Source organism: Leptolyngbya sp. Heron Island J (assembly GCF_000482245.1).
In the GTDB taxonomy this organism is placed as follows: Bacteria; Cyanobacteriota; Cyanobacteriia; order Phormidesmidales; family Phormidesmidaceae; genus Leptothoe.
This window is the reverse complement of record NZ_AWNH01000043.1, coordinates 57,672-115,342: the sequence shown is the minus strand read 5'-3', so window position 1 is coordinate 115,342 and position 57,671 is coordinate 57,672. Positions and strand designations below refer to the sequence as shown.

Genomic DNA, 57,671 nt, shown 5'->3' with positions numbered 1-57,671 from the left:
AGAATATCTGCTCTATGGAAAAATTATGGATTGACCATCAGCAATGGTGCTCTTCAAAACAGCAGCGCGTTCTTCAGCGTTACTGATCCTCAGCATGATTTCGTCTTTAAGACGCCACCCTATAGCGTTTCTAATCGAGTGGTTCATCCTCTAAATCAGCAACGGCTTAGATTTCAACATTAGCTTCAAGATAAGGGGAGCATTATGACGCCTCTGTCTTTATCTATACAGTTGTCACTACAAGTTTTAAATGTCACAGGTTGCTGATGGAAAAATAACTTTTTAGGACGATTAAACTTTATCAGGCAATGGTTCAGATGTCTGGAAATCTTGAAAATAATAACAGCCTAAAACAATGTCTGGAATTGGGTTTGACCTCAATATAAATGGCTGAATCCCTATTTTAGATAGGCTTTTCCTAAAATACCTATGCTTCAAACCCTGCCAAATGCCTTTAGTTTATTTTCTAACAAAAATCTATAAATTGTCAAAAACATAACAATTTAAATAAAAGTTTGAATCCATATTCTGTGGTTTCAGGACTTGTAATTACAAGTTTAATTTTTGTAATTGCAACCTAAAAATAATCAAGAGCATCCACCATTATTCGAGATAGGGTGCATGACCACTGAGGCAGAGTATGAATTCCCCCCACGTCGTTTCAAAACCCGTCAGTGATTCTGTCAGTCGGCAAACGTCTGACGTTTGTTTAGAGTCCTCTGCTGTTCCCTCCCAGGATCGTCAATCCGGTCTTTTGGCGGCAGCTTATACCTCTGCTCAGTATCTAGAGCGAGAGCGGCAGACAGTGTTTAGCCAGGCTTGGGTTTGTGTGGGCCTGGCATCGGATTTGCCGAATCCAGGAGATGTTTATCCCACGGATGTGGCTGGGATATCGATTGTGTTGGTGCGCGATCGCATTCATCCCGATTCAACCAGCCCGCCACCGCTGCGAGCCTTTCACAATATCTGTCGTCATCGGGGGCTGCAGCTAGTGGACAAGCCCTGTAATGTCAGCGGTCGTATCCAGTGTCCTTACCATTCCTGGACCTACAGGCTAGACGGCACTCTCAAAGGCACCCCCCACTTTGGTGGATACTATCAGGATTCTTACAGTGGCTTTGAGCGCGATCGCAAAGGCCTGATTCCGATTCGATGCGAGCAATGGTTAGACTTGGTGTTTGTCAATCTATCGGGGGATGCCCCACCGCTCACCGAGTATTTAAAACCGGCAATCGAGCGCTGGTCTGATTATGACCTCAGCTTGCTCAGACGGGAGTCACGGGAAGTTGGTCTGGAGTGCAATGCCAACTGGAAGCTAGCAGTAGAAAACTTTTCGGAAAGCTATCACCTCAGCTGGGTGCATCCGGCCCTCAACAGCTGTTCTCGGATGGAAGACCACTTTGGATTTGATCTCGGCGGTCCACATGTGGGTCAGGGCAGTCTGCAGTATAAAAGCGGTGTCGTAGACGGGCGTTCACTACCAACCTTTCCCAACTTAGAATCGTCGGGAAAACAAACCATAGCCGAATACATTACCGTCTTTCCCAATCTTATGTTGGGGGTTCACCCCGACTACTTTCTGGTGTTTCTGGCCAACCCCATCAGCCCTGATAAAACCGCAGAGCGGATGCTTTTCTACTTTGTGGGAGACGGGGCCATGACGCCGGAGAACCAAGCCCTACGTCATTTGCCCATCGACCTGTGGCAGGTAACCAACGATGAAGATATCGCCATGATTGAACGGATGCAGATCGGTCGCCAATCTCCTGGGTTTGACGGCGGGTGTTTCTCGCCTGAACTGGAACAAACTGTCTATCAATTTCAACAGGCCATTGCTAGGGCGGTAGGGAGCTGATTTTGCCCTGATCCCCCCCTTTGGTCCGGTGGGCACCGTCTTCCCCCTTTATCTCCTCTACCTTTTAGTCCCAGGATTTTTCATGAAAACAAACGCATCTGTTGTCATCATTGGCGCGGGTATTGTTGGTTGTAGCACTGCCTATCACCTAGCCCAGCTTGGCTGGACCGACATTGTTGTGGTTGATCAAGGCCCCCTATTTGCCACTGGTGGGTCCACCTCCCATGCCCCTGGTCTGGTGTTTCAGACCAATTCATCTAAAACCATGACGCTGTTGGCTAAGTATACAGCTGAGCTCTACAGCCAGCTCAGCACCGAGGAGGGACCGGCCTATTATCCAGTGGGTGGGGTGGAAGTGGCCTATACCGAAGCCCGTCTGCAGGAACTCAAACGTAAGTTGGGCTGGGCAAAATCCTGGGGCTTAGAGGGAGCCTGTCTGCTGACTCCAGCTGAGGTGAAAGCTAAGGTACCCCTGATCGATGCGGCTAAAATTCTCGGGGGCTACTATGTGCCGACCGATGGTATCGCTAAAGCCCTGCGAGCGGCTGAGGCGTTGGCCAAGGGAGCTGGCGCTGCGGCTAAATTCTATGGGGAGACTTTGGTTACAGATATTAAGGTGGTCAATGGTCAAGTGCAGGCGGTGGTGACCGATGAAGGTCGCATTAAAACCGATAAGGTGCTGGTCTGTGCCGGGATTTGGGGACCGCGCATCGGTCGCATGGTGGGGGAGATTATTCCCCTGACTCCTGTGCAACATCAGTATGTCAAAACAGGCCCTATCCCTGAACTGGCAACGGCAACTGCAGAAGTGGCGATGCCCATTGTGCGCCACCAGGATCATGCCATGTATTTCCGACAGCATCAGAACTGTTGGGGGATTGGCTCCTATCAGCACGAACCGCTGCTGGTGGACCCAGATAACATTTTGCCCTACGCCGATGCGCCCGTGATGCCCTCTGTGATGCCGTTTACAGAAGAATATTTTGCTCCGGCCTGGAAATCCACCCAGGAGTTGTTTCCGGCTGTTGCCCAGGCTGAGCTAACCGACAAGATGAATGGCCTGTTTTCCTTTACCCCAGACAGCGGCTCTGTTGTGGGTGAATCCGCCAAGACCAAAGGTTTTTGGGTCGCAGAAGCCGTGTGGGTGACCCATGGTGGCGGTGTGGGCAAACTGGTGGCGGAACTGATGACGAGCGGTGTCACGAGCCTTGATCTCCATGAGATGGATATTCACCGCTTTCCCGATGTGTGTAAAAGCGCAGACTATGTACTCAAAGCGGGAGCCCAGCAGTATGACGAGGTTTACGACATCATTCACCCGCTGGACCAGCAGACCCACTCACGGGGCTTACGGGTGAGTCCCTTTTATCCACGTCTGCAGGAACTGGGAGCCCAGTTTGTAGTGAGTGCGGGCTGGGAGCGGCCCCAGTATTTTGAAACGAATGCCAATCTTTTGGAGGAGTATTCTATTCCTGCGCGACAGGGCTGGGCCGCTAAAAACTGGTCACCGATTCAGGGAGCAGAGCATCTGGCCACTCGCGATCGCGTCGCTCTCTACGACCTTACCCCCTTTGCCAAGTTTGAAATCACCGGCCCTGGTGTGGTGGATTATCTGCAAAACCTCTGTGCCAACAACATCGATAAACCCGTGGGCAAAGTGATCTACACCGCTATGCTAGACGCCAATGGCGGCATTATGTGCGATCTGACCGTGAGTCGTCTGGGTCCCCAAAAATACTGGGTGATTACTGGCGGTTCAGCTCACGGTCACGACCTAGCCTGGATGAAAGCCCATGTGCCCGCAGACAGCTCGGTACAAATTGTGGATGTATCCTCCAGCTATTGCTGTGTTGGTCTGTGGGGACCAAAAGCCGAGGCCGTTCTCCAATCCCTGACTCAGGTGGATGTATCAAAATCAGCCTTTGGTTTCTTTACCAATCGGTCATTTTATATCGGCAATATTCCGGTCCTGGCATCACGAGTCTCTTATGTGGGTGAAGCAGGCTGGGAGATCTATGCCCTGAGCGAATCGGGCCTAAAGCTTTGGGATATGCTGTGGACAGCGGGTCAAACCCATGGGATGGTTGCCGCTGGCATGGGCGCGTTTGACACACTGCGTTTAGAAAAAGGCTTTTTGCTCTGGGGTAGCGATATTCATACTGAATATGATCCCTACGAAGCGGGTTTAGGGTTTGCCGTCAGACCTGAGCCAGGAGACTTTATTGGCAAAGAAGCCCTGTTACAACGTCGGGACTATCCCAGTCGCAAGCTATGTTATCTCACCCTGGATGACCCGACAGCGGTTGTGATGGGGAAGGAACCAGTGGTGGCAGATGGCAAAGTATTGGGCTATGTCACCAGTGCTGGCTATGGCTATTGTTTAGGCCGATGTATTATCTATGCGTATTTACCCCTCGGCTACGCAACACCAGGTACCGCTGTCACCGTTGAGTATTTTGGAAACTCTCTTGCCGCTACGGTTGTTGAAACCTTGCTGTAGGTAAAGGATAGCGGCGGACAAAGGTATGAGGATGGAAGTGTGAGGATGAGTCACTTAACTTTGTGTAAGTGGCTTAAATTCTACGGACTGAACGGCAAAATATCTGAAGATCTAACAATAGGTAGGAAGGTTAGGGTGTCGTCTGCCTATGGCTGACCCCATTTTCCCTTCCCTAGTGTGGTCCCTAGTGTGGAATGACTACAATGGGTGCATCATCACTTATATTGATATCCCACTTGTTTGGTTGTCTATGGCCATTCCTGACGACTATTATGCCCGGTTACAAATATCTCCCAATGCCACTCCAGCGGAAATAAAAGCGGCGTTTCGACGATTGGCACGACGCTATCACCCGGATCTAAATCCAGATGATCCCGGTGCGTTAGAAAAGTTTCGAGCCTTGCATGAGGCCTATGAAGTATTGACCGATCAGGTGCAGCGGCAGCGCTACGACCACACGGGGACAACTGAGTATGATGGCACTCGACCCCAAACCGCCCATGATTTTTATCTACGAGGAATTCAGCAGACGCTGACTCGCCACTATAAGGCAGCGCTGGCTGATTTTGATCGGGCGATTGAGCTACAGCCGAGCCTGGCGGAAGCCTATTTGCGACGGGCTCAGGTCCGCTACATCTTAGAGGATGATGCGGGGGTACTGGCCGACTGTCAGCGATTATTGCAATTTACCCAAATCTTACCCCAGACCTATTACTACCTGGGGCTAGCGCGATATCGGCTGGGGTATACCGAAAGTGCGATCGCCGCGTTTACCGAAGCCATTGCCCAGGAATCCGATGATCCCCAGGCTTATTTTCAGCGGGCCGTGGCCTATGAAGATATTCATGAGTGGGACGAGGCGATTACTGATTTGCAAACGGCCTCAATGCACTATCAGGCCCAAGGAGATTTGGAAGGGTATCATCGCAGCTGCGATCGCATTCAGATCCTACGTCAGCAGCGACGGTTTAAGCGCAGTTCCCCAGCTGGTTCCAAAGTCGCCCCCAGACGATTGCAGTTGTTAGGGCAGTTTAATCGTCTGGTGTTTGGCCTCTTGGGCAATCCAGCAGCAGAACTGCCGGCGATATACAGCCATCTCGGCTCACGTCAGGCGCTGCCGGTTGGCTGTCTGCTAGCGGGGGTGGGTTTGAGCGGCTTTACCCTGGGAGGCTACGTGCTACAGTTTGCCTCCCTGGAAGCCAGTAGAAATACGGCTCTTAGTGCTCTCTGGCTATCAGGAAGTGCAACATTTTTAAGTTTGATCATCATGTTAGGGATCTCACGCCTGTTTCTCCGCCGTCAGGGAAACTGGGCTGGTGATACCTTTATTGCTGGAGCCACCGTCCTCCCCCTGGGCATATTTGTCCTGATTAGCCCTGTTGCCCTCAGGCTACCGTGGCTGTGGTTGTTGCTGCTGTGTGTGACTAGCCACCACACATTTTTGACCTTGCACAGTGGCTATAGTCAAATTCACCATCATCGCGAGGTGGTCGCAACCTGGCTCTCTCCCAGTGTGTTGTTTACCAGTTTAAGTATCGGCTATCTGATGTTACAAGCCTGGCTCTAGCCACTTTAAAAAATCTCTCCTAGTCCTCTCACTCATGCCGTCTCACTCATGCCGTCTCACTGGCGCTCTCTGGCAATTCGCCAGCTGAGTAGAATGACGGGCAACAGCCCCACCAACAGAATCATTAACGCCGGAGCTGAGGCTTCCACCAGGCGTTCATCAGAGGCATATTGATACACCCTGACTGCTAGGGTATCAAAATTAAACGGCCGCATCACTAGCGTAGCGGGCAGTTCTTTCATCACATCCACAAAGACCAGGATCATCGCTGTCAGGAGACTACTGGCCATCAGCGGTGTATGGATTCTGATCAAGGTTTGGGTGGGGGAACAGCCCAAACTGCGGGCTGCATCATCGATAGTGGGACGAATTTTAGCCAGACCTGACTCGACGGTTCCCAGGGCCACCGCGAGAAACCTAACTAAATAGGCAAAAATTAGAGCAGTGATCGTACCACTGAGAATGAGCCCAATATTGTTGCCGGTGGTGGCTTCCACCCAGTTAGCCAGGCGCTTGTCGAAGCTAACAACAGGAATCAAGATACCGACAGCAATGACAGCACCAGGTACGGCATAGCCCATGGACGCGAGCCGTACCCCCAGGTTAACTAGCCGTTGTTTACTCAGGCGCTCCCCGTAGCCGAGTACCAGGGCAATAACCACGCCTAAACCGGCGGTGAGCCCAGCTAGAATCAGGCTATGCCGGGCCAGTTCCAAAAATCGGTTGTCCAGAGTTTCATCAAGATGGGTCACGGTCATTTGCATTAGTAACCCGGCGGGTAACAACAGACCCAGGGCAATTGGCAGACCACAGGCCAGGGTTGCTCCCAAGGCTCGTAGGCCTTTGAGGGAATAGGTTTGGGGCCGTTGAACACTATTTTTGGCCTGGTAATATTTGGCCTGTCGGCGTGACCAACGTTCTAGGATAATCAGCACCAAAATGAAAACCATGAGCATGGCTGATAGCTGGGCTGCGGCGATCTGGGCTCCCATGCCAAACCAGGTGCGATAAATACCCGTGGTAAAGGTGGCTACGCCAAAGTAGTCAACGGTGCCAAAGTCGCTCAAGGTTTCCATCAATGCCAGGGAGAGCCCGGCGACGATGGCTGGTCGGGCCAGGGGTAGGGCAACTTTAAAGAAACTGCGCCAGGGGCCACACCCTAGGGAACGGCTGGCTTCTAGGGTACAAACCGACTGTTCTAGAAAGGCTACCCGCGTCAGCATATAAACATAGGGATAGAGGGTGAGGCTAAACATGATAATTGCCCCGCCCACCGAGCGAACATCGGGAAACCAGTAATCGTTAACGGATTGCCAGCCAAAGAGAGATCGCAACCACAGCTGCACCGGCCCAAAATAATCCAACCAGTCCGTGTAGGTATAGGCCAACAAATAGGCGGGGGCAGCCAGCGGCAGCAGCAGCGCCCACTCAAATATACGACTGCCGGGAAAGCGACACATGGTCACCAGCCAGGCGGTGCCAATTCCCAAAACCAGTACCCCTGCCCCCACTCCCACCATCAACAGTAAAGAATGGGTAATGTACTGGGTCAGCACGGTTGAAGCCAGATGGCTAAAAACCCCTTCGCTGGGCGAGAAGATACTGCCCAAAACCACTAAAATGGGTGACGCCACCAGCAATGCGATCAGCCATACCACCAGGGTCCAGCCATTGAAGCGGGGCAAAGGGAGGCGAGACACTTCCGTCGTTGTGGGGGTGATCATGAACGCTGCAGTCAACATCAATGGGTTGACTTATTGTCAGCCATAGTTGACCGTTGCATCAACTGTTGTACTGTGTTTTGCTTGCCCCAACCATGGCTTCAACTGTCTTAATTATTGGTGGTAGCGGTCGGATTGGTCGTAGCGTGGCCCTGGATTTGTTACGCCACACGGATGTTACTCTGACCCTAACCGGACGACGACCCCAGCCTAGGTTTAAGTTGGAGCCGCGTCAGCAGTATCGCGCTTTGCGATTAGAGGATCAGGCCCAGGTGGGGGCTGCGATCGCAGCTCACGACTTAGTCATCCACTGTGCTGGACCGTTTCGTACCCGAGACCTCCAGGTTCTCAGGCAGTGTATTGAGCAGGCTACCCCCTACATTGACATCGCCGATAGCCCTGATTACGTTAGTGAAGCCCTGGCCCTGAGCGATGTCGCCCAGGCTGCTGGTGTCTCCTGTATTGTCAGTACAGGAGTATTTCCCGGTATTTCCAACAGCATGGTCCGCCAGGGGATTGAGCAGTTGGACTCAGCTGATCAGGTGCATCTGAGCTATCTGGTGGCAGGTTCAGGGGGGGCGGGTGTCACGGTGATGCGCACCACATTTATCGAGCTACAAACCCCGTTTACAGCCAAAGTTAACGGCCAGCACGTCACGATTCAGCCCTACAGCGAGCGAGAAGTGCTTCCCTTTCCTGAACCCTACAACCAAGGGGCTGGCGTCTATTGGTTTAATACTGTTGAAGCCCTCACCCTGGCGCAATCCTTTCCCCAGCTAAACAGCGTCATCACCAAGTTTGGCTCGCTGCCTGATGCCTACAATCGTCTGACCGGCCTGATGACGCGGTTACCCGCAGGCTGGCTAACATCAACGGCTGTCATAGAGAGTCTCTCGCAAATCAGCTATGCCATGACCCAGGTCACCGATCGCTTCAGTGGCACTGGCATTGCCATGCGTCTCGCTATTGATGGACAACAGCGCGGACAAGCTGCAAGATATCTGGCCACAGCCACCCATCCAGATACAGCTGCCGCCGCTGGCTATGGGACCGGCAGCATGGCTCAACTAGTACTGTCCGGTCAGCTCTCTCGACCAGGCGTATGGTCGGTAGAACAAGCACTGCCAACGTCTCTTTTTGAAAAGACGCTGGCAGCACGTGGATTAGTGATCAACAACACGATATGTTGCCCCCAGAATTCGGAGTTTGGAGGCAGAAACTAATGCATTAAACAGCTTGTTGGCATGCCATACAAGATGAACTGTTCTGCTTAGTCGTCGTCGTCGTCATCGTCGTCATCATCATCGTCGTCGTCGTCGTCATCGTCGTCATCATCATCGTCGTCATCGCCGCCGCCGTGGTCACCGTCACCGCCGTCGTGGTCAATATCAACAGAGTTATCGATCTCAATATTGTTATTAATTGAGATAAAAATATCCAAGAAATCATCCGCTACGTAATCATTGCGAACATATTGCAGAACGCCCAAACTGGCCATGGCCTGATGAATGAAACTGGACGCTTCAGAACGGCTGACAACTTGAAGCAGGTTAAGACGTTTACGATTGGGGTAGTTAACAATGATGCCCCGTTCCGTCAGCGCTGCAATCAGTACGCGATATTCTGCAGGAATTGTTTCAGCATCTTCATAGATACTGAGGATTTCTGTGACACTTTTGCCTGAAACAATCTCGGTATATCCTAAACCACGAGCCAAAGAGACTAACACATCCAGACGTGTCAGTCGTCGTTCCGGATTGGCAACAACGTCCTCTAAATCAATAAAACCCATAGAATAGGCTTTTTGAATAGCGCTGTAGGCCCAGTAGCTACGAGAAATGCCTGAAATTGTCGATACCTGGCGGACAGTTCGGACATCAAAGGCTTTGTTGACAATGGCCGCAAACTGAGCATGGGTGAGACCATTGGTCGGCATAAACATGCCATTGGGAAAGCCTTCAAGGATTCTCCGCTCGCTTAAGGGATAGAGGAAATCAGCCGCCCAGTAGTTTTGACTGATATCTGTAAACGTAGTCTGACGCACAACGCTGCGGCGAATAACCTGAGTTCTCTGGGTTTGAGCGATAACCTCTGAATTTGATGCTTGCTCTTGAGTATCACGAGCTTCTACAGTGCCCGAAAAAATAACTATAGAAAGTACAGTTAAAAAAGAAATGCCGAAGCCTGCGATATTACGCATCAGCCATAAACTATTAGGAATATTCATGTTCAAATCCTTTAATCAAAAACATTTTCACACAGATGATTGTCTGTCCCCAATTTCAAGTGCGATTGATGCGGATCTTTGCTTGGGGTAATTAGACGATAAAATCGTCATGAATTTCAACAGTTCTAAAACATCTGAGTCAGTCACCCCGATTTGAATAACAATATGTTCGATCGGTATGCTCGGTCTGTAGTAAGCGATTGGTTAGAAGACCTTAGATGTGATTCAACCCTACGACGACTACCTAGGACAAGATGCTGTAGACCAATTTTTTAAGTGGTTTTCAACCTTAAGATCAAGGAAAAACTTCAGTATTATCGCGTAATACTTCTCTGCCTTTTCAAAGGCTACAGAAAGATAGTCTATTTTTTTAGGGCAGCTATCCAGTACAGCTGTGTGCCATTCTTCTAACCAGATGGGGCAATTTGAAAACTGGCTGTATAGCGGCAAGGTTTTGACTCAAGTACGGTTTTAAAAATGAATGGCTGATGGCTTGCAAGTACCAGTCTCAAGTGGATTAACTGGTCCTACTGTCACTGAGTGAAGATTTTCCTCACATTGTTAAAGTATCTGTAAAGATAGTTGTTTGTGGCTCTACCAAAAGCATGGCAACCGTTAGTCTGACGATCGGGTTACGCACCGATAAACCTGTTTTATGTTGATATTAGGCATTGTCAGGTAGGGGCTGCCCTATGACTGGTGACGATGGTCTCCAGTTTAGTAATCGTTAAGTATTTCTCCTGTATACATATTGACTGTCAAAGACTCATTGGTGTGGGGGCTCATATCCATACGACGAAACAGGAGCTGATAAAGGGTTTGAATGGCTTTCAAGCTGTGACTTGTAATGACAACTTTTGCATTCGGTTTCATTGTCATCACCAAGCCAAACTCACCCCGTCTGCGCTGCTCAATCCACCAGTTAAAATAGATGGCATAGCTGATACTGCCAATAATTAGGATTAGATTCAACACATAGATAAACCAGGTAAGAGCATTGAGCAGTAGCAGTAGGCCAGCGGTGGCCACTATGCTAGCGAGGAAAGTGTTTACTTTTTTTTGGAAAATTGAGCGTTTGCGGTGCAGCTTGGAAATCTGTAGTGAGTCAATGTCTTTGAGCGCATAGCTGCTATGGCCATAGAGTAACTCAGTTGCCGTCACCCTGGCTTCATCTCGAAACAGCTCTACAGTATATGAATTTGGCTTAGGTCCTGTGGAAGCTGAACTGACTTGGGGCAGCGATGTTACATCTGGCATCAAATCATCAGCTACCAGGGTTATATCTCTTAGTGCCAGGTTGTGAGCTGATAATGGGAACGTATCTTTGGAGTTTTGCTGGTCAGGTCTGCCCACAGTCATGTTGATATAAGTTTTTAAATACTGGTCTTGAGGCGTAGCCTCCTTAAAATGAAGGTTAAAAGTTGTTCCTGTTGTGTAATAATTTTAAGCTCTCCTTCCATCCCAGGTAACAATTCACACGTACGTGAACCAGATTGTAGGTTTTTGCTACTGGTCTCTACCGTTACTAAATAGGCCGGTTCTGAACGGGTTGCTGATGGATTTGGCGTAATTGCTGCGTCTGTTTGAACGGGTTCAACGGAGGTGACCTGTCCCTGTAAAGAACCAAAGCTTAAAAACGCACAGCTGGCTAAATGCATCCGTGTAGGGGCACCGATTTCAACAGTGTCTATTTGAGTTGCCGGGACTAAGGCTTGAATTTCTAGGGCTGCTCCATCTGGCACAACGTTAGCGATGGTTTCATTAGCACTGACGATTTGACCTGGTCTGTTGAGCCCCAGCTGATAAATGCTCCCTGCATGGGCAGCACGGATGGTTAAATTATCAATCTGTTGTTCAGCCTTGGCTAATTCGTTACGATTTTCCCTAAGCTGTGTTTCTAGATCGTTTCGATGCCTGAGTAGCCATTCCTTTGAGGCATTATATTGTGATGAATTTTTGTCGTCTTCTACCCCCTCTATCGTCAGCTGTTGCAACCAGTTAGTTTCTGCCGAGCGTCGCTTTTTGAGGGCGTTTAACTGACTATCGATTTGAGTGATGTGTTCTTCAGTACCAGCAATTTTAGCTTTGATTTGATCAACTTCAGCTTGTAGAGCTGCATTTCTAAAGGTCGCTATTTCCTGACCGGGTTGAATTGTGTCATGTTCTTGAACATAAATGGCGTCAACAACGCCGCCCAATCCAGATTGGATAGACTGCACATTCTCTACAGGCTCTACCATAGCTTGAACGTTGACTGTTGTGCGATAGGGGATGAGGGTTGAAGCGCCAGCTCCTACGCCTAATGCACCCACCAGTCCTAGACTACCCAATGCCAGCAGACGGTTGGGTGATGGTAAAAAATTCTCTACGACCGGCGACTTTGAAGACTGTGGCTTTTCTCCAGCCGACGATCTGTCTGGGTAATTTTGGGTTGCGGCTAGGGTGCCTACAGACGATTTGACGTGCTCAATTGCCAGGTCCATGTCAGCCTCTGGTTCAATTGCAGTTGACTTTTTGGGCTGAATTGGCAAGTCAAACATACCCTTAGAAGACGCATCATTGTTCATGGGGTTACACTCAAATTGACAAGGACTCTTTTATGTAAGTTAGTTAGGGCGTTGCTGATCTCCGGTATGAATTTCTCTGAGAGATGGTGACATATGGCACTTCTAACAGATCGGTTCATCCTCTAAATCAGCAACGGCAATTGGTTAGTGGTCCAGAGGCCCTGGTAGTGAAGGGACATCAGCCGCTGTTGTGCTATTACTGGCGACTAAACGCTTTTGTCCCCTCAAAGGATGCGGTGGTTCTCCTTGTAGGAATTGCAAATGCCCACCTTCTTTACCCAGTAAATAGTCGGGGGGACCGGCGATATCGGCCTCTCCATCATTGATCACTGCTACCCAGTCAACAATGCGATTAACACTGGAACGATGGCTAATTAAAACGGTTGTATGCCCTTGACGATGCATCAATAGGTTTTGAAGTAGTTCAGCTTCACTAATGGGATCTAAGGCTGACGTGGATTCGTCCAGGATGAGAATTGCTGGCTTTAACACCAGGGCTCGGGCAATGGCTAATCGCTGTAGTTGTCCGCCTGATAAATTAGAGCCTAACTCTCCTAAAACAGTTAGATAGCCATCGGGGAGCCGATCAATAAACTGGTCGGCCCCAGTGATGCGACAGGCAGCCACCACTTCGTTATAGGTGGCTTTGGGGGCACAGAGCTGAAAATTTTCTAGGATTGAGCGACTCCAGAAATGGGTGGTTTGAGAAACTAAAACAATTTGCTGCCGCACACACTCAGTGGATAAATCACGTAAGTTGTGGGGACCGACTAAGATTTCACCGGCCTGATAGGGGTGTAACCCAGCCAGAATTTTGGCAATTGTACTTTTCCCAGATCCTGAAGCGCCGACTAAGGCCGATGATTTGCCACCGGGGATGGTGAGTGAAAATGTTTCTAGTAAATTGTATCGGCCTGGGTAGTGAAAGTTGACTTGTTTGAAGTTAATATCACCATCAGATGGGATTTCAGCCAGGGGTTTTAACCAGTCGTCTGGGCTCTCTTCATCGACATCAATAACATCGTCAAATCGCTGTATCGATGTTTTAATTTCCATGAGCCTGTCTGAAAATTTGACGATAAAGCTAATAAATTCCAGAAAACTGTAGCTCATGATGCTAAAAGCTAAGAGCTGACCCAGGGTCAACTCTTGATTAATCACCATGGTGCTACCTAGCCAGAAGGTGCTGATGTAGCCAATACCTGATATCAGGTCTGCTAATTGACCGGTAAAAAAGCTGAGTTGGACATTGTCGGCTTTCTTACTAGCCAGGTGGCCAAATCGTCCCTGGATCTCTTGCCAAAGTTGGGGTTGGGCCGTTGTTGTCTTAAAAGTCATCGCCCCTCTGAACAGCTCCACCATCAGGGCCTGATTCTTATCTTTGAGCGATAGTAACCGGCGAATACGGGTTTGAAAGATGGGTAGCAGGGTGAGGGTGGCCCCTAGCATTACCCCGGCTGTCACCAGTGACACCAGGGTGAGGCGAGCGCTGTAGAAAAATAGCATGCAGCCCAGGGATACTGCTGCTGTAAAGAAGAGGCCAGGGAGCTGGATAGTGCCGTCGACCATCAGCTCATTGATACGGGCAATATCTTTAAATCGACCGGCAAATTCACCGCTACGTCGAGTTTCGTAATAATTTAACGGTAGCTTTAAGAGCTTATGGCCAAATTCGAGGGTTAGCCCTAGCTCAAGCCTTTGAAAAATATTGGCAACTAGGGTGATTTGTACCAGATTTAACAGACTCTTGATGACAAAGAAGCCCAGCGCTGCGATCGCAACCTTTGCCAGCAGCTGAGCATTCCCCCCAATCAGAACATCATCGGTAATTAGCTGAACCAGAAAAGGAGCGATCAGGGAGAGAAAGCCAATAAATAGGCCGTATGTTAAGACCTGGATGAGGGAAAAACGATAGGGCCAAATCTGCTGCAGAACACCCGTTATGCGGCTCGGCTTATCGGTTGATAAACGATAGAACGCCTCATCTGGCACCAGCAAGAGCATGGCACCATCACCCCAGTGATGCTGAATCTCTTCTGCACTGAGATGACGAATACCAACACCGGGGTCGGCAATCACGTATTGCTGCTGCTGCTTGCCATAGAAAACGACCCAGCGTTCCTGACCCCAATGAATAATGGCGGGTAGCGGTAACCGATGGATACGATTAAAAATATCATCGGTGGCCTGACCTGAGCGTGCTTGAAACCCTAATGCTTCAGCCCCCTGCTGCAACCCTAATAGAGAGGTGCCCAACTGCCCCGCACCGACAAGCTCACGGATGCGGGAGAGCGGTAAATTCTGACCGTAGTGCCTAGCGATCATTGCAATACAGGCAATTCCGCAATCTTCTTCTCTAGGCTGGCTAACGAATGAATACTTCATAGAATTACGGTGTATACCCCCTGAGGCAAACTAAACTGCTTCTGGGCATAAGATTTCGTATAACAAGAGTGGAAGGTAGAGGAAATTCAACTACTAGATGGCCCTTTGCATAACACTTACCGAATAACTTCTACTACGCAAAAGAAAATTACCAGGATTTCAGTGATCAAATTCAGTCATATTGCGGAGGTTTTCTAGACGGATTTGAACCTGGCTCACGGAAAAAAGCCCAAACGAAAACGTCAGTCGTTGGGTCAGACTGCAAATAATTGACGCCGTTGCTGATTGGGAGGATTACCGATCGAGTAGAAAGGCTATTCACCTGCATCTTGTAGATGCAATCATTCCGGGGATCAATAACGGCAAATTGACTAATTGTTCTCAAAATCAACTTAACTTTGTAAGACAGAAGATATACCCTGCTTGTTTCTAAGAAATCTAAGGAATTAGATACGGAACTTAACTTCAATGTTCCCCAGGGGCCGTAAAATATGCAGACAACATTGTTGGACTTATAAAATCCTGAGCCCCTTACATCACCCTTGTTTATGACTCAACCTCTAGTGCTGTTGTATACAGAATTGCGGTCGGGTTGCTGTGTAGGTAACCAGATTCAGGTAAATGCACTGCAGTAGGAACAGTCAAAAATAGTCCTGATTTTATTGAAATGTTGTGTATAGTAATGTATCTGATTGGAGAGCAGACCTATCGCTGAGATGATTGAGCTACAGGCTCACAACAAGACTCTTAGCATATTGGTGGTCATGAGCATTTAATACTGCAGGCAACAGCAATCAACCCATCCCCAAATCTTTAGTTGGGGGGGCTCAAAAAACGATTTGCGAATCTCATAACGTTCCCTAAATCAGTATTGCTAGTCCGATTACTATCTAAAAAAGTGCTGAGTAACGAATTTGTTCCACCAACGCTGCCTGGTGTCGGAGCACCCATATTGAATAGGCTGATCACCAATGGCAGCAGCTGAGGTATCATGGCCTGGGCTACAGCAGCTTGCATGCCTGTTTTGTTAGCCACGGCTGCGGCCAACTGTTGCTGTTGCTGTGGTGAGATAATCGCCGTCAACATAGAAACATCATTGCTCCGACCCAGCATAGATGCTAACTGACCAGCGCCCAGTTGAGCCTGTTTCTGTTTTAATACCGGTTGCAGTACGCCACCTAAAATAGTCATCATCAACTGCATCTGATGCGGATTGAACCCCTGGCTGCTGGCTACCTTTTCTATCGATTGGGTGATGTGCTCTAACTGACTGATGGAGGCCTGCTGATTGGGGTCATTAATGGCACTCAAGACTTCAAAAAACATAGTTTTCTTCTCTTGCTCTAAAGATACAAGTTTGTTGTGAATACGCTAGTAGGCACTACTGCTGGGTAATTGAAAGTGTGACTTCTCCGGCATTGTCGTCTGGATAGGTATCGATAAAAAAGGCACAGAGTTTGGTCGGCTCTCTGACATCCAGCATCAGGCTGTCCTCATAGCCGTTGAGGGTGGTCCAGGTTGATGAACTAATGGGAACGCCAGTCGTTTGGTTGATGACAGTGCCGCCGTGAATCCATAGGAGGACAAAAGGTTCACCAGAATGATTATTATCGGCATCGTAGTTAAACATACCGTCCCGCAACTGTAGGATATATAGTCCGGGCACCAGATCACGGGTGGCGGCGACGTTGTTTTCAATGTGGCGTAGTTGGTCTTGCTCCAACATGAGTGCATGGTCGCGGCTATGGATTGTAAAGGTCTGAGTTGAGTCCTGGGAAGCAGTTTGAACCACCGCCGCTAGGGCTCCGGCGGCCCCAGCGGCCGCTAGTGGGATTGTGTTCGCAGTATTCTGCCAGGCAGGTGATAAAACGGTGGCGGTCTGGATGGGGAGAGATCGCGCCAGTGGCTGCCAGCTACCAGTAGCGGTCTGATAGCCGACTTCTGCGATGTAGTCATGTTGAGCCCGGGGGAGAGAGAGGGTGCGATCGCAATCGTCCTCAGACAAGTCATAGGTCACGGTGCTATTAGGCGGCTGGCGCTCCAGGTCAACACCCGTCACATCATGGATACGCAGCTGATACCGTTGCCCACCGTCGTCCTTAAGTGCTGCTTTCTCTGTTTCAGGGACTTCCCAATAGGCATAGGCTGTTTGCTGTGTTTGAGGCGTCATGACAATCCGGCTGGAAGTGGCGTCAGAGTTTGTCTGTTGCCCAACCATCACTCCCCCCACAACAGCTGCTCCTGCCAGCGCCGCTCCTGCTGCTACTGGTGACACACCTCGCTCAGGCCGTATCCGCACGGGCTCTGACTTGGCAATGGGTAGCCACTGATTGTCAGTATCCAGATACCCTACTTCTGCACAGTAGCTACTGTCATCCAGGGCGATGGGTAGATGCAGATCCGGATTTGATTCAAGACATGGGAACTCCGCCGCCAATACGGGTAACGGCGCATTGTGGCTCCGCTGGGTCACATCATAAAGACGTAATATCATAGTTTCTCCCCCTTGTTGCTTGGCGGCCAGCAAACGCTCCTGGGGAATTTCCCAATAGGCATAGGCATGATGAGAGTCGCGAGGCGTGATCACCAGTCGAGGCGATAGCACCGCTGCTGTTGCCGCTGCCGCCGGGGCGACGATGCCTGATGCCGGTACCGCTGTCCCGGCAGTCTCCTCGGCTGGTGCCGCCCCTCCCCCGTTTTTTAACAGCCACCATAACAGTGCCCCCAGTAGTGGAATTGCTAAAAGTGGCAAGATCCAGAATGGAAACCCACGGCGACTGACCGTACCCGCGACGGCATCATTGGATGTCGCAACAGGCGCAGACGCTGAATCGGCAGGGGCGGCCTCATCTGTCGCTGTCGGAGCATCTGTTGTTCCAGGAGAACTTGCCTCAGCGGTAGAACTTGCTGGTTCATCAGTGTCTGTTACAGCGACAGATCTCTCTGATGCAGGAGAATCTGCCTCAGGAGAGTCTGCCGTGGCGATCTCAGTGGTCTCTGCTGCAAAACCGTCTTGCCCCGGTGTGGTTGTTGCCACCCCCAGAAACGCCAAAACTCCAGGTCCAGCCCCCTGCTTATACACAAACGCACGATACTGGGAAAAAGGATAGCGGGGATCGTCCGGCAGGGTCTGATGCATTGGAATAATCCGCACATCATCGCGATCAATCGCCTGGGAGGCGACTGTATAGCCGATGCCATCGTTTCCTAACGCGGCCACAACGGTATCGGTTTCATCATCAGCAACCGGATCAGCTGTTGCCCCGGTCTCAAACGGTCCCTCCTCAAATATATCGTAGGTACTCAAGGCCCGGCGAGTATCACTGTAGTCAGGCCGATCGACAACCCGAATGGGAAGATCCGGACCCCCCACGTCGGACCAGTTGCTGATTTCACCTCGAAAAATGCGAGCAAATTGGTCCAAGGTCAGCTCCTCGGTAAACTCATTATCTAGGCCGACAATGATGGCCAGTTTTTCGCGCTGTGGCAGGGGAACTTCAATCACACCCTGAGCTTTTTCAGTTTCAGTTAAAGGGCGACCCGTAGCCAGAATATCAATATCCCCCGCGATCAGTGCCCTCAAGGCTGCATCGGTGCGGCTAACATCAAGCTGGATATCAATGTTAGGAAACTGTGCCTCAAATCGATTTTCTAGGGCCTCATTGACAAACCGCATGCTGGGAGAACCGTCCACCTTTAATCGGGTGTCATCTGGCAGGGTATCAGGAATGGGAAACGGTTCGGAATTCCCACCCAATGTCTGTGCCAGGACAGTGGGTGGCGCTAGACTCTTAACAGACAGCTGGGAGACTGTGGCGGCGGCAACAACAATAGCGGCAAGTTTAACCAAAGACATCTTTCGATACACGATTGGGCTCCAACGGGGTGAAGTAGGATAACTGGTGCTGCCCGGTGGGAAAACAGCTGCAGTGATCTGACCGATTTCAACACTTCATTTTTTTGGCCTCGGGTACTCAACAAGATGGCCCATGGTCAGAGAGATTCATGGCGCTGTCACCGATAGCGTGAGCTCGCCGCTGTGGTGACCTGGGCTGGCATCGAACAATAACGCACAGAGGGTTGCGGATTCTATAACATTGATGGTTAGCACATCGGTATAGCCGCGGAGCGAGGCCCAGGTGGCGACAACCTCCACATTGGTTTTGCTGTTAATCACCCTACCCCCGTAAATCCATAACAAAACCCAGGGCTCCGCTTTGGCTCCAGTTGCAGTGATGTAAGGCGTGTCACTTTCCAGCAGCTTTACAACATTGATGCCGGGAGTTAATGTCACTGAAACGCCTTTGTCCTGAATTGCCGTCATCTGTTCAGGAGTTGGACGATAGCAATTATGACGACTGTAGACCTTGAGATCCATACTTGTGCCAGCATCCATGGTTTCAGCCTCGTTTAATTTGCCAGTGAAAAATTACAAACCCACGATTAAGAATAGATGAAGTGTTCTACTGGCTGAGTCAACAATAAACTTTTTTAGCTAGCTTTAAGGCTTTTGTCCAAAAGTACGATTGCTGGCACTAGGGATATTCTCTCTTGAGCGCAAAACCGGAATTGCGTAGCTGTATAAGCAAACCAGATCGATGGGATCGCTAGCTATTTAAAAAACAGATCGTAGGTACTAAAGATCGGATGTACTTGCTATGGTAAGCCTAGGCTGGAAAGCTATGTCATGATCCCCAAACGGCTAACCCTAATTAATTTTTTGAGCTATCGCGAGGTCACGCTCGATTTTGCCGGGTTACATGTGGCGTGTATTTGTGGACCGAATGGGGCCGGTAAGTCCTCGCTTTTGGAGGCGATGGCCTGGGTGCTCTGGGGGCAGAGTCGGGTTGCTGTTGACGATGATGTTATCCATCTAGGGGCCAAAGAGGTCAGGGTGGAATTTATCTTTGAGCATCAGGGGCAGGTCTATCGAGTATTGCGGGGACGTAAACGGAAACAGGGCTGTGTGTTGGAATTTCAAATTCAAACGCCTGAGGGGTTTCGCAGTCTGACTCGGCGTGGAGTACGGGCAACGCAGCAGCTGATTCTACGGCATTTGAAAGTAGATTATGAAACGTTTGTCCATTCGGCCTATCTGCGTCAGGGGCGGGCGGATGAGTTTATGCTGAAACGTCCTGGTGAGCGCAAGCAAATATTAGCGGATTTGCTAAAGCTCAACCAGTATGACCGCTTGTCTGAGCAGGCGCGGGAACGGGGGCGAGACTATCAAGCGGAGATGAAGGCATTGACGGCGACGTTGGCCCAGGCTGAGGAACAGCTGGCGCAACGCAGTGCGACCTCAACCCAGTACCAAACCCTGCAGCACCAGGCTGGCGCTACCCAGCAAACCCAGCAAACCGCACAGCAACAGCGACACCAGCTGCAACAGCAGCAGCAGCAACGCCAGCAACAGCTCCAACAGCTGCAAAGCCAACGTCAGCAACTCAATTATCTGAACCAAAGCCAGCACCAGCGCCGGTTAGAATTGCAACGACTCCAGCACCAGTGTAATTCTCTGCAGGCTGAGTTGGATGCCGCCCCCGCGATTACCACCAGCTACGCCCAGCTACAGCAGCTACAGCAGCTAGAAAAAGACTACGCGCAGCGCTTTCAGCAGTATCAGCAGCTCCAAACTCGCCAGGTCCAGCTCCAGGGGCAAGACCAGGAAACCCGAGGTGCCCTGCAGACCGCTATCAGCCAGGTCCAGCTCAAGTTAGCCTCGCTGAATGACACCATTGCCGACTTGAACCAGCGGCTCAGTCAGCGAGAAACCGTGACAGCCAGTCTAAAGCAGCTGCAGGTAGCCCGCCGTCAGCTGCAAACCTTGGATCAGCGTCAGGTGGAGGTGACGCCGCTACAGCAGCGCCGTCAGCAGGTTCATATGCGGTTAAAACAGACCTCAGCCCGCCTGGAAGCTCGGTTAGAAGCCATTAGCCAAACCCAGGCGACCCTGACCTCACAACAGCGTCCGGAGCTACAGCAAACCCTGGAGCAGCTTCAGTATCAGCTCACCTACTTAGAACAGCGGCGTGCCTATCAAACCCAGGTCCGCCAGAAAGGTCAGGAGCGACGAGACTTTATGGCACAGCTGCAGACCGAACAGCGGCAGCATGAACAACAGATCATCCAGCTGGAACAACGGCTGGACCTGTTGGCCCAGCCTGAGGCCCATTGCCCCCTATGTGAGCGTCCTCTGGCCGACCACGGCCCCCAGGTTATCGACCAGCTGAAGCAGGAACGAGATACTTTGCAGCAGCGTATTTGGGTGATTCGCGAACAGCTAACTACCTCTGAACGAGAGATTCAGGTGCTGCGCCGCGAATACCGAGAACTGGAGCTGGAGCTAGAAAACTATGGGGCTGTCCTGCAAGAACAGGGCGCGCTGAAGGCACAGCTGACCTCGGCGACCGAGATTACCACCCAGCTAGAGGCACTGGCGCAAGAGCGACATCACCTGGAACAGTGTTTAGATGCTGAGGACTATGGGGCTGATCTACAACAGGAGTATAGGCGGTTGGGCCAACAGCTGTTGGCCCTCAACTATGATGAACGTGACCATGCTTTGGTCCGCAATCAGGTTGAAAAGCTACGCTGGGCTGAGTTTAAACAGGCAGAACTGGCCCAGGCTGAACAGCGGTTAGCACGACTTTTGGCAGAACGACCTGGGTTAGAACAAGAGTTGGAGGACTTGCGATCGCAGCTACAACATGCTGAGCAACACCCGACCCCAGACCTGTTGCAAGTAGAGACCGCTCTAGCCGCTCTTGACTACAGCCCTGAACATCACCAGCAGCTGCGTACCCAGCTACAAACACTCCAACCCTGGCAGCTGCGATATCAGACATTGCAACAGGCGCAAGCCACCCTACCTGAGCTAGAACAACAACGGGACACATTGGTAGCCGCCCAAACCCAGCAACAACAGGACTATGATCGGCTACAACAACACATTACTGAGACTGAAGCCGCCATAGTGCCCGATGTCACCGCCGCCATACAGCAGTTGGAGGCGACCCTGACCCAGTTACAAACCCAGCGAGAACAGCAAATTAGTCAACTGGGGCACTTAGACCAGCAGCTGCAGCAGTTGGATCGGCTACAACAGCAGGTCGACCAGCAGCGACAGCAGCTGCACAGCTATCAGCACCAGCTCAAGGTTCACCAGGAATTACAGCTAGCCTTTGGTAAAAATGGGATTCAGGCCCTGATGATTGAAAACCTGCTGCCTCAGCTAGAAGCAGAAACCAATCAAATCCTGGGGCGTCTGAGTGCCCATCAGCTACACGTGCAGTTTGTGACCCAGCGCTCAGGCCGGAAAAAGCTAATCGATACCCTAGATATCTTGATTGCCGATACCCAGGGTACCCGCGCCTATGAAACCTATTCGGGGGGAGAAGCCTTTCGGGTAAACTTTGCGATTCGGTTGGCCCTAGCCAGGCTATTGGCCCAGCGGTCAGGGATGGCGCTACAGATGTTGATTATTGACGAAGGGTTTGGCACCCAAGATCAGGCGGGATGTGATCGGCTGGTGGCGGCGATCAATGCGATCGCACCCGATTTTGCCTGTATTCTTGCCGTCACCCACATGCCCCATTTTCGCGAAGCTTTTCAGACCCGTATAGATGTGACGAAGACAGAAACCGGATCACAGGTGAGACTTTCAGGATAAAGGCAGAGGAATGAGGATGGAGGAATGAGGATGGAGGAATGAGGAGCAATGCCAGGAAAATACTTGAAGTTGCAGAGTTTCAGAACTCCAAATTGTTCTGACCCACCCTGCACGAGTCCTATAAAAGCTTGACGTAAACAAACCAGCACAGACGGATATGGGGCTGTCCAGAGAGAGAATTTTACGTTGCTGCAGCGGCAGATCTTTAAGCATCCTAACGTCTAGCAGGTTTACCCCGAACAACCGCTACCCTAAGCGTTGCACTATTCCATAGCACCTATGCAAATCCAAACGCCCGACTGGGTCAAACAGGCTGTCTTCTATCAGATTTTTCCTGATCGGTTTGCTCGTACCCAGCGACAGCCACTGCCGCCTGCCATGCAGGTGCCGCTAGAAGCTTGGGATGCCCCTCCCACCCTTGATGGCTATAAGGGGGGCGATCTGTGGGGTGTGGCTGAAAACCTGGATTATCTGCAAGATTTGGGTATCAATGCCATTTACTTTACCCCGATCTTTCAGTCAGCGAGTAATCATCGCTACCATACCCATGACTACTATCAGATCGATCCGCTGCTGGGGGGTAACAATGCCTTTCAGGATTTGCTGGCAGCAGCGCACCAGCGTGATATCAAAGTTGTCCTTGACGGTGTCTTCAACCATGCTAGTCGAGGTTTCTTCTTTTTTAACGACATTCTCGAAAATGGCCCCACATCGCCCTGGCTCGATTGGTTTAAGGTAGAAGGCTGGCCCCTATCTGCCTATGACGGCGCTAAGCCTGCCAACTATGAAGGCTGGTACGACAACCGAGCCCTGCCGGAGTTTAACCACGACAACTCTCAGGCCAGAGAGTACATTATGCAGATTGCCGAGTACTGGCTGCGTCAGGGCATTGATGGCTGGCGCTTGGATGTTCCCTTTGATGTCAAGGCAGAAGGATTTTGGCAAGAGTTTCGTCAGCGGGTCAAGGCCATCAATCCAGATGCGTATATTGTGGGAGAGATTTGGACTGATGCCCGTCAGTGGCTGGATGGAACTCAGTTTGACGGGGTAATGAACTATCTCTTTACAGGCCCCGTGCTGGCCTTTACTGCCAAGGAGCGGGTGGTAATGTCTCTGGTTGAAAAACCGGCTTATTTTCCCTATCCTGCCCTGGATGCCCAGGGGTATGCAGAGAGAATAGAGGCGCTACTGGGACTTTATTCCTGGGAGATTCAATTAACTCAGTTAAATCTGTTATCTAGCCATGATATTGCTCGGGCAATTACGGTTATGGGCGACGACCAGCGCAGTTTTGAACTGGCTGTGCTGTTGCAGATGACATTTCCGGGTGCGCCTAGTATCTACTATGGGGATGAAGTGGGGTTAGCCGGTGCCCATGATCCAGATTGTCGTCGTAGTTTTCCCAATAAAGCAGTGTGGAACCAGCGATTGTTGACCTTGCATCAGGAGCTAATTGCCCTCCGGCATCGTCATCCGGCCCTATGTACAGGCACTTATCAAACGGTAGCTGCTGTTAACGATCTTTATGGGTTTGCCCGCAGTGATGACAAAGAGACCCTGATTGTTTTGGTGAATACGGCTGACCAGTCAGATCGGATAACTCTGTCGGGTCTGACAGAAAAGGTAACGGTTCTCTGGGGAGAGGCTGAGATTTCAGTTGAGACTCAACAGGTATCGCTGTTGGGCCGGTCGGGGGTGGTGCTGGACGTGAGAGATGAGGCGTGAGGCGCTGTTTGAGGACGTGAATAGGATTGGCTGCATCTCAGCTAGACGTTTGTTATCTTTAAGAACGTTTGATGGGGTTAAGAGGTGTGGGTAATGGCTAGGCTGATACGACAGGGGACCTGGGGCACTGTTTTGAGTGTTTGTGTGGGGTTGGTGCTGCTAGGCTTGGGGGTGAGTAGCTGTGGGATTGCCCAGGTCAGTGCGGAGGAACGGTTGTTTTTGGATCTATCGGTGGAGGCGATTAATCATGTGGTGTTGCCGATGGATGAGTTTGAGGGCACTCGGGTTGGTGGACTATCGGCCATTGCCTACGATCGCGATCGCAACCAATACTATGCCCTATCTGACGACCGTCAGCGTCCCCGATTTTACACCCTGGCCTTAGACCTCAAGCCTACCGGCATTGCTGCAGCTAAGGTTGGCGCTGTTACTGAGCTAAACGATCAAGCTGGTGACTCCATTGCCCCCTTGGACGCGGAGGGCATGGTGCTGACACCGAGCCGTAGTTTAATTGTGTCTAGTGAAGGCTCCCCCCGACAGAACATTCCACCCAAACTGCAGGAATTTGATCTGGAAACGGGACAGCTGAAAACGAATTTTCGTCTCCCAGACCGATATTTACTGGCCCCCAAGGAGGAAGCCAGTACAGGGCCCCAAACCCAGGGCATTCAAGAGAATATTGGCTTTGAGGCCCTGACCATTAGTGCCCCTGGCGGCCCTTATGAACCGTTTCGCCTATTTGCAGCCACTGAAGGCCCTCTTTATCAGGATCTGGACCTTGATCCGGAAATTCCCTTTAAAAACCGCTGGCTGCACTATCTGGTTGATCCTAACTTTTCTGGTGCGGGTCAATCTACGCTGTTATCAGAGCATTGGTATGCCATGGATGTGGCTCCCTTGGGGGCTGTTCTAAACGGTCTGTCGGAAATTTTATCCATTGATGTGGCGGGCCATTTTTTGGCAATTGAACGGGCGTTTGGCTTGCAAGGGGTATCGATAAAGCTTTATCAGCTGGCGACTGGGGTGGCTAGTGATACTAGTGCGATCGCAACATTACAGGGTGACACCAGCGGTCTTACCCCCATTCGCAAACAGCTTGTTGCCGACCTGACTCCCCTGCAGCCGGACAACCTTGAGGCCATGACCTTAGGCCCCAGACTGCAGGATGGCAGCCAGAGCCTGATTATGGTCAGCGACAATAACTTCGACGATCGCCAGGAAACCCAGATTTGGCTATTTAAATTGGATGGTGTCTAAAGCACAGGCGCAGGCGCTAGACCCCCCCATTGCATTACCGTAAATCAAAACATTTTTCTTCTGCGAAGGAATACAGAATCACCCGGAAGAGTAATTATCCTGCAACTATGACTATCTGCTGGAGCTATTGCACTGTCAGATTTTTTTCACTCGACTGATGGCAATAATTATTAGTTAATCTAATTATTCTATTTAAGTCTCCTCAGTGCAGATGATAACGGTTTATACCTATATTCTGTATAATTCTTGCTAATCATGAAGGAGGCTTAAAGCGCTAAAAGGATGAAAGTAATCGTACTAGGTGGGGATGGCTTTTGTGGCTGGCCCACTGCACTACATCTATCAAACGCAGGTCATGAGGTTGCCATTGTTGATAACCTATCGCGACGTAATATCGACAATGAGCTAGAAATCGCTTCGCTAACCCCGATTAGCTCTATGTCTACTCGTCTGGCGACGTGGCAAGAAATCACTGGTAAGACCATTGATTTTTACAATCTTGACATCGCCCAAGAGTATGACAAACTCCTCCAGCTGATTTGCAACTATGCGCCTGATGTGATCGTGCATTTTGCGGAGCAGCGAGCCGCTCCCTACTCGATGAAATCGGCAAAACATAAGCGTTATACCGTTGATAACAACCTCAACGGCACCAACAACGTTCTATGTGCCATTGTTGAATCTGAGCTTGATATCCATGTGGTTCACCTCGGTACCATGGGTGTCTACGGTTACGGTACAGCTGGCATGAAAATTCCTGAGGGCTATCTGGATATTCAGGTGGTCACCGACACCGGCAAGGTCATTGAAAAACAGATCTTGCATCCGGCTAACCCCGGTAGTATCTACCATATGACCAAAACTCAGGACCAGCTGTTCTTTGCGTACTACAACAAGAACGACAAGGTCCGGGTTACCGATCTTCATCAGGGCATTGTCTGGGGGACTAATACCCGAGAGACCTCAATGGATGAGCGGCTGATTAATCGCTTTGACTATGATGGCGACTATGGTACGGTCCTCAACCGATTCTTGATGCAGGCGGCTATTGGTCATCCATTGACTGTCCATGGCACTGGTGGTCAGACCCGTGCGTTTATCCACATTCAAGACACCGTGCGCTGTGTTGAACTAGCCATTAGCAATCCTCCTGAGAAGGGAGATCGGGTAAAAATTCTCAACCAGATGACCGAAACCCACCGGGTGCGGGATCTGGCCAGGATTGTCGCTAATATTGCTGGGGCTGAAATCCAGTACATGGAAAATCCCCGTAACGAAGCACCCGAAAATGAGCTGGTGGTTGATAACCAGTGCTTCCTAGACATGGGTCTGCAGCCAACTCAGCTAGACAAAGGTCTGATGCTAGAAGTGACGGAAATCGCCAAGAAGTACGTTGACCGCTGCGATACTTCGAAGATTATTTGTACTTCGAAGTGGACGAAGCAGGCTGCTTCAGCTCCTACGCCCATTCCAGCTGGCTAAACTAGCTGACTCCATCAGCAGGAAATGGGGATCTTGAGACTGTACTCTTGGCCTCATTTCTTGCTTTTGTCTAGAACTAGCCGATGTTATATGGAATATTGCCAAAAAAGCAGTTTTGTGAAAGCTTGAGTCTTGGCCAATTTCGCGGTTGAATAATTAGCAGTTCATCATTCCTTAATATCCCGCATTCACAGCTAAACATATGCGCATAGCTCTGTTTACCGAAACATTCTTGCCTAAGGTCGACGGTATCGTAACTCGCCTCAAGCACACTGTCGAGCAGCTACAGGCCCTGGGGGATGACGTATGTGTGTTTTGCCCCGAGGGAGGGCTAACAGAATATAAAGGAGCCAAAATTGAGGGCGTTTCTGGCTTTCCGATGCCACTATATCCGGAGCTAAAGTTAGCGCTACCTCGACCCTCCATTGGTGAGGCTTTGGAAGCATTTAAACCTGACTTGGTGCATGTGGTAAATCCGGCGGTGCTAGGTTTGGCAGGTGTTTACTATGCCAAAGCGCTGGAAATTCCCCTGGTGGCCTCATACCATACTCACCTGCCTAAGTATCTTGAACATTATGGCTTTGGCATGTTTGAGGGCATGCTGTGGGAGTTACTCAAGGCCGTACACAACAACGCTCGCATCAACCTGTGTACGTCTACGGCTATGCAGACAGAGCTGACGGAGCACGGAATTGAAAATGTCAAAGTCTGGCAGCGGGGGGTGGATACGGAACTGTTCCGTCCCAGTTTGGCCAGTCGAGAAATGCGTGGGCGTTTGAGTCAGGGGCATCCTGATGCGCCTTTGTTGCTATATGTCGGACGACTATCGGCTGAGAAGGAAGTGGACCGGATTAAGCCGATTTTGGCTGCTATTCCGGAGGCTCGACTGGCGTTGGTGGGGGATGGCCCTTACCGGGAAGAGCTAGAGGAGCATTTTGCGGGAACGGCGACTAATTTTGTTGGTTATCTCGGTGGGGAAGAACTGGCCTCTGCCTATGCCTCTGCCGATGCTTTTGTTTTTCCATCCCGTACTGAGACGCTGGGGCTGGTCTTGCTAGAGGCCATGGCCGCAGGCTGTCCGACAGTAGCTGCCAACGCTGGGGGTATCCCAGACATTGTCACCGATGGGACCAATGGGTTTTTGTTTGATCCCAAAGATGAGGAAGGGGCGATCAAGGCAACTCAGCGCTTATTGGCTGCTCGGGCGGAGATTGAACTGTTACGGCGCAATGCTCGTATTGAAGCAGAGCGATGGGGCTGGTGCGGCGCAACTCAGCAGCTGCAAAAGTTTTATGGTGAAGTGCTGACCATGGAAATGCCGATGGTGGCTTAGGGATAGAACTTTATCACTGGTGTTGAATGGACAGCTTAACCCGAGAGACTTTTTAGAAAGTTGATCTGGGGTTCTCTAAGTTCAATCTCTGGATTAGCCTGCAATATGGTATCGATGGCGTTTTCATAGCTTGTTCTCTGGGCTATTAATAGGGCAGCTAACACTGTTCCAGTCCGCCGTCGACCGCTGGAGCAGTGAATGGCGACGGCAGTTCCGAGCCTGTGTTGATTGTCTACAAAGGTTTTGATTTGCGCGAGCTGGTCTAAGCTGGGGGCGGTGCCTCCGATGATGGGTACCCAGATATGGGGAATGTTTTGCTGGGCATATAGGTTCAGGTTAGAGTCATCACTCAGCAATGAGACCAAGGCCTCTATGCCCTCAGCTCTGAGCTCAGCCAGCTCGGCCAGGGTGGGTTTGCGCACACCGGCCAGCTGTTTGGGGACCACCCACCATAGTTGTTGGGCAATGGGGGGTAAGTGTGGTGTTGACATAGGCTATGGCAGAGAACGAATACAGCGAGGATCGGGCAGGGTGGCTTTGTGGGGTTCGCGGGAGAACCAGAAGGCCGTGCGTTTGCATAGGGCTACTAACATCAGCATGACGGGTACTTCAATTAGGACGCCAACAACGGTGGCTAGGGCTGCACCGGAGTTGAGGCCAAACAGGGTAACAGCAGTTGCGATCGCAACTTCAAAATGATTGCTAGCCCCGATCAACGCTGCTGGTGCAGCATCCTCATACACCATCCCCAGCTTCTGCGCCGCCACATAGGTAATCAGAAAGATAAAATTTGTCTGCAAAAACAACGGCACTGCAATCAGCAAAATATGCAGCGGATTGCGGACGATCAGTTCTCCTTTGAGAGCAAACAGCAGCACCAGCGTGGTCAACATGGCGATCATGGCCACAGGCCCCAAGTATTTCAAAAATACTCCTTCAAACCAAGCTTTACCCTGATGTCGCAGAATCCATGTGCGTGAGACACTTCCCGCCAACAAAGGTAGGCCCACATAGATCAGTACCGACAGCACAATAGTTTTCCAAGGAACAATCAGATCATTAGCTGAGAGCAGCCACCCCCCCAGCGGCGCATAAAGAAACAACATGGCCAAGGAATTGATTGCCACCATCACCAGAGTATGTCCCTGATTGCTGTAGGACAAATAGCCCCACATCAGGACCATGGCCGTACAAGGGGCAATGCCTAACAAAATAGCTCCGGCAATATAAGAATTTGCCAGGGTGACCTCGCTACCGCGAATGATCTCAGTCCCTGCTAACAAGGGTTGAAAGAGCCAGCCCAGAAAAAACTGAGCCAGCACCACCATGGTAAAGGGCTTAATCAACCAGTTGACCACCAGCGTCAGGATGACTGGCTTAGGCGTTTTAGCCGCCCGTTTTGCTTGAGAAAAGTCAATTTTTACCATGATTGGATACATCATGAAAAAAAGACAAATAGCAATCGGTACGGAGACCTGATAAACACTCATGGCATCGAGAGTGTTGGCTACCCCCGGCAAGACTCGCCCCAAAAAGATGCCAGCAACGATGCAGATGGCCACCCACAGGGTTAGATACCGCTCAAAGATATTGAGTTTGCCACCGGCCTGGGGTGGTGCCTGAGAAGAGTTACTAGTCATGGGATACCTCCTGATTAGGTTGTAAGGTAGATTGATGTGGAGTTGTTCAATCCTCAACTCACAGATGCCGCTGGTTGAGCGGAGTCGAAACCAGCGACAAGAGACTTAGTTTTTAATCTTGCTCAGATCTCACCTCCCACAGCACCAGCCACTTTCCGCGTCAGCTCCGCCATCCGACAGGAATACCCCCACTCGTTGTCATATACCGTGGTAGGACGGGTTACCTCAAACACACAGTCGGTGAGGGAGGCATTGAGTAAAGGCACCCGGACAGCAAGACCGTTAAGTTTACCTTTGAGTTCTATCTGCTCATCACTGGCTGCTGCCACCTCCGAAGCCCAGCGTCCATGGACGGAGTCAAATTTGAGTAAATGGGCCGCCGTTGTCCCACCCTGGATCTCGTTGATATGGACAAACTCCAGAATTGGCCAAGCTGCCCGCAGGACCAGTCGGCCAATTCTGCCAAAGCCATTAATTGCAATTTTTGCCATCGCCTGGTTGAAGCCATTCCAAGGAGCCTATATTTATTATTTCAATTTAGATTGAAATGTCAAGTAAGCTAAAAGACATTTATATCTGGTTTAGGTGTGATATCTGGCTGTGCTAGCTCAACTCATATCAAAGCGTAGCTACCCCTCATAAGTTCCTCAACTTATTCTGCTGATATTAATAACAGAGTGGCAAATATCATTTTGCTGGCAGCTGTTGAATTAGCAGACTCTTAGGAGAAAACCAATGATTCGCAAAATTGTGGTTGGTCTTGATCGATCTACTCTGAGTTCACAGGCTCTCCAGAGTGCGATCGCATTTGCCCAAAGCTATAATGCAGAACTAAAACTCGTCCATGTTTTAGTCAATAGCGAACCAGATGCACCTCAATTCAGCGGGTATTTTGGCGGTCCTCTCTATCCCAGCATCAGTTCCACGGTAGTAGAGTCCTACCAAACTGCCTGGAATCAATTCGTTGATCACGCCCAGTCCGTATTAAACCAGCAGGTAGAGACAGCCTGTCAGTGCGGTATAACCGCCACTGGCACACTCCTTTATGGAAATCCGGGAGCAAAGCTCTGTGAAACAGCCCAAAGCTGGGACGCAGATTTGGTTGTAGTGGGTAGCCGTGGCCTGTCAGGAATTCGTGAACTACTCATTGGCAGCGTTAGCAACCATGTATTGCACCATGCCCCCTGCTCAGTATTAGTTGTGCATCCCACCTCTCAATCATTGGTGCATCCCACCTCCCAGACCGCCCCTGAAAAAAATAAACCCAACGACAGCGAACCAATCCAGCCAATGCAGCGCATTTTAGTTGCTTTGGATCGCTCTGACATGGCCAGACAAGCCATGTTAATGGCGCTCAACCTGGCCAAACAACATCAGGCTGAAATCAGATTAGTGCATATTCTCGATGGGGATGAACCCGGCATGCCGTCCAAGCTGCTTTTTAGCGACAGTCAGTATATTGGGCAACATAGCGAACGCCTATTTGCAGAGTATCAGCAAGAGTGGAATCACTTTATTAATGACTGGTGGCAATGGCTGCAGCAACGGGTTGATGAAATTGAAGCAGAGGGAGTTGAGGCCATCTGCGATGTGATGCAAGGACGCACGGGATATCGCATTTGTGAAATAGCCCAGGACTGGCCCGCCGATTTAATCGTGATCGGCTGTCGTGGTCTCTCAGGACTGCAAGAACTGTTGATGGGCAGTGTTAGCTACTACGTTAGTCATCGTGCGCCCTGTGCAGTACTCGTCACTCGCACCCAGCTACCGGCCCAAAAATCTCATCAGACCCAGACTGCTGCTCAGAATGCGGAATTGTCAACTAGCGCTGCTCAGTTGAGATGAAAACAGGCTGAGGCAGTTGAGGTGTGGGCCTTAGGGATAGATTCACTGTGTCTCCTCCTCATAACTTCCCCATATTGTTTGACTAGCGTGAAATCATCGCCAAAACACAGGTGACATATCGTCAGGGACATCATGCTTATGAGACAGGATATGCAGTCCACCCGTAACATCGGTCTACCCCGACTGGTGCTAATCAGCGCCTTTCGCGTTAGCATGCTCTGGGATTTGCTCACTACATTTTTAGGGAGTTTGCTGATTCTCAATGGCATTCACTTTATTGCCATTGGTTTGAGTTTAGTGGGCACCTTAATTGCCGGAGCCTTTAACTTTTCGACTCGCTCTATTTGGGGATCCGGTCGCATTAAACAACGTGAAATTTATCTCCTCAGGTTAGCCTGGGTAATGGCAGTTTTATTTGATTTTTGGACATCCTTTATCTGCAATGTGACCTATGTGGCGTTAGGACGCTTTGAGCTGGGTCGACCTGCAGCTTGGGACTTTATGATGCGTTTGACATGGGACCAGCATCTGATTGTTCTAGTCATTACCCTGTTTACGGTGATGAGTCCCATGATGGTGGGTGTGATCAGAAAGCGTAATCCCGATTTCTTAGCTTAACCCCCAGTTACCAATACCCATAACGACTTGCCAAAGACGATTGATCGCGGTATCTATGAAGCATCTAGATACCGCGATTTAATGTATCGCTAACCGCTGTGAGTGCCGTTTTAAACGCTATTACTCTTGACAATATTTTGCTTATTGTCGTACCCATTGTCATTATCCTGGGTGCGTTTTTTCTAGGAATAATTGTTGAGCGTCAGGGGTTGCATCGGCTGCAGGCCGCATCTGCCAAACTGGGATGGGGCGGTGCCGATGTGATTATCAATTCCCTGAAAGGGCTGATTTTGCTATGGTTTATCATTGGTGGCATTTTTGCAGCCATTCTCACACTGCCCATCGACAATAATTTATTTCTGACCATTCAAAGGGGATTGCTAGTAGTCGCGATCGCATCTGGTACCCTGATTGTTGCCCGTTTGTCCGTAGGGTTTGTCCGCTACTTCTCCGAGACCAAAGGCGCTGGTAATCTGACATCTCTATTTGAGATGCTGACCCAGATTGTGATCTTCACCTTTGGTGTCCTGATTACCCTGCAGTCTCTTGGCATTGCCATTACCCCTTTACTCACAGCCTTGGGTATTGGCGGGGTGTCCCTAGGTTTAGCATTTCAAAGTACCTTGACCAATTTTTTGTCCGGATTAAACCTGGCCACATCCAACAAACTGCGGGTGGGAGATTTTATTCAGCTTGATTCTGGCGAGGAAGGGTATGTGGTTGATATTGCCTGGCGGCATACCATCCTGCAAGACATCCGCGACAATATGGTCGTGGTGCCCAACACCCGCATCCTCAATAACGTTTTTAAGAACTATGGTCTGCCGGACCAAGAGGCCCTGATTATTCTCGAAGTAGGCGTGAGCTATGACACGGACCTAGAACAGGTAGAACAAGTGACCCTTGCGGTTGCCCATGAGGTAATGAATCAAGTGGAAGGCGGTGTGCCAAATTCTGATCCCTGGATTCGATTTAAAGAGTTTGGCTATTTTGCGATTACCATGACAGTTTATCTGCGCATTCGCGAATATTTTGATCATCTAGTCATACGTCACGAGTTTATCAAGCGGTTGCATACACGCTTTCGCCATGAAAATATTCCAATGCCGTTTCCCATTAAAACCTCCCTCATCCCCATGCCCCATGAGCCACAACAAAACGCCAAAGGTAGCGCTATAAGTTACGACAGTTTGCCTGACATTCCCTTCCTAAACGATGAACAATAAATGCTCCCTGAGCGCAGAATCACTAGGGATAGATATGAACTGTTTTTAAAGCAGGGTAAAGACAATAGGTCTTGATACGTTGAGACTATGCTCTGTGGATTGAGAGACTACTGAAGCCAACCAATCTCTACCATGGATTACCTACCATGGTAAATCCCGCCCAATAGAATGGATGTTGGAAATGATGATCTGCTACCTCAGCCAGACTTCCTTGTAGAGCATAGGGTTCTTGTTCAGTGATGATAAGATTGCCATCGCTAATTTTAACCCGACCCTCTTTCATCGCTAGTTGTGCTTGACGTAGCGCTTCTGCCTTGATGGGGCCTGCTTCTAAATGGCTATAAAACTCACTCATTAGTGCCAGTGTGCCTGTGTCTGGCACTTGCATTAAACTGGCTAAAGCTGTTTTAACGCCTAATTGATAGGCAAGCCCGGCAAATCCTAGTTCAGACTGCTCATCCCCTAATGCTGTCTCACAAGCACTTAAGGTTAGCAAATCAATGCCCTCCAGGTTAAGTTTAGAGAACTCTTTCAAACTCAAATGGCCATTTCCACTGAAATAAATAAACGAATTAGCAGGATCGCTAGAATCGTATGTTGCATGGGTGGCCAAGTGTAAAATATTGAAATCTAAATTCTTGAGAAGAGTTTGCAATATCTCTGGAGTAAATAGTTTTTCTTTCCTGATAATTGGCCGCCAATCTCCAAATCGCTGATCGAGAAAATCTAACTCACTTTCTACCCCTGGTAGATCTGATAGCTGCCTAGGACCAGAAATTTCAAACTCACTATTGCCCATTGCTAATAATCGAGTTGGAGCGATATCTTGATAGCGTGTATCTGTTAGACTGATGCTGGGCATCAGACCCACACTGTACTTATCAATAATAAAATTACCGTTAGAATCCTGCATGATGGGAAGAGGAAAATCTGCAGGAAATACCGTTACTGAAGATTGATTTTTTGCGACTTCTTGACTCTCTTCCTCAGGTTGTAGGCTGGCTAGTGGCAAAGAACGCAGCTTGATATCCATAATAAAAACCAGATTGTTAATATTCTGATTTTCAAGATCACTTTCAATAGGAGCGATCAGGGCTTGATATAGAGATCTAGCTGGGGTAATCCAGTTGTTATGAAAGCCCCAAATAGGACTAAGTTGTAAATTATCAACATGCTCTTCGATATCTGCAAACGTGAACTCTGTTGGCTTTAGTACAGGCCTACCCTGACTAGTGACTACCATTAAGAGAAGCTTGCTAGCATCTCGTTCTGCTTCAGAATATCTGTATGGAAACAAGTAGGAATAATCATTAATTCTTTCATCAGATATAAATTTCCAAATATCTTCATTACTGCCACCTGACAGTCTTGACAAATATCCATTAGGAGACAAGAAAAAAGCATAAATAATTGCAGGTCGGACCCCCGTTGCTTGCTCAACTTGGGATAGTTCATTTTGAATTTCGTCTAACGTTTTAATTGGAGTCTCTCCAGACTGCCTCGAATAAGTTTCATATTGAGTCGTAAAGTTCTCTTCAAGTTTATAAACCAAGTTGGCTATATCAGTATCAAGCTGGGATTCAGGAGTTTCTTGGGAGCGTATTCTGTGCTGATTATGCAATGTATCTTGCTGAATAGTGGCTGTCTCCGACCAGGCAGCAGATATCTCCGGCAGAATAGTTGCCATTTCTGACAAGATCGTTGTGTTAATCCTGATATTATCTTGAATATAACTTTCTGGAAAACTGCGAATAGGGGTAATTGTATTATCGGCTCTAGAGGCGATGATTCCTGCTGTTCCATTAACGCTGGCATCTCCAACTACAAAAGGAACATCCATAGGACCACCGCCATGTCTAATAAAAATATTACCACCTGTCTGATCGTCTGTACTTGAGATACTAGCGGTTAACCCATTTTGATCCAGAAATGTTCCATTTACCCTGAACAATGAATCTGTTTCAACAACAATGTTACCTCCAAGGCCATTGAAACCCTGCGTATCAAGTACACCTATTGTAATTTGGCCAGCAGCATTGATATTGACATCACCCCCCTGCTGTCCTGAGTTATTAATATCTCCTGTAGTAACACCATCAAGATTACTGATAATCGAAACCATTGCCACATTGCTATCTGTAGGAATTAAGTTGGGATTGATCTCACCAATATTAACTGTCCCATCAGCGCTTACAGCAATGGCTCCACCCTGACCTGGCACACCTAGATCTGAAAAGGCAAATGTTTCTAAAAGTCCAGTAGTAATGGCACCGTCTTCAGCTGTAATTTGAACATTGCCTCCAGTATTGTCAGTATTACCTGAGCGGCCAACGGTAAACGAAAAAATATCTCCTGTGACAATATTTCCATTTCCTGTATTCAGAGTAATTGCTCCACCATTGTCTGAAAAACCAATATTTCCGCTATTTGGAGGGGCAGAATTTGAAAAGGAACGGAGAATATTCGTGGTAATGTTACCATTCTCTGAAAAGAGATTAATATTTCCTCCTTGACCAGCATTACCACTAACGGCTTCTGCAAAAGTATTGATATCGCCTGTGTTAATATCTCCATCTGCACTCAGCGAGATTTGCCCACCACTTCCCGAATTAGTAGCAAATGCATCTAGATTGGATGTGCTAATACCCCCGACGTTGGCAGTCAGAGTGATATCACCTGCAGTCAGCAGCCCATCAACTGAAGCATTAATAATCGCCTGATTAGCACTAATGCTAGCCGCTGTAATACTTAGATCACGACCACTGGTAACGATAGAGCTAGCTGGCTCCATGGAAAAATTATTCTCAGCGAAAAAAGTAATAGGTCCACCCGTAACAAAATTTAGAGCTACTCCCGAAGCGATAGTAATATCATTAGTCGCCTCTAGTAACAAAGTGCCAGCCAAGCTCTCTAGAAACGCTTCTCCGATTACAAAATCAGCTGGGAGCCCATCACCTGATAAAATCTGATCGTCGCTTAGCTGATTATCATCAGGGCCGATATTAGGCACAATTCTAATGTCAGCAGGATCTAACAGAAGTGTTCCGTCATCACCCCTTAAAGCATCTAATTTAACAGAACCATCAAACAACAAACTCTCCTTGCCAGAAATTTCAATAAATCCACCATTGCCACCATTAACGCCGCCGCTAACACTGGCATCACCATAGAATCCAGTCAGTTCATCAGCCCATACAATGATATTCCCACCATTTCCAGTTTGTAGAGCATCGGCGGTAATAACAGAGTTGTTATCTACATAAGTGCGCGTCGCATTAATGATACTTTCTTGACCCTGGTATCCTCCACCGATTCTAACGATACCGCCGCCGTCATTTCCAGAGGCATTGATAGTGGCATTATTCAGAGCCACACGATCCCCTAACACATGAATGCTCCCACCTAATGTGTCAGTCACCTCAAGAATTCCAGCAGCGATGACTGTTCCAGTGGTTACCTCAATTCCATTAGTGCTGTTAATGAGTTGGAGTGAGCCATCTGCATTAAGGGTAATCTCCGAAGCATTGGCTAAATTCCCGCCTGTGAGCAGTTCCGCTAAGGAGAGAGGGCTAAAGCTATCAACAATTTCGATTGGCTGAGAGATAGTCTCTAATTCCAGACTTAGAAGCATATCGGCTTGACTGATACGTACCCAATTTCTGCCAGGAACCGCAGTCAAGATAATTTGTCCGCCTGGTGCAGAAAGCTCACCTGTATTGATGACACTCCCCCCAAGTAGCGTTAGAACTTTTCCTGCTTCCACCGACAGTAATCCCGTATTAACAACACTGCCAGGATTACTGTCGGTGAAAATAAACCCTGAAGGTTCACTGGCCAGCGTAGAAAAGTCATTTGTTCCCAAAACGTTAAATTGGCTATTGCCAAAATCAACGCCATTCGCTGTAGTGGCTGTAAATGAGCCTTGCAGGTTGAGCTGTGCATTTGCGCCGAAGAGAATACCGGCAGGATTGAGCAGATATAGGTTTGTTGCGCTGCCACCGGTAACTTGAACCAATCCATCAATGATAGATGCATTGCCAGAGACAACCCTACCGAGAATGTTTTGAATAGATGGGGGAGCAATGAAATTAGCACGCTCGCCAACTTGCAAACTGAAATTTTCAAAGCTATGAAAAAGATTGTTGCCGCTCTGAGTGCCGCCATCAATACTAAAATCAGTCTCAGTAGCTGTTACGATGGTGCCAATACCATCAGATGTCGGCGTTATTTGAGTAATGCCTGGTAAAACACGATAATTAAACAACCCCAGCGTCATTAAAGATAAGCAAATACCTTTTTTAAAGAATCTCATTGAAGTAGTACCCCTAATTAGTCAGTGGGTCATCATGCTAAAGCAGTAGACAACTCGAAATAGAGAAAAGATGTTATCCCTCTTCTTTAGGCTACACAACATGTTTTTAGTAGCCTAAAGAAACTTCTCAATAGCTTTCAGCCTGAGATCGTTTAGTCTATTTGCCTATGGATCTTCCACAACCCAATTAAGCCGACCCCAAGAATAACCCCAAAAGAAGCACCTAGTTCTGGGACTGATGTGGTTTGTAGTTGCTCTACTTGAACAAAATCTATCTCATAAAAGAAAGATTGATCTGCGGCCAAACTGAATGCGGGTTGTAGTGAATTATCAAAAGCATCAGCAAAATCAGCTGCAGGTGCCCAAAAATTTAAATGAAGATTCAAGGGAGTTTCTGGAATATTGACATCTAAATCCCCTGTAAAAGCAGCTTCAGTGCGAATTAAATTGCCATTAACAAGCCAGCGAACTTCGTCTGGCAACCACTCTATGCGAAATGTATTGAATTCTGTTAAGTCCAAATTATTAACATTGATAAAGGCAGGATCACCTCTCCCCGGTGGATCATCTGCAAAAACATTTGTTAAAACTCTTGGAGCTTCTCCAGCTTCAACGTTATTGATGTCATTAGTTAAAAATTCAAAGTCAATCTCATTGAATAAAAATTGATTAGAACTTACCTCTGTACTATCAAAGAGAAACATGGCTGCAACTAGCCCTCTTTGGGTAGAGATGCCGAGAGAATCAGGTGTATTTATACGAGTTCGTGCTTCTACAGCAAGCCCATTCCCTCGGCTAAATGTTTGAGTAGAGATGATTTCAGAGCCAAAGAAAGATGGTACTTCGCCAGGCCCTAAATTGCTATTGCGTGGATTAAAGGTATTTAACTCTAGCTGGGCGACTCCGTCAACGATGGCTGGTCGCTCATGGAGTTTGAGCTGAGTTCGGCCTAAAAATGTTGGGTTTGGCTCTCCTGGACCAGGCGTTGGTACTGGAAATTGGGGTAAATCCCAGAGATTCCCACTAACATTACCAGTTCCCTCAAAGTCATCTCGAAACAGCACAGCACCATAGGCAATCGTGCTTGAACTCAGAATACTGAGTAAGGCTAGAGCACTAAGAACATTAAGTCTAAGGACCTTCATCACTTAAATCCTCTATACTAGAGAGCCAAAATCTAGGGAGGCGTTTTGAGTAATTGTGGCGACATCATGAGATTCTTATCGAAACTTATGGCTGCTTGAAAGCATAAAGATTGTATTCTGCCCTGACTGATGCCACTACCGTAACTTCCCTGTTGAGTATATAGATTTGAAGGCCTAGAACTTATTCAAGGTCAAAAAACGTTATTAAACTTCTTCAGGAGTTTGAGGCGTGAGCTGCGACTGAGCTTGTTGCTAAAAACCTCAGGTAAAGACAGTTAAGCTGGTGTATTTCGTTGGAGTGGTCATAAGCTAAAATTCCCTATTGACCCTCAGCCGCAAAACTGGTCACAAATTAGGCTCACTGACCATCGATAGTTTTTGCCTACGACTAGCGGTGCAGCGGCTGAGAAGTTAAAAAAATAAGTTGACGCACGCGTCAACGGTTGGCAAGCTCGCCACCCTGATAAGGCTCAGATGTTTGATTGTGGAATCTATCTTTTTGAGGGGAGATGCGAACAAAACAGTCTCCGCTTTCTCGGCTATTCTGTGCTTGTAGCCAATGGTTGACGCCGTTGAGTACCGCCAATATGGAGGCTGTCGTAATATTGCGATGGGTACCCATCCCGTAGTATCGCTGGGACTGGGTTTGGCCAGTAACGGCAACCAGTGCGATCGCTTCAGCCCCACTACCTGAATTTAAAGCTCGTTCTTCATAGTCAACAATCTCAATGTCAAACCCACCATGACGCAGGGCCGCCACTAGCGCATCAATAGGGCCATTGCCAGCTCCCTGCAAATGTAGCGGTTGATGTTGATAGCTAACTTCCATGGCCAGCTGTTGCACCTGATGATTATCGCCAGCGGTTTCCAGGTGGTGGTTTTTATAGACCAATGGGCCAGGCGCTGTGCCATAGGTTCGACAAAACAGCTGCCAAATTGCCACAGATGACATCTCCTCTCCTGTGCTATCCATCACTTGCTGCACGATCTGGCTAAACTCTATCTGCAAAGGCTTGGGCAATACTACGCTATAGTCTCGCTCTAGCAAAAAGGCAATACCGCCCTTGCCTGATTGGCTATTCACCCGCACAATTGCCTCATAGGAGCGGCCTACATCCGCCGGGTCCATGGGCAGATAGGGAATCTCCCAAGGGGCACTTGGCTGTCCTTGGGCAAATCCTTTTTTAATGGCGTCCTGGTGAGAACCGGAAAAGGCGGTGAATACTAGCTCGCCAATGTAGGGGTGACGGGGATGAATGGGCAGTTGGGTGCACTGTTTTACGACTGTGGCCACCTGGTCAATGTTTGAGAAGTCTAATCCGGGATGGACTCCCTGGGTATAAAGGTTCATGGCTAGAGTGACTAGATCCACATTGCCAGTCCGTTCACCGTTGCCAAATAGACACCCTTCGACACGGTCAGCGCCTGCCATTTGCGCTAGTTCTGCGGCGGCAACACTGCAGCCTCTGTCATTGTGGGGATGAACACTCAGGGCGATCGCATCTCGATAGTGCAAATGACGATGCATCCACTCCACCTGGTCGGCAAAGACATTGGGGGTAGCCACCTCAATACTGGCGGGCAGATTAATCACGGCTTTAGTCTCAGGTGTGGGCTGCCATACCGCCAACACCGCATTGCAAATATCTCGAGCAAAGGGCAGCTCGGTCGAGGTAAACACCTCAGGAGAATACTGAAATCGCCAGTAGGTTTCAGGGTGTTGTTGAGCCAGCTGACGAATCAACGTTGCTGCTGAGACCGCCAGCTCAATGGTCTCAGCTTTACTATTGCCAAACACCACCTGTCGGAAGACAGGAGCTGTGGCGTTATAGACGTGAACAATGGCTTGCTTGGCTCCTTGTAGTGATGCAAAGGTACGGCGAATCAGCGATTCTCTAGCCTGGGTGAGCACCTGTATGGTGACATCGTCGGGGATACGGTCTTCCTCAATCAGACGTCTAACAAATTCAAATTCTGTTGCCGAGGCCGATGGAAACCCCACTTCAATTTCTTTAAGGCCAATCTGCACGAGCATTTCAAAGAATTGCAGCTTTTGGTCAATGGACATCGGGTTAGCCAGGGCCTGGTTGCCATCGCGCAGATCGGTGCTCAGCCATACGGGAGGTTGGGTAATAGTGCGACTGGGCCAAGTCCGGTCTGTGAGTTGGATCGGTTGAAATGGACGGTATTTTTGAGTGGGATTCTGCAACATGATGATTTTGATAAGGATAGATGAAGAGAGTGAAACTGCTGCTGTCACAACAGATTACTCACACGAAGGAGTGCCAACATTTAGGTGTTGGTGGCGGGTGGAAAATTTTGACAGGGGTAACCTACCCCGGAGCTTCTGGGAGTTAGAGCTACTGTGTGTACATATTTGGAAGATAGTGCTTTGAAAGGTGCTTCATCCTCCGAGTTGGCCCTCACCCCAAACCCCTCTCCCACGGGGAGAGGGACTTTGATCTGACTCCCCTTCTCCCCTTCTCCCCTTCTCCCCGCGGGAGAAGGGGGTGGGGGGATGAGGGCTCGAAAACTGGAGCTACTCTTCGATTTGTGTATACACAGTAGCCCCATAGGAGAGGATGGGGTATCCGTGGGGAGTGAGAGTTTTAGCAGCAGGCAAGCGATAGAGCCGCCAACGAGCAATAGATAACCTTGTCGGGGTTGCGCCTCGTACGTTCGACTGAGCGTTCGACTGAGCGTTCGACTGAGCGTTCGACTAAGCTCACGCCGAAGTCTCACGCCGAAGAACGCAAGAGCTGTCCTACGGCTGCAGACATGGCTTCTAAAGCCATGAAAGCCCCTATCTATAGGAGTACTAGGCTGTAAACTGCTTAGAAAAAGCCTGCTAGTTTGTTGTTTTTGGGTGAAGTCTAATTAATATGCGCCAGGCGCAGCAGCAGTCCTAGCCCGAAAAGGCTAGTTAGACTGTGTAGCGATAGCTGCTTGACTGCATTCATGACAAAAAAAGTTTGTGTAAAAACTCAATGGAGAGATTCTAGCCTACTCTTTTTGACAACGTCAACTAGATGCGTTGCTGATTCGAACTATAGTTTTCTCTAAAAGATGCCAACACATGGCGTTGCTAACAGATCGGTCCATTATGTAAATCAGCAACGGCTAATTTTGAGGGCGCTGTTGTGATTGGTTTAGAAAGATATTTTTTAAGCATTTGCCTGGGGTATGCAAAACTCAGAATTCTTTCTGCTGAGCCGAACATCCTGATATTCTGACAGGGTTACAAAACTTTACGTCACTGCTTTTATGGCTGCCCAGTCACGTTTGCCCATACAGTTTTGGATTGTCACTTTGGTGGCGTTCATTAACTCCGTTAGTTTTACCATCATCATTCCAACGCTGTATCCCTATGCTAAGGAGTTTGGCCTCAGCGACCTGGCGGCAAGTTTGCTGACGACGGCGTTTTCGCTGTCGCAGTTTTTGGGGACGCCTATTTTGGGGCGACTGTCGGATCGGATTGGTCGCAAACCGCTTTTGGTGCTTAGCTTATTGGGGACGGTGGTCGCGAACCTGCTGGCGGCGGTCAGTCCCTTTGCTTGGTGGCTATACCTGGCCCGCATGCTGGATGGTCTGACGGGGGGCAATAATTCGGTGGCCCAGGCTGTAGTCAGCGACATGACCACGCCAGAGCAGCGGACCCAAGCCTTTGGTATTTTTGGCGGTATGTTTCGTCTGGGATTTGTAGTAGGGCCACCGCTGGCCTATTTTGCCCAGACGCTGCCGCCGCTACCGGGGATTACGCCTTTGGGGATGAGTTTTGTGGTTTCGGCAGTGATGGCGCTAGTGGCAGCAGTCCTCTGCTTTACGATCTTGCCAGAAACACGACCGCCATCTGAGTGCGATCTCAAACTCAAACTATCCCTGGCTGATTTTGGCTTTGGTCGCTTGGCTACCTCCTTTCGTCAACCTGTGGTCGGTCGCATTTTTATCATGACCTTTCTCAACGGGGCGACATTTACCGTTTTTACGTTTGCCTTTCAGCCCTTTTTTCTAACAGTGTTGGGGCAAGACACCAAGAATTTAGCCTTTGCCTTTGTTTTATTTGGAATTTTGGCGTTTCTCTCCCAGGTATTCTTGCTAGAGCCCCTACGTCAGCGGGTAAATCTCGTCACACTGCTGGTAGCGGCTTTGATTATGCGGGGAGTGTTGTTAATCCTCTATCCTTCATTTCCCACGATTCAGGTTTTTTGGATACTGTTAGTCTTCTTTGGCATTGTCAATGCTTTCCCCATGCCGCTCATTGATTCGCTGCTGTCCCTGCGTACCTCTAAAGACAAACAGGGTGAAGCTCTGGGGACCAACTCCTCATATCTGAGCATCGCCAATGCCATCGGTCCGGCGATCTCGGGCCTGTTAGTGACCTATGGCTACGGCATACCATTTTTTGTGGCTGGCGGATTGACCCTGGCGATCGCGTTCTTTGCCTTTTCCCTCAACTCTCCCGGCAATCAGGCACCAGCGGTGTAGGGGTTAGCTGTTTGGAGTCGTAAAACGCCCCAAACAGCTGCCTCACTCATGCCTTTGTGCTCATCCGGCCTTTGTCCTACTCCGGCAAAAGCGCCTCTTTCTGCAATACCATCAGCTGTTTAATGCCGACTTCTGCATAGTCCAGCATCTGGTTGAGCTGCTGGCGGCTAAAGCTATTAGCCTCCGCAGTTCCCTGAAGTTCGACGTAGCCTAAATCACCATTGAGCACCACATTAAAATCAATGTCAGCGGCGACATCTTCGGGATAGTTTAAATCTAGGAAGGCGTCACCTTCTAAGAGCCCAACTGAAACAGCGGCAATCTGGTGTTTGAGGGGAGAACTTTGTAGCGTGTTATTGGCTATGAGATGTGCGATCGCATCTTCTAACGCCACATAGGCTCCAGTGATCGCTGTTGTCCGGGTGCCCCCGTCCGCTTGAATCACATCTGCATCCACCGTCAGGGTGATTTCTCCCAGCGCCTCCAGGTCAATAGCCGCTCGCAGGCTGCGACCAATCAGACGCTGAATCTCCTGGGTGCGGCCCGATAGCTTCATCACCTCTCGTCTGGAGCGGGTGTGGGTTGCACTGGGCAGCATGCGATACTCAGCTGTCAGCCACCCCTGCCCTGAATCTTTCAACCAGCGAGGCACATCCTCGGAGGCTGAAACCGTACATAGCACCTGGGTGTTACCGCAGTGGGCTAAAACCGACCCGGCAGCATACCGTGTAAACCGTCGCTCAAATTTAACCGGACGTAGCTCATGAGGTTGCCGACTATCAGGACGCTGCCAAACCATAGTAAATGCTCTTTAGAAAATAATTTCCACGATACACAGCCAGAGACCCTGTAGACGGTAAACACCAGTTTTTTTAGGGTTTGTCTACATTTTCTAATCTAAATTTTTGGCGTTGCCGATCTGAACGTTGACTGTAGTATTAGACAGGCTGGCTGCTCGCTGTAAAACATACAGCATGCTGGAACTCAATAGCCCCAGGCTATCGTCTCTAGGTCCAACATGTCCTCATTGCGTCGTCCTGTAAACGCCCTAAAAATTTGTATGTAGTTGAAGTGGTAAAACTGTACAGTAGCTCCTATGAGTGTTCAAAGATCGAGATGCCGTTTTCCCAACGCTGGGAGAGACCACTCCACGGGTTAGGTGCAGATTTTGTCGCTGCTGATTTGGGGAATGCACCGATCGGACAGAAAGGCCATTCACCCGCATCGTGTAGATGAAATCATCCCGAGGAGCAGCAGCGCCCAGATTTTTAACAGTTAAACGCCCTATTCATACCCTATCAACATTGAACTGCTGTGCTACTGCTGTTGCATTCTAAATTTTTAGTTAGGGCATTTTTCACCAATACCGTAGTGTTTATCCGATTTGCGGTAGGGAATTATCTAAAGATGAGTACTTGTTTGTCCAAAATCCATCAGCCATGGCTGTGTCATTACCCCTTATTACAGCGACAGGGTGCCAGAGAGGTTGGCCATGTCGAATAGGGAGATCAAAATTCTGGTTGTCGACGATCAGCTTACCAACGTCAGTGTACTCACGGAGGTTTTATCGTCAGCTGGTTACACGGTGGCCAGCGCCCTCAGCAGCGATCAGGCGCTCCAAACGTTACGGTCGTTGACCCCCGATCTGATTCTGCTAGATATTGAGATGCCAGGGATAGATGGGTTTACCACCTGTCAGCAAATTAAAGCAAAGCCCAGGACAGCCCATATTCCCATCATTTTTATTACGGCTTCATCAGACACTGAGAGTGTTGTCAAAGGATTCTCAGTGGGGGCAGTTGACTTTATTCGTACACCCTTTCAAGAACCAGAATTGTTAGCACGGGTCCAAACCCACTTACAGCTCAGACATGTTAGTCAACTGTATAAGCTAGAACAACAAAAAAACGAAGAGCTGACCCAGCTAAACAACAAACTCTTACTGACACAGTTTTCAGTGGATAATGCGGCTGATGGAATTGTTTGGATCGATCAAAACTCAAGGTTCTTTTACGCAAACAAAGTAGCGTGTAATCTACTTGAATATTCATTGGACGAACTGACGCAATTATCAGTGCCAGATATTGATGTTAATTTCTCTCTCAGGCATTGGCGAAAGCTTTGGCACACAATCAAAAAAAGTAAGAACTTGTCCCTTGAATCTCAACATCGCACCAAGAGCGGTCGACTCTATTCAGTTGAGATTACGGTTAACTACCTTTCTTTTGCTGAACAAGAATGTAATGTTGTTGTCTTTCGTGACATTAGCGATCGCAAACAAGTTGAAGCCGAGCTACAGCTAAGTCAGGCCCGTACCACAGCGGCCTTTGAGCAAGCAGCAGTAGGGTTTGCTGAGGTGGATATGGCGACCCAAAAATTCACCAAGGTGAATACGCTATTTTGTGACATGATCGGCTATAGCGAGGCAGAACTCTCCGAACTGACTTTTGCTGATCTCACCTACCCAGACGACATTGCCCTATCGCGACAAGCTATACAACAGCTTTACAGCGGTGCGGTTGACAACTTCACCATTGAAAAGCGGTATCTGCGCAAAGATGGCTCCTGGTTTTGGGCGGAAACAACAGTCTATCTGGTCAAACTACGGGGTGAACAGGCCATCTATAGTTTGGCTCTAATTCAGGATATTAGTCAAAGAAAACGGTTGGAGGCCGAGCGAGTAGTGGCAGAAAAAGCCCTGAGTTTGGCTAAATTTGCCATTGACCACACCGCAACCAGCACATTTTGGATCAATCAGGATGGCTATTTTCTCTCGGTTAACAAAGCCGCCTGTCAAAGTCTGGAATATTCACCAACCGAATTTACCTCAATGGCCGTTTGGGATATTACCCCCACATTTTCTCAGGATGACTGGCCCGCCCATTGGCAATCTCTCAAGCAGCATCAACATCAACAGCTGGAAACATTTCATCAAACTAAGAGTGGACGTATATTTCCAGTAGAAATTGTGACTAATTTTCTAGAGTTTGAAGGTGAGCAGTACAATTTTGCTCGAGCCACTGATATTAGTGCTCGTAAGGCGGCTGAAGCAAAAATTAATCAACAAAATCAAGAGTTAGAACAAACGCTGGCTCAGCTGCAGAAAACTCAGCTACAGCTGGTGCAGCAGGAGAAAATGTCGGCCCTAGGGAATTTGGTGGCCGGGATAGCCCATGAGATTAATAACCCCCTGGGGTTTGTGGGTGGGAATGTGGCTGAGTTAAACAGCTGCCTAGAAGAGCTGGTGACCCATCTCGCCCTTTATCGACAGCAGGCCAGCGCAGCTACTATTGAGGCCCATGCTGAGGAAATTCAGCTGGATTTCCTTCTAAGTGATTTACCTAAAATGTTAGAGTCGATGGCAGCAGGATGCGATCGCATTCGTAACATTAGCGTTAGTCTCCGCTCATTTGCCCGCGCTGACAAAGAAACCAAAGTCGCTTTTAACCTCCACGAAGGTTTAGACAGCACCCTGCTCATTCTCAAACATCGTCTTAAGGCCAACCAACAGCGCCCAGCTATTCAAGTCCATAAACAGTATGGCAACCTGCCCGATGTGTTTTGTTTTCCAGGACAGCTCAACCAGGTGTTTATGAATCTTTTAGCCAATGCCATTGATGCTCTAGACGATAACAGTCACCACAAGAGCTACCACACCCTGGAAACCCATCCGAATCAGATCACCATTACAACTTGGTTTGAACAGGATCACGTCACCATTCATGTTCGTGACAACGGCCCTGGCATCCCCGAAGACATTCAGCCATATATTTTTGATCACCTATATACTACAAAGGAAATCGGTAAAGGCACCGGGCTAGGATTGGCCATTGTCCAACAAATTATCGTAGACACCCACGGTGGGCAAATTACCGTTGACTCCAGCCCCGATCAGGGGACCGAGTTTATTCTCACACTACCCGTCACAGCACCCCAGTGATATCCAGCGATGCAGTCAAAGGTTGCGTTTTCTCAATTTTTCTATCCCATACCTGTAGTAAGACGCTAAAACAGGCATATAAGACAGCAAACCATACCTAGACCTGTAGTTTTGCGAATTATAAAAAACTACAGGTCTAGGTGTGGACTGGGTAGGGGTGATTCTCCCCTGTAGAAACAAAAATTAAAGACAAAGTGGAGGGTCATATGGACTTTACACGACGGGATGCCCTAAAACTTGGACTATTAGGGGCCGGTAGTTTATGGTCATGGGGGCAGGGTCGCAACTATGCCCTAGCGGAGACTGGTGACTGTGTTCCCCATGGCATAGGAGAACCTCCCGGTCCTTATCGAAACCCGCGCTTTAGTCCAGATATCCCTCGGTTTGAGCGTCCCTTTGAACCCATGCAGGTGTTGCCTGTCACGTCTGTCAGTTCGGACTTAGATGGATACACCATCACCATGAAAAAGGCCCAGGTGGAAATTCTACCGGGTAAGCCAACAGAAGTATGGGCCTATAACGGTCAAGTTCCTGGCCCCCTAATTCGCCAGCGCAAAGGTACCGCTTCAGTCGTACGATTTATCAACGAACTTGGCAATGATGACCAGGGCAGAGGCATTAATTCAGTGATTCACCTCCACGGTGTTGCCTCCTTACCTCAGTACGATGGCTATGCTGAAGACATCATTCCCACTCAGCACTACAAAGATTACTACTATCCCAACGATCGCCCCGCCACCTTTTGGTACCACGATCATGTGATTGAGCATACTGCCCGTAACGTCTACATGGGCCTGGCTGGCATGTACATCGTCGAGTATGATGCCGATGAATTTTGCGATCCAGGGGCTCAAGACCTTTTGCCCCAGGGAGAATACGATATTCCTCTCATCATTCAAGATAAGCGCCTTACCCCTGACGGCGAACTTGTCTTTAACGATCGGGCCAATCGTGGTGTTTATGACGATGTCGTCTTGGTCAATGGCGTCCCCTGGCCAAGGTTATCGGTCAAAAACCGCAAATACCGTTTCCGAGTGCTGAATGGAGGGCCTTCACGCACCTTGAGTCTGGAAGCACGGGTTAAACATGAGGATGGCTCATTGGAGCCAGTAATGCTGCATGTGATTGCCAGTGACTCAGGTTTGTTGAGCGCCCCTGTGGCCACTGACAATTTGCGGGTAGGTGTGGCCGAGCGCTACGAGTTTGTGATTGACTTTGCCGATTATGCAGGCAAAGAAGTGTTGCTAGTGAATCCGCTGTTCTTTGGCAATATAGACGGCAATTTGCGCAGCACTCAGGTGATGTGTTTTCAAGTCAGCGGTGGGGCCCAGGACAATCCGCCGTTGCCTGAGCGTTTAACCACATTAACACCGCTACAAACCCTCCTATCCGAGGTTAAAGCGCCCGTACGCACATTCCGATTTGATCGAGCAGGGCGCTGGTTAATTAATGGTAAAGCCTGGGACCCCCACCGCGTTGATGCCTTTGTGGAACCCTGCGCCACAGAAATTTGGCGGTTTGTGGCCACGGGAGGCTGGGTGCATCCTATCCATATTCACTTGGGTCACTTCCGGCTGCTAAGCCGTAGCCGTACGCCGATCGCTGCCTATGAGCAAGGTCAGAAAGATACGTTCTTTGTCAATGACTTTGAAACTGTGGAAATGATTGGTCGCTTTGGTCCCCACGAAGGCAAGTACATGATCCACTGTCACAATCTGGTGCATGAAGATCATGACATGATGACTCAGTTTCAAGTTGGTACTAAAGGCTGTGAGCCCTGTGTGGAAACGGCTAGACCCTTGCCAGCCCCGGCTAACTTTGATGCTCCCCAGTGTGTGCCACCGCCTGAGTGCATGGTGGAGGCACACAGCGGTGGCGAAAGCAGCTGTGGGTAGTAGTGAGGCTACGATTATTGGGCTCGATGATCACCGGCATCAAACCGTTCCAGGGCCTTCATATCGTAAGGGTTGAATGGTTTAGATTGCTTTCTAACAGGCGGTGACTGTTGTTGGTCAGTGGTCTGTTTGGGCGGGGTCTGGTCAGTGGTCGGTGCGGCCTCTGGTTGTTTTTTGGGGCGAGGTTGTTCTGAAGGAACTGTTTGTGTGGGAGTTTCCATTTGAGTGTTCCAAACTGTAGTGTGAACTGTAGTGCTAGATAAAGCATTGGCCCCTGCAGGACCGATAAAACTAACAATCCCAAGTAACCCCACTAAACAGATAAGAATAAGTTTCTTAACCATGGTAGGTACTGTGTAGAGGATGTTATAGACATGGAATGAGACAACAGAATTTACTGTTTTATGCCTGTTTTATGCCTATGTTATTTCGATCTTATGCAGTAGATTGGGTCTGTACGACCCCGTGTTACAAAGCTTACGGTTTTCATCAGGGTCTCACCGCACAATATCCACCTTTTTTTGCACTTTGACCAGGGAGATTGGCTAGGCGTCTCGAACTCCTTTGAGGTTGCTCAAAGATAATACTTTTAAGTAGTGAGAATACTCATCGACGATCGTTTTGTAGTCTTCAATCTCTTCAGGATTGTTTTGCGAAGGAATACTGGTTTCAAATAGCACCTGAGAACTCAAGGTGATCCCATATAACACTAGTAAGGTCTGATTGTCAGATGCAATCAGCTGTTGATTAAACCGTTTTCTGCTCTCATAGAAACTGATCTCACTTTCACACTTAAAAACCCCCTCTGCGGTCATTCTTGCGCACATCATTAGATTCCTAATAAATTGAATCTTGTGATCACTATGGATGTCATCCTTTTCCATAACCAGCAATGCAATTTCGTCAGGAGTGTCCATATTTTCTTGACTCAAGTGGTGTAGAAATTATAGACATTTTTTAGATGTTCCTTTATTCTCTTAGGACAAGAAGAAGCAGTTGGGTAATACGTTTTCGTCGTGATTTTTAAGCATCACAAACGCAGATAGTACTTATCTTTAACTAAAGCTTCAGGAAAACAGGGGTTTAACTTTCTAGTAACTTCAAAATAATTTGGTTAGGCTAAAATTCTGCGATGGGGACGCTAGAAAAATTAGTCTGCTTGTACGTGGAGAATCTATCACCTTGAATAAACTACTAATTTCTGCTGGAGCTACCCTCTCAGCTGCGGGGCTGCTTGTCGCCGCCCCTGCTGCTGCAAGCACACTTTCCTTTGATTTTCAGCTGAATAGTTCTACTGAGGTAGAGCTGAGTTCCTTTTTAGCAGGGCGCACGTTCAGCAATGCCACAGTGCCTAATAGCCTCAATGCAACTGCAAATGATGTCACTGGCAGTTTTATTGTTCTAGATGACCTGACTCAGGTGAGCGATGGTGACATCGAACTAGATGATGACTTTATTGACAATTTGCTAGATGGCTCTTACATGGCAACGGTGGAGTCGATATTGGTAGAAGAGTTAGGGCTAACGCTTGATCAAACCTTGGAGTCTGTTGATGATCTATTTACCATCACAGAATTTAGTGGGGGTGGCGTTCTGACCTCTGAGGCCATCGAGGTCGTTGGTAATCCGAATAACCCCAGCCAGTTTGATATCACCTACGATAGCGAGACTAATACCATCACAGTTGATGGCTACTCCAATAAAGTGGCTACCAGCTGTTTTTGGGCTGACTGTGGTATTACTGCCGATGTTACCTATGGCTTTGGTTTAGTGATCGACGAATTTATTAGCTTCACTGATGACCTGTTGGCCAATCCCAATATTGCCCTGGGTGATGAGACTACAGAAATTATTATTGGTCTGCAGCGTTCGGCTGCATTTATTCAGTGGCTCGCTCCCTCCTTGGAGGCGATTACGCTGGCTACGGTGACATCAACGATCGCAGCTAATACTCAGTTTGTTGCGGCTGACCCGAATGGTTCAATTGATGATGTTTCTGCTGAGGTGACTGGGGGAACGCTGACGGTCTTGGCCACGACGGATGGCCAAGAGGAGGAGCTCTTTGTCGCTCAGTATGGAGAGGAGATAGACACCCATACCACAGAGGGCTTGGTGACTGTAGCGCAACTTGAGACGGTTAAATCGACACCTCCCCAGGCATCGCTCTCGGTGACATCAAAGACTCCAGTTACGATCGCACAGGCTTTTAAATCCAGTGACAAAGAAGCCGAGGCTGTCCCAGAACCCTCCATCGTTGTGGGTTTTCTGGGCCTGGCGGTCTGGATGGCCAAACGCAGCCGTAAACAGGGCATGGTTCGATAGCGGTCCAGCGGGCTATTGTCCATCAGATGAGCGCTAGAAAAAGGGGCACAGTTGTGCCTCTTTTTTTCTGATTACAGAGTATTTTTTACCAGAGTTAAATCCGCCAGCGAGTTTGGACTATGGCTGGGCGGCTTTGTAGGCAGCCCAACCGCCGTGGTGAGAAATGTCGGGCCAGTTATTTTCCTTGATGAGTGCTTGGGGATAGAGCATTGCGATCGCAACTCCCCCATCTGCTAACGTCACCTCTGCCGGATACATATTGGGGGGTTCCGTAGACACCAAATAGTCATATTGCGCTGCGGTCAGTTCATACAGCTCACCCGGAATCGCAATCCCCCCAGAGTCCACCCCATAGATCCCTGGGTGCCAGCCATCCTTAACAGCATGCAGTCGGTAGCTTGCCGTTGTGCTGGCGGCTTTGATAAACGTGGCAGATTGCAGATTGCCATGATCCGGCTGCCCACGCAGGGCTGAACCGCAGATAAATACAATCCTGGTGCCATCATCGGCCATCGATCGTGTCTCCTTGAAATGTCGCGATAGTGCCGCTTTAAAGCCTACGGCATTTCAGGGAGCGGCAAGGCTGATCCATCGGTTTCTGGGGGTAACTGTCGCTACAGATGGCAAAAACATGCTCCCAGTAGAATAATAGGCTAAATAAAGCTTAAATACTGGGTGAACACTCACTCGTTTTTATCTGTTGAGTTTTTTTAGCGGGACACACTCTTTATGTCGAATATCGTTGCATCTACCCAGGTTGACGCTCTGCTGATCAATGGCCAGCGGCTTATGCAAATGATGAGCGATGTAGGAGCGATTGGAGCCTTGCCCAGTGGCGGTGTGCGACGCCTGGCCTTTAGTCCAGAAGATCGTGAAGGTCGGCAGCTGGTGCAGCGTTGGATGGCAGCTACAGGTATGACCGTATCGATTGATGCTGCGGGTAATATGATTGGCCGATACGAAGGCCGATTTCCCCACGCACCCGCTCTGGCAACGGGGTCTCACCTGGATACGGTGCCCAATGCCGGGATCTATGACGGCACTTATGGTGTCCTAGCTGGAGTCGAGGTGGCCCGGACGCTCCATGATCACGGTATTCGGCCCGATCATCCCATTGAAGTGATTGTTTTTGCGGATGAAGAGCGCACTATGATTGGCAGTAAGGCTATGGCTGGTAAAGCTAGCTTAGATGCCAACTTTTATGATCACCCCCACTATGAGCCCATAGAGATGGGTTTGAGTTTTATTGGGGGGGACTGGACGCAGCTAACGTCAGCCCAGCGTGATACTGACAGTTTGGCGGCGTTTGTGGAACTCCACGTCGAGCAAGGTCCGGTGCTGGAAGCGGCGGGTAATCCAGTGGGATTAGTGACTGGCATTGTCGGTCAGCGGCGCTATTTAATCACCATAGACGGTAGCGCTAGCCACGCGGGTACTACTCCCATGACCATGCGTCAGGATGCGTTGGTGGCCGCCTCGCAAGTTGTTTTGGCCGTCAATCGGATTGGGACGAAAACCGGCGATGGCTATGGTGAACAAGTGGCCACTGTTGGGGCGATGAAGCTGTCACCCAATGTGGCCAATACTATTCCTGGCCGGGTGGAGATGACCTTAGATATGCGGGATCTGTCCAATCAGCGGTTGGATGCCATGGTGGTGGAGTTGGAACAGGAAATGGCTGCGATCGCCACCCAAACCGAGACCCAAATTCACATCAAACCCCAGCTTCGCAACGAGCCTGTCCCCGTCAACTCCCATATCTACAACGCCATTGCCCAGGTTTGCGACACCCTTAACCTGCCAGCCCAGTCTCTACCTAGTCGAGCCAGCCACGATGCCCAAATTATTGCCAGCATCACCGACATGGGCATGATTTTTGTCCCCAGCCAGGGCGGCATTAGTCACTCCGAAACCGAGTACACCACCCCTGAACACTGTATTCAAGGGGCTAACATTTTGCTGCATACCCTATTAAAACTCGACCAGCACTATCGCTGTCCTGAAGAAATAACAGCTTTGAGGACAGAATCTAAAGTTTAGTGGAACTTTCTCCCTTCCTTAAACAGCTATTGGTACGTTTTATCCAGTTGTCTCCCAGGCGACCATTAGCATTGTCCCATGTTCACCAGTAACAGATATGACTAACCGTCACCGCTCATAGTTGTACCTAGCTTCAACTTTATTCGTTACAGAACCCTACAGGAGACACCCCCCATGGCGGTTAGCGCTGATCGGCCTTCCCCGATAGCCTCTCAAGAACAGCTTCCCGAATTTTCATCACCCCATGTAGTCCCCAAAGAAGCTGCCGCAGGTGTCTCTTTGCGCTCCGTGACCAAAAAATATGGCACCGTCACCGCCATTGAGAATATGACCCTGGACATCCCAGCCGGCATCTATTGTTGTTTGCTGGGACCTAGTGGCTGTGGTAAAACCACAGCGCTGCGCATGATCTCAGGTCACGAATCGGTTACCAGCGGTCAGGTATTGATTGGGGATCGTTGCGTCAATGATTTACCCGCCGCCAAACGGAACACTGCCATGATGTTCCAAAATTACGCCCTATTCCCCCATAAAACCGTCTGGCAAAATGTCGAATTTGGCCTCAAAATGCAGCAAGTCCCCCAGGGAGAACGTCGGGAACGGGTTGCCGAGATTCTAGAACTGGTGGGTCTGAGTCACACTGCCAAACGCAAGCCAAACCAGCTGAGCGGTGGCCAACAACAGCGTATCGCCCTGGCCAGAGCCCTGGTCACGCGCCCCCAGGTCTTGATGTTAGATGAACCCCTGAGTGCCCTGGACGAAAACCTCCGCGTACGCATGCGCGGCGAGCTACGCAATATTCAAAAACAGTTTGGTCTTACCTTTATCCAGGTCACCCACCATGTAGAAGAAGCCTTTTCCCTTTCAGACCAAATTGTAGTCATGAACCACGGTCATATTGACCAGGTTGCCACCCCCACTGAGCTGTTTAATCAGCCTGCTTCCAAGTTTGTTGCCCGGTTCATTGGCGACAACAACATTTTCTTAGGTAAGGTGTTGGCCTCCACGCCCCACGAAAATGGCAAAGACCTGATCCGACTTGACATCGACGGCATTGGCACCCTCCACGCCATTGGCCACAGCCCCCAGCCTGGCACAGATGCCGCCTGTAGTGTCCGCCCCGATCTCCTTACCCTAGAAAACCCCGATGCCCCTTCGGTCTCCTCCGCTACAACGCTTCCCACCAATACCCTCACCGCCCGTATTACCCAGGTAGAACTCACCGGCTTTGTCACCCGTGTTGGTCTAACCACAATCAACACCGAACAAACTCTACTGCATACGCTTCGGACAGTAGATTGGCATAATCTTGCCCTGCAAGAAGGCCAGATCGTTTCTCTCAAATGGTCTGCCAACGACTGTGTTTTCCTAGCCCATTAGACAGCAACTATCCGCTTGTTTAAGCGAATTCACAGAGTTCACGTGATCTGTTTCTAGGATTGATGTATGACTAAAATCACTCGCCGTAAGCTACTCTACACTGGTTTGGCCGCCGGAGCTGCTGTGGCAACAACGCGCTGCGCCTCCTCTGCACCAGAAGGTACCCCCAACAATCCGGCCCCTGGCCCTGAGGTAAATACAAACCAGATTAAAGATGTCACCCTGCGTCTGATCGGTACTGGCGTTTCCCAGATTAACGAAATTCGGGACAAAGCCCAGGAAGACTTGGGCTTTCAGCTCGAAATGCGAGCTTTGAGTACCGAAGAAAACAACCAAATTGCCATCACTCAGCCGGATCAGTATGACATCTTTGACGGCGAATATTTCAGCTTACCTCTGGTGGTCCCCTCCGGTAATCTGCAGCCCATTGATGTCTCCAAAATCAAGGACTGGGATAAGATTGTTCCCTTTTTCACCACAGGCCAATACGAAGGCATGCCCGTGGAAACTTCTCAGGGGACAGCTCCTTATCGAGTCATGTACCTGACAGGACCAGACTCCAAAGAATTCTCGGCTACCCCCACCGATTTTGCCACTCTGATCCCCTTCCAGTACAACGCTGACACCCTGGGTTATCGGCCCGATCTAGTCGGTCGCAACATCGAAAGCTGGGGAGAACTCTTTAACGAAGAGTTTAAGGGTAAAACGTCTATCCTAGACATTCCGCAGATTGGCATCATGGATGCGGCCATGGTGGCCGAAGCCCTGGGTCTGATGACCTTTGGTGATAAGGGCAACATGAGCAAAGCAGAAATTGACCAGATTACCGATATCCTCAAACAACAAAAAGCTAACGGTCAATTCCGAGCTTTCTGGAAGACCTTCGACGAATCTGTTAACCTGATGTCCTCGGGTGAAGTGGTACTGCAATCCATGTGGTCCCCTGCCGTTGCTGCCGTACAGGCCCAAGGTATTGAATGTATCTATGCTCCCCTTAAAGAAGGCTATCGCGGCTGGGGTGGCGGTATTGGTCTCTCCAAAAATCTCAGTGGCATTGAACTCGATGCCGCCTACGAGTATATGAACTGGATGCTAGAGGGTTGGGTTGGTGCCTTCCTAGGGCGTCAGGGCTATTACAGTGCGGCCCCAGAAAACGCTAGAAAGTTTATGTCGGCTGAGGAATGGGATTTCTGGTACGAAGGCAAGCCCGCTGCTGTGGACATGGTTGATCCCTTTGAGAAGACTCTCGCCAAGGCCGGTGCTGTCCGCGATGGTGGTTCTTTTAAAGATCGGTTTGGCAACATTGTGTGCTGGAACTCCACCATGGCAGAGAACACCTATCTCGTTCAGAAGTGGAACGAGTTTATTGCATCATAGACGCTCTCATCCCTTTTGGGAGGGGCAGGGGCGGGTCCACTCTGGCGCTAACGGCTAACCCACCCCGTCCGTTGGGCACCCCTCCCAGGAGGGGATAAGCAAAGAACTTATTACCCTCATGGCTAAAGCCTGGACCAACCTCAAACCCTATTTTCTCGCAATGCCCCAAGCCTTGGCCCTGGGGCTATTCCTAATTTTCCCCATCCTGCTCATCGGCGTGGTCAGCTTCTGGGAGTTTAACGGCTACTCCATGACTCCCGCCTTTACCCTAGACAACTACATCGGTATTTTTACCTCCGATGTCACCCTTAAAACCTATCTCAACACCTTTAAATTTGTTGGACTCACCTGGCTGTTTACCCTGCTCATCGCCTACCCCGTCGCCTACTTCCTGTCATTTCACGTGCCCAAGCTGCGCTGGCAGGTATTGTTGTTTTTGGTATGTACCATTCCCTTTTGGACCTCGAATATCATTCGCATGATTTCCTGGTTACCGCTGCTAGGAAGAGAGGGGTTAGTGAACCAATTACTTCTAGGGGCAGGCATCACCCAGGAGCCACTGGAGTTCTTGCTCTACTCAGACTTTGCGGTGGTGTTGGGCATGGTGCACCTCTATGTCATTTTTATGATTGCCCCCATTTTTAACAGCCTGATGCGCATCGACCGCACTCTGATTACTGCCGCAGAAGATATGGGTGCATCTGGGTTTGAGGTGTTTAAAGAAGTTATTCTCCCACTGTCAGCACCAGGCATCGCCATTGGTTCCATATTTATCGTCACATTGGTAATGGGGGAGTTTGTCACGGTCCGTCTGATGGGGGGTGGTCAGGCCGCATCCATTGGTAAACTAATCCAGACCCAGATCGGCAGTTTGCAATATCCGCTGGCTGCCGCTAATGCCATTGTGTTGTTGGCGGTGACGTTAGTGGTGGTGATTTCGATTTTGCGGTTAGTGGATATTCGAAAAGAACTATGAAAAAACGTTCCCTCTCTTTCTACCTGCTGGCTGCATTTTTTGGGTTGTTCGTGTTCTTCTTATACGGCCCCATGATTACTATCTTTATTTTGTCGCTCCAGGGGCCGGATGGGACGCTGACTTTCCCTGTCCGTAGCTTTGGCTTCTATTGGCTAGGTCAGGTCTTCCAGGAGCAGCGGGTG

Annotated in this window: 39 protein-coding genes (1 of these 39 only partly in view); 21 read left to right on the top strand and 18 right to left on the bottom strand. The window is 49.3% G+C overall.

The features are described from left to right. Positions 1-640 precede the first annotated feature (640 nt). The 3 genes from N836_RS52270 (at position 641) to N836_RS52260 (ending at position 5,922) form a co-directional block, all read left to right on the top strand. Positions 641-1,855: an aromatic ring-hydroxylating oxygenase subunit alpha gene (locus N836_RS52270; protein ID WP_023072807.1), complete on the top strand. Its 1,215-nt coding sequence runs from the start codon at positions 641-643 to the stop codon at positions 1,853-1,855. A gap of 82 nt (positions 1,856-1,937) precedes the next feature. Then, a complete protein-coding gene (locus N836_RS52265; RefSeq protein WP_023072806.1) occupies positions 1,938-4,355 on the top strand; it encodes a GcvT family protein in 2,418 nt (805 codons plus the stop codon). 148 nt (positions 4,356-4,503) lie between these two features. After that, the gene (locus N836_RS52260; protein WP_023072805.1) at positions 4,504-5,922 is read left to right on the top strand and encodes a J domain-containing protein; all 1,419 of its coding nucleotides are present in this window, start codon (positions 4,504-4,506) and stop codon (positions 5,920-5,922) included. 56 nt (positions 5,923-5,978) lie between these two features. On the opposite strand, the gene N836_RS52255 is transcribed toward N836_RS52260, so the two are convergent. Continuing rightward, positions 5,979-7,646, bottom strand: coding sequence for an ABC transporter permease (locus N836_RS52255; RefSeq protein WP_023072804.1), 1,668 nt, complete (start codon positions 7,644-7,646; stop codon positions 5,979-5,981). 92 nt (positions 7,647-7,738) lie between these two features. On the opposite strand from N836_RS52255, the gene N836_RS52250 reads away from it, so the two are divergent. Next, a complete protein-coding gene (locus N836_RS52250) occupies positions 7,739-8,866 on the top strand; it encodes a saccharopine dehydrogenase family protein (RefSeq protein WP_023072803.1) in 1,128 nt (375 codons plus the stop codon). A 47-nt stretch (positions 8,867-8,913) separates the two neighbouring features. On the opposite strand, the gene N836_RS76515 is transcribed toward N836_RS52250, so the two are convergent. The 7 genes from N836_RS76515 to N836_RS52225 form a co-directional block, all read right to left on the bottom strand. Next, complete coding sequence (locus N836_RS76515) at positions 8,914-9,870, bottom strand: S-layer homology domain-containing protein (protein WP_023072802.1); 957 nt, start codon at positions 9,868-9,870, stop codon at positions 8,914-8,916. A 717-nt stretch (positions 9,871-10,587) separates the two neighbouring features. Next, the gene (locus tag N836_RS52245) at positions 10,588-11,223 is read right to left on the bottom strand and encodes a DUF6232 family protein (protein ID WP_161634968.1); all 636 of its coding nucleotides are present in this window, start codon (positions 11,221-11,223) and stop codon (positions 10,588-10,590) included. 20 nt (positions 11,224-11,243) lie between these two features. After that, a complete protein-coding gene (locus N836_RS52240; RefSeq protein WP_023072800.1) occupies positions 11,244-12,437 on the bottom strand; it encodes an HlyD family secretion protein in 1,194 nt (397 codons plus the stop codon). Between the two features lie 144 nt (positions 12,438-12,581). Continuing rightward, complete coding sequence (locus N836_RS52235) at positions 12,582-14,822, bottom strand: peptidase domain-containing ABC transporter (RefSeq protein ID WP_023072799.1); 2,241 nt, start codon at positions 14,820-14,822, stop codon at positions 12,582-12,584. An 813-nt stretch (positions 14,823-15,635) separates the two neighbouring features. Continuing rightward, positions 15,636-16,148, bottom strand: coding sequence for a hypothetical protein (locus N836_RS52230; protein WP_023072798.1), 513 nt, complete (start codon positions 16,146-16,148; stop codon positions 15,636-15,638). A gap of 55 nt (positions 16,149-16,203) precedes the next feature. Next, entirely contained in the window at positions 16,204-18,678 is a 2,475-nt protein-coding gene (locus N836_RS0138040) for a DUF4912 domain-containing protein (protein WP_023072797.1), read from the bottom strand. A gap of 147 nt (positions 18,679-18,825) precedes the next feature. After that, the gene (locus N836_RS52225; RefSeq protein WP_023072796.1) at positions 18,826-19,218 is read right to left on the bottom strand and encodes a hypothetical protein; all 393 of its coding nucleotides are present in this window, start codon (positions 19,216-19,218) and stop codon (positions 18,826-18,828) included. A gap of 291 nt (positions 19,219-19,509) precedes the next feature. Here N836_RS52225 and N836_RS52220 point away from each other — a divergent pair, with 291 nt between their 5' ends. The 5 genes from N836_RS52220 (at position 19,510) to N836_RS52200 (ending at position 28,288) form a co-directional block, all read left to right on the top strand. Continuing rightward, entirely contained in the window at positions 19,510-22,491 is a 2,982-nt protein-coding gene (locus N836_RS52220; protein WP_023072795.1) for an AAA family ATPase, read from the top strand. 279 nt (positions 22,492-22,770) lie between these two features. Beyond that, on the top strand, positions 22,771-24,216 hold the full coding sequence (locus N836_RS52215; RefSeq protein WP_023072794.1) for a glycoside hydrolase family 13 protein: 1,446 nt from the start codon (positions 22,771-22,773) through the stop codon (positions 24,214-24,216). Between the two features lie 93 nt (positions 24,217-24,309). Then, a complete protein-coding gene (locus tag N836_RS52210; protein ID WP_023072793.1) occupies positions 24,310-25,473 on the top strand; it encodes an esterase-like activity of phytase family protein in 1,164 nt (387 codons plus the stop codon). A 282-nt stretch (positions 25,474-25,755) separates the two neighbouring features. Further along, positions 25,756-26,955: an NAD-dependent epimerase/dehydratase family protein gene (locus N836_RS52205; protein ID WP_023072792.1), complete on the top strand. Its 1,200-nt coding sequence runs from the start codon at positions 25,756-25,758 to the stop codon at positions 26,953-26,955. Between the two features lie 202 nt (positions 26,956-27,157). Further along, the gene (locus N836_RS52200) at positions 27,158-28,288 is read left to right on the top strand and encodes a glycosyltransferase family 4 protein (RefSeq protein WP_023072791.1); all 1,131 of its coding nucleotides are present in this window, start codon (positions 27,158-27,160) and stop codon (positions 28,286-28,288) included. 35 nt (positions 28,289-28,323) lie between these two features. On the opposite strand, the gene N836_RS52195 is transcribed toward N836_RS52200, so the two are convergent. The 3 genes from N836_RS52195 to N836_RS52185 all read right to left on the bottom strand — a co-directional run bounded on the left by N836_RS52195 (position 28,324) and on the right by N836_RS52185 (position 30,419). Then, a complete protein-coding gene (locus N836_RS52195; protein WP_023072790.1) occupies positions 28,324-28,779 on the bottom strand; it encodes a protein-tyrosine phosphatase family protein in 456 nt (151 codons plus the stop codon). 3 nt (positions 28,780-28,782) lie between these two features. After that, complete coding sequence (arsB, locus tag N836_RS52190) at positions 28,783-29,928, bottom strand: ACR3 family arsenite efflux transporter (protein ID WP_023072789.1); 1,146 nt, start codon at positions 29,926-29,928, stop codon at positions 28,783-28,785. A 122-nt stretch (positions 29,929-30,050) separates the two neighbouring features. Next, positions 30,051-30,419 (bottom strand): glyceraldehyde 3-phosphate dehydrogenase NAD-binding domain-containing protein, encoded by a 369-nt coding sequence (locus tag N836_RS52185; RefSeq protein ID WP_023072788.1) that lies wholly within the window; start codon positions 30,417-30,419, stop codon positions 30,051-30,053. A 244-nt stretch (positions 30,420-30,663) separates the two neighbouring features. On the opposite strand from N836_RS52185, the gene N836_RS73305 reads away from it, so the two are divergent. From N836_RS73305 to N836_RS52175, 3 genes are all read left to right on the top strand, one after another. Further along, positions 30,664-31,773, top strand: a complete 1,110-nt coding sequence (locus tag N836_RS73305) for a universal stress protein (protein WP_023072787.1) — start codon at positions 30,664-30,666, stop codon at positions 31,771-31,773. Between the two features lie 150 nt (positions 31,774-31,923). Further along, positions 31,924-32,391: a hypothetical protein gene (locus N836_RS52180; protein ID WP_023072786.1), complete on the top strand. Its 468-nt coding sequence runs from the start codon at positions 31,924-31,926 to the stop codon at positions 32,389-32,391. Positions 32,392-32,489: 98 nt separating this feature from the next. Continuing rightward, entirely contained in the window at positions 32,490-33,617 is a 1,128-nt protein-coding gene (locus N836_RS52175) for a mechanosensitive ion channel family protein (protein WP_023072785.1), read from the top strand. 127 nt (positions 33,618-33,744) lie between these two features. On the opposite strand, the gene N836_RS52170 is transcribed toward N836_RS52175, so the two are convergent. From N836_RS52170 to leuA, 3 genes are all read right to left on the bottom strand, one after another. Further along, a complete protein-coding gene (locus tag N836_RS52170; RefSeq protein ID WP_081716854.1) occupies positions 33,745-37,929 on the bottom strand; it encodes a CHAT domain-containing protein in 4,185 nt (1,394 codons plus the stop codon). 152 nt (positions 37,930-38,081) lie between these two features. Further along, a complete protein-coding gene (locus N836_RS52165; protein ID WP_023072783.1) occupies positions 38,082-39,074 on the bottom strand; it encodes a glycoside hydrolase family 16 protein in 993 nt (330 codons plus the stop codon). A gap of 436 nt (positions 39,075-39,510) precedes the next feature. Then, positions 39,511-41,286, bottom strand: a complete 1,776-nt coding sequence (leuA, locus tag N836_RS52160) for a 2-isopropylmalate synthase (RefSeq protein WP_023072782.1) — start codon at positions 41,284-41,286, stop codon at positions 39,511-39,513. Positions 41,287-42,338: 1,052 nt separating this feature from the next. On the opposite strand from leuA, the gene N836_RS52150 reads away from it, so the two are divergent. Continuing rightward, positions 42,339-43,559: an MFS transporter gene (locus N836_RS52150; RefSeq protein WP_023072780.1), complete on the top strand. Its 1,221-nt coding sequence runs from the start codon at positions 42,339-42,341 to the stop codon at positions 43,557-43,559. Between the two features lie 76 nt (positions 43,560-43,635). On the opposite strand, the gene rph is transcribed toward N836_RS52150, so the two are convergent. Further along, positions 43,636-44,358, bottom strand: coding sequence for a ribonuclease PH (rph, locus tag N836_RS52145; protein ID WP_023072779.1), 723 nt, complete (start codon positions 44,356-44,358; stop codon positions 43,636-43,638). A 693-nt stretch (positions 44,359-45,051) separates the two neighbouring features. On the opposite strand from rph, the gene N836_RS77035 reads away from it, so the two are divergent. Further along, entirely contained in the window at positions 45,052-47,499 is a 2,448-nt protein-coding gene (locus tag N836_RS77035; protein ID WP_023072778.1) for a PAS domain S-box protein, read from the top strand. Positions 47,500-47,705: 206 nt separating this feature from the next. Beyond that, entirely contained in the window at positions 47,706-49,394 is a 1,689-nt protein-coding gene (locus tag N836_RS52140) for a multicopper oxidase family protein (protein WP_023072777.1), read from the top strand. Positions 49,395-49,408: 14 nt separating this feature from the next. Here N836_RS52140 and N836_RS52135 read toward each other — a convergent pair whose 3' ends face one another. Beyond that, positions 49,409-49,738: a hypothetical protein gene (locus tag N836_RS52135; RefSeq protein ID WP_023072776.1), complete on the bottom strand. Its 330-nt coding sequence runs from the start codon at positions 49,736-49,738 to the stop codon at positions 49,409-49,411. Between the two features lie 201 nt (positions 49,739-49,939). Then, the gene (locus tag N836_RS52130; RefSeq protein WP_023072775.1) at positions 49,940-50,311 is read right to left on the bottom strand and encodes a hypothetical protein; all 372 of its coding nucleotides are present in this window, start codon (positions 50,309-50,311) and stop codon (positions 49,940-49,942) included. A gap of 265 nt (positions 50,312-50,576) precedes the next feature. On the opposite strand from N836_RS52130, the gene N836_RS52125 reads away from it, so the two are divergent. Further along, positions 50,577-51,716 (top strand): PEP-CTERM sorting domain-containing protein, encoded by a 1,140-nt coding sequence (locus N836_RS52125; RefSeq protein ID WP_023072774.1) that lies wholly within the window; start codon positions 50,577-50,579, stop codon positions 51,714-51,716. Positions 51,717-51,833: 117 nt separating this feature from the next. Here the strand turns inward: N836_RS52125 and N836_RS52120 are convergent, their stop codons facing one another. Beyond that, positions 51,834-52,229 carry an allophanate hydrolase-related protein gene (locus N836_RS52120; protein WP_023072773.1) on the bottom strand — a complete coding sequence of 132 codons (396 nt, stop codon included), beginning with the start codon at positions 52,227-52,229 and terminating at the stop codon, positions 51,834-51,836. Between the two features lie 216 nt (positions 52,230-52,445). Here N836_RS52120 and N836_RS52115 point away from each other — a divergent pair, with 216 nt between their 5' ends. The 5 genes from N836_RS52115 to N836_RS52095 all read left to right on the top strand — a co-directional run. Beyond that, positions 52,446-53,756, top strand: a complete 1,311-nt coding sequence (locus N836_RS52115; RefSeq protein ID WP_023072772.1) for a Zn-dependent hydrolase — start codon at positions 52,446-52,448, stop codon at positions 53,754-53,756. A 174-nt stretch (positions 53,757-53,930) separates the two neighbouring features. Then, the gene (locus N836_RS52110; protein ID WP_023072771.1) at positions 53,931-55,136 is read left to right on the top strand and encodes an ABC transporter ATP-binding protein; all 1,206 of its coding nucleotides are present in this window, start codon (positions 53,931-53,933) and stop codon (positions 55,134-55,136) included. A gap of 66 nt (positions 55,137-55,202) precedes the next feature. Further along, positions 55,203-56,513, top strand: a complete 1,311-nt coding sequence (locus N836_RS52105; protein ID WP_023072770.1) for an ABC transporter substrate-binding protein — start codon at positions 55,203-55,205, stop codon at positions 56,511-56,513. Positions 56,514-56,631: 118 nt separating this feature from the next. Next, a complete protein-coding gene (locus N836_RS52100) occupies positions 56,632-57,489 on the top strand; it encodes an ABC transporter permease (RefSeq protein WP_023072769.1) in 858 nt (285 codons plus the stop codon). Next, positions 57,486-57,671 carry the 5' portion of an ABC transporter permease gene (locus N836_RS52095; protein WP_023072768.1) on the top strand. The gene runs 627 nt beyond the window's last position, so only the first 186 of its 813 coding nucleotides appear in the window; the start codon lies at positions 57,486-57,488; its stop codon lies off the right edge, out of view. Before N836_RS52100 ends, N836_RS52095 begins: the two co-directional genes overlap by 4 nt.

Excerpts from the sequence above, each read along its gene's own strand:
- N836_RS76515 (WP_023072802.1), bottom strand. The coding sequence starts at position 9,870 with ATGAATATTCCTAATAGTTTATGGCTGATGCGTAATATCGCAGGCTTC.
- N836_RS73305 (WP_023072787.1), top strand. The coding sequence starts at position 30,664 with ATGATTCGCAAAATTGTGGTTGGTCTTGATCGATCTACTCTGAGTTCA.
- N836_RS52115 (WP_023072772.1), top strand. The coding sequence starts at position 52,446 with ATGTCGAATATCGTTGCATCTACCCAGGTTGACGCTCTGCTGATCAAT.
- rph (WP_023072779.1), bottom strand. The coding sequence starts at position 44,358 with ATGGTTTGGCAGCGTCCTGATAGTCGGCAACCTCATGAGCTACGTCCG.
- N836_RS52165 (WP_023072783.1), bottom strand. The coding sequence starts at position 39,074 with ATGAAGGTCCTTAGACTTAATGTTCTTAGTGCTCTAGCCTTACTCAGT.
- N836_RS52185 (WP_023072788.1), bottom strand. The coding sequence starts at position 30,419 with ATGGCAAAAATTGCAATTAATGGCTTTGGCAGAATTGGCCGACTGGTC.
- N836_RS52260 (WP_023072805.1), top strand. The coding sequence starts at position 4,504 with ATGGCTGACCCCATTTTCCCTTCCCTAGTGTGGTCCCTAGTGTGGAAT.
- N836_RS52135 (WP_023072776.1), bottom strand. The coding sequence starts at position 49,738 with ATGGTTAAGAAACTTATTCTTATCTGTTTAGTGGGGTTACTTGGGATT.
- N836_RS52120 (WP_023072773.1), bottom strand. The coding sequence starts at position 52,229 with ATGGCCGATGATGGCACCAGGATTGTATTTATCTGCGGTTCAGCCCTG.
- N836_RS52100 (WP_023072769.1), top strand. The coding sequence starts at position 56,632 with ATGGCTAAAGCCTGGACCAACCTCAAACCCTATTTTCTCGCAATGCCC.
- N836_RS52170 (WP_081716854.1), bottom strand. The coding sequence starts at position 37,929 with ATGAGATTCTTTAAAAAAGGTATTTGCTTATCTTTAATGACGCTGGGG.
- N836_RS52265 (WP_023072806.1), top strand. The coding sequence starts at position 1,938 with ATGAAAACAAACGCATCTGTTGTCATCATTGGCGCGGGTATTGTTGGT.
- N836_RS52110 (WP_023072771.1), top strand. The coding sequence starts at position 53,931 with ATGGCGGTTAGCGCTGATCGGCCTTCCCCGATAGCCTCTCAAGAACAG.
- N836_RS52230 (WP_023072798.1), bottom strand. The coding sequence starts at position 16,148 with ATGTTTTTTGAAGTCTTGAGTGCCATTAATGACCCCAATCAGCAGGCC.
- N836_RS52215 (WP_023072794.1), top strand. The coding sequence starts at position 22,771 with ATGCAAATCCAAACGCCCGACTGGGTCAAACAGGCTGTCTTCTATCAG.
- N836_RS52200 (WP_023072791.1), top strand. The coding sequence starts at position 27,158 with ATGCGCATAGCTCTGTTTACCGAAACATTCTTGCCTAAGGTCGACGGT.
- N836_RS52195 (WP_023072790.1), bottom strand. The coding sequence starts at position 28,779 with ATGTCAACACCACACTTACCCCCCATTGCCCAACAACTATGGTGGGTG.
- N836_RS77035 (WP_023072778.1), top strand. The coding sequence starts at position 45,052 with ATGTCGAATAGGGAGATCAAAATTCTGGTTGTCGACGATCAGCTTACC.
- leuA (WP_023072782.1), bottom strand. The coding sequence starts at position 41,286 with ATGTTGCAGAATCCCACTCAAAAATACCGTCCATTTCAACCGATCCAA.
- N836_RS52105 (WP_023072770.1), top strand. The coding sequence starts at position 55,203 with ATGACTAAAATCACTCGCCGTAAGCTACTCTACACTGGTTTGGCCGCC.
- N836_RS52220 (WP_023072795.1), top strand. The coding sequence starts at position 19,510 with ATGATCCCCAAACGGCTAACCCTAATTAATTTTTTGAGCTATCGCGAG.
- N836_RS52270 (WP_023072807.1), top strand. The coding sequence starts at position 641 with ATGAATTCCCCCCACGTCGTTTCAAAACCCGTCAGTGATTCTGTCAGT.
- N836_RS52205 (WP_023072792.1), top strand. The coding sequence starts at position 25,756 with ATGAAAGTAATCGTACTAGGTGGGGATGGCTTTTGTGGCTGGCCCACT.
- N836_RS52250 (WP_023072803.1), top strand. The coding sequence starts at position 7,739 with ATGGCTTCAACTGTCTTAATTATTGGTGGTAGCGGTCGGATTGGTCGT.
- N836_RS52180 (WP_023072786.1), top strand. The coding sequence starts at position 31,924 with ATGCAGTCCACCCGTAACATCGGTCTACCCCGACTGGTGCTAATCAGC.
- N836_RS52140 (WP_023072777.1), top strand. The coding sequence starts at position 47,706 with ATGGACTTTACACGACGGGATGCCCTAAAACTTGGACTATTAGGGGCC.
- N836_RS52130 (WP_023072775.1), bottom strand. The coding sequence starts at position 50,311 with ATGGACACTCCTGACGAAATTGCATTGCTGGTTATGGAAAAGGATGAC.
- N836_RS52240 (WP_023072800.1), bottom strand. The coding sequence starts at position 12,437 with ATGAACAATGATGCGTCTTCTAAGGGTATGTTTGACTTGCCAATTCAG.
- N836_RS52235 (WP_023072799.1), bottom strand. The coding sequence starts at position 14,822 with ATGAAGTATTCATTCGTTAGCCAGCCTAGAGAAGAAGATTGCGGAATT.
- N836_RS52255 (WP_023072804.1), bottom strand. The coding sequence starts at position 7,646 with ATGATCACCCCCACAACGACGGAAGTGTCTCGCCTCCCTTTGCCCCGC.
- N836_RS52225 (WP_023072796.1), bottom strand. The coding sequence starts at position 19,218 with ATGGATGCTGGCACAAGTATGGATCTCAAGGTCTACAGTCGTCATAAT.
- N836_RS0138040 (WP_023072797.1), bottom strand. The coding sequence starts at position 18,678 with ATGTCTTTGGTTAAACTTGCCGCTATTGTTGTTGCCGCCGCCACAGTC.
- N836_RS52210 (WP_023072793.1), top strand. The coding sequence starts at position 24,310 with ATGGCTAGGCTGATACGACAGGGGACCTGGGGCACTGTTTTGAGTGTT.
- arsB (WP_023072789.1), bottom strand. The coding sequence starts at position 29,928 with ATGACTAGTAACTCTTCTCAGGCACCACCCCAGGCCGGTGGCAAACTC.
- N836_RS52150 (WP_023072780.1), top strand. The coding sequence starts at position 42,339 with ATGGCTGCCCAGTCACGTTTGCCCATACAGTTTTGGATTGTCACTTTG.